The sequence below is a fragment of the Acinetobacter sp. YH12235 genome, from assembly GCF_013417705.1.
Taxonomy (GTDB): Bacteria; Pseudomonadota; Gammaproteobacteria; order Pseudomonadales; family Moraxellaceae; genus Acinetobacter.
The window spans coordinates 1-54,788 of sequence record NZ_VPDL01000025.1 but is presented as its reverse complement, the minus strand read 5'-3'; the positions used below and the strand labels follow the sequence as shown (position 1 = coordinate 54,788).

Genomic DNA, 54,788 nt, shown 5'->3' with positions numbered 1-54,788 from the left:
CCTTCCCGAACTCAGAAGTGAAACCTCTTAGCGCTGATGGTAGTGTGGGGTCTCCCATGTGAGAGTAAGTCATCGCCAGCTCATTATTCCAAAAGCCCTCTGCTCATGCAGGGGGCTTTTTTTATGCGTGAAATAAAGATGAAATAGAAAAAGGCTTAAATAAATTTAAGCCTTTTTGAATCTAGTTATTATTGATCTGCAGCGATAATGGACTGTGTGGCATTCTTCAGCATATACAGGGCCTGACCCAATAAAATGTCTTTTTCAGCTAAAGTGACCAGAATAAGAGGGTGTTTCGGTGCTGCAACTGCTGTCAAAATGGCTTTTCCATTTTCTGCATCCAAAGTAATACTCTGACAGCCAGTAAGATGGATCTCTTTAGTAAATGCAGAAACCATCGCTAAAATCGAACTGCTCACAGCAGCAAGCTTGCTATTGTTATAGTTGTCTTTCTTATGAATTGTGGCCAATTCAAACCCATCTGTTGAGCAGACCATTACATAATATACGCCACGAACATTGCTAATGATCTCCTGAATTTGCTGTTTGGCATGCTGAACGAGGGCTTCGGGAGCTTGACGTCTTTCTTGTATAGTAAGCATGCTTTAATCCTTAGCTCATGAGGTTATGGTTGACTTCGATTGAAGTAATGAGGGCTTCTAAGAGAAGCAAGATGTCGTCTTTTTGACGAGCATCTACAAAAAAGAGGGGGGTATAGAGATCCTGCTGGATCAGCCAGTCCTTATAAATCTGGATAAAATGAGGGCTTTCAAGATCACTATGCGTAATCCCAATGGCAATATTATTGGTATATTCCTGGAATACTTCGATATAGCTTTCCAGTTCCTGGATCGGATCATTCACTGTATGATCAATGAGAATAATAGCACCTAGTGCGCCTTGACAGATGACAGGCCAGATAAAGTCAAAGCGGCTTTGTCCAGGCGTCCCATACAGGCCAATTTTGGTTCCATCTTCTAATGTAATTTCACCATAATCAATTCCTACCGTGGTTTCCATTTTTGAATGACTGCGGTCGTCAGTATTCAGTGCCTCAGTGAGTAGCACTGGTATATCAGATAAGGAACGTATTGCGGCTGTTTTACCTGCACCCATGGAACCCGCAAAAACGATTTTATATTGTTGTAAAATCATAAGTATTTACTTTATTAAAATCCAAATTTAAATCGAAGCTTTCCAAAAAAGCTTTTAATGAAACTTTGCTGTTCTATTCTTTCAACTGGCTCAGTGGTGCGATAGCGACTTTCCCAAGCATTAATTTTTTCAATATTTCCCGAAGCCATACTGGCTGCGATAAATTGTCGAAGCGTAAGTAAGGAAATCGCATGTTGCTCAGCAATTTTTGAAATTTTAGCGCCTTGAATAAAGCAGGCAGATATCTGAAAAATACGTTTTTTATGCAGCGAATGAGCCAGCTTTGGCCAGTAGTGAATTTTATAGTGATCATCTTCAGGTGCGATCTGAGCAAAACTAGGCGAGTTCCAGAAAAAATTCCATAACCAGTCTTGGAGAATCTGCGTTTCTCTACGTGTCACTTTTAAGAGGTCGCTAGTAGATGCGAAGTCATATTGAAAAGAAAAGTCTGTGCCAGTTTCAGCCCGGTCTTTGTTTAACCAGGCCAGGTTTTTTGCTGAGTCAATAATGGCAATGGTGCCATGCTGATCATAGAGATGTAATTTACCTTTTTCAGGATGCAGCATCTCTTTAAAAAAGTTAATGGTGTAAGGATGGTTAGAAGATTCCTGGCTCTGAACGGGGGCTGAAAATATAGGTTCTTCTATTTCTGAGGTAATTTCTGAATTTAGGACGTTTTGCTCAAACCAGTGCTTGAGATTTTGTGTATTTTGCAGGGGTAAAGCGAGCGTATTATTTATAATCTGGTTCGAGTATTGAGTATTTTTAGAAATGCATAAATAAGGGCATTTTTGGTTTTTGAGAACACGTTGAATACCCTCTGTTTCAAGAAAGTATTCATATACAAACAGGCAATCGAGATGAGGATCGGAAGCAGTGTTCCATTGCAGGATAAAATGGTCAGGAATGATGTGTTGTAAAGTTTTTTTTAGTTCATCTGCATCGTGAATACTTAAACCTGCTATTCCAATATGAATATAATGCCTATGCATTTTAAGTCTCGATTAAAGTTTATATTTTATTGGGTGAAGCGCATAAGGATCCCCTTTATTGCATGAAATAAAGGGGAAAACTGTGTATTAGCTAAAGTCTAAACCTTGTTCAAAAGATTTAAGCTCATGACGAGCCATAGCCAGGTTTGCTTTAGAACGATCCAGTACAAGATACAGGAATACATTGTTATTCTTTTCGAGTGGGCGAATGAGATGATATTGCTTGCCCAGCGTAATCAGAATATCTTCAATCGAGTCATTCAGATTTAATGAATTCGCTACACGGCGTTTTGCGCGAATCACTTCTGTATTGCCGGCTGCTGCGAGTTCAAGATCGATATTGCCACCACCTTGAGTTGCTAAAGCCAAGCCGCTTTCACCATCAGCTAATGCTGCAGCAACGAAACCATCAATGTCTGTAAGTGTATCTTAGGTTACCTTAGCCATAATTATTTCCCTGTTATAAAAATAGTTGATGCGTTAGTTGTATTTGATGAAGTTCAAATATTATCTTTTTCATTCAAATTCATTATAAAAATGGGGGAGTAAATTACAATTGAAGTAAAAACCATATAAAATTTAATGGCTTACTTTGGATTTTAATTTTTAACTTGTACTTTTTAATTATGTGATGCATTTATCTTTTTATTTAATGATATGTGAAATGATTCTGTGATTATTTTTTGATCTATAATCTCATCTTAATCTAAAAGATGTAACAAAATATTTTGAATGGATTATGGAACTAATTAGGTAAAAATTTCAGTTGAAAAAATAGATTCACTTCATTCCCTGATAAATTTAAAGAATAAAAAAAGCCAATATCTCATTGGCTTTTAGTAAAACTAAATTTTTGAGGTTGAAGTAGTTATGCAAATACGCGTAATACTGCTTCAATCAATACCCAAAGAATCGCAAGCGCAACCACTGGCTCAACGATTTTTGCCCAGGTTGGTGTTTCTACAACAGCAACTTCTTCAACATCATGATGCTGGCTATTTTGATGAACCATTTGGCTAAACTCCTTCATTGATGCTTCTAATGATAGCTCTTCTTCATGAATTGGTTTAGAGCCTTTGAGTTCTGTTAGGTTATTTGTTGTCCAAACCCAATCATCTGCTTGCCCAGACAAATGTTCAATTTGTCCTTTCAACAGCTCTTGGATACTGGTCTGATTATGATTGCCAGTATCATGTAACTGCTTCAATTCAGTCAGCTGAAAATGGAAAATTTCAGACGTGAGCTGCTCCAGCTCGGGTTTCGGTAAAGTTGACTTGTTTTCCACTCGGGTAGTCAGGTGACGGGCGATTTCCAGAATATAAAGTTTATCTGGATGCTTGATTTCATTATATATTTTTTGCGGATTGTTACGCCATTCGCTAATCAGTTTGCCTAAAGTGAGAGCATTGATTTCTGAAATATATTTACGTCTTTCTTCTTTTGTATAGCCTTGTAGAAGCTCAGGCTTTTGAGTTTCTATCTGTTCAACAAAATATTGTACTAAATCAAAAGCCATTCACTTACTCCATTATTTTTAATCTAATAACCTTAGGGTTGGTTTTTTCTTTGCGGGCTCAGGCTGTTCTTCAGTGCTTGATTTTAAAGCATCTTCATCACTTTGTGTATGCTCATATTCATTTGGATCAAAGAATAATCCTTGACCATTTTCACGTGCATAGATCCCGAGGACTGCTGCCATCGGTACATAGATATCACGTGATACACCACCAAAACGTGCTGAGAAGGTGATGGCTTCATTATCCATATTCAGCGCATGAACTGCATGCGGCACAATATTCAGGACAATCTGGCCATCTTTAATAAACTGCTCGGGTACCATGGTGTTTGGACGTGTAGCATCGACCAGCAGATAAGGCGTCATATTGTTATCGCAAATCCACTCATAGATTGCACGTGCCATATAGGGACGGGTAGGACTTAAGTTGAATTCTTGTTCAGACATGATGTTTCTCTACAGGTTTGATTTGCTCTTGGTAGCGGTTTTTTTCCTGCAAGGTCATGGATTTTGCAAATGCAGGACGGCTAAAAACTCGCTGGCAATATAAATAAAATGGACGACATTGTTGTCGAGGTAATTCTACTCCCATGCTTTTAAGTCGAATGAAAATGGGAGCCAGCATGCAATCCAAGATGCTGAAATGTTCCGACATAAAATAAGGGAAATGCTGGAACAGGGGCGTTAATGAAATCAGGATATCATGCAACTGTTTTTGAGCCTTCACTTTGGCTGCAGTATCCAGAGTATCCGGATGACATAGCATAATATCGGCCAGTTTGAGCCAGTCATTTTCAAAACGCCAGATATATTGTCGCTGTTCCGCACGAGGCATGGGAGCATCTGCATAGAGCTTGTTCTGGCGGTAACGATCGTCTATATATTCGGAAATGATGCTGGTATTGAATAATTTTAAATCATTTTCAATCAGCATGGGCAGCTGGTTATAAGGATTGAGGCTGGCCAGATCTTCATCATCACTACCGACCAGGATCAGGTTATATTTAATCTGCTTTTCGGCAAGTACGTAGCGAATCCAATGGGAACGAAAGTCATCGGCATGGCTATATAAGGTGAGTCCTTGAAGTGGCGCGCTTTCGACTGACATAAATCCTGATTAAGTTCTAATGAATAGACTAGGATACTAAAAATCAACCTAAAAAGCACGAAGCATAAAAAGCCAATTGGACTAAGGCAGGGTAGAGTAGAGAAAAAAATGAAAGGAGCAGAACAACATGATCATGAATTTCGGCTTAATCATTCTGTTTATTATCATCGGTGTTGCGAATTATTATCTGACCAAATCCTTCTGGTGTCATGAAGGAGTATGGGGTAAGGATGTGCATGAACAATGACAATAAAGATAATATTAAGTGGTCATTTTAAAACCATAAAAAAACCCTGGAATAAACCAGGGTTTTTTGTCCGATTCGGTAAACGAATTAACGTTTAGAGAATTGAGGACGTTTACGAGCTTTACGTAAACCAAGTTTCTTACGTTCAACTTCACGAGCATCACGAGTAACGAAACCAGCTTGACGAAGAGCAGGTTTAAGAGTTTCGTCAGAAGCGATCAGTGCACGAGTAATACCGTGACGGATAGCGCCTGCTTGACCACCGATACCACCACCAGCAACAGTGATGTAAAGATCATATTTCTCAGTCGCTTCAAGAAGTTCTAGAGGTTGACGAACAACCATACGAGCAGTCTCACGACCGAAGTATTGTTCTAAAGAACGGTTGTTGATTACGAGTTTACCAGTACCAGCAGATAGGAAAACACGTGCAGTTGCGGTCTTACGGCGACCTGTACCATAGTTAGTAGCCATGTGCTGTATCCCTTAGATGTCCAAAACTTGTGGCTGTTGAGCAGTATGTGGATGCTCAGTACCAGCGTACACTTTCATTTTTTTGATCATTGCATAACCAAGAGGACCTTTTGGCAACATGCCTTTTACAGCGCGTTGGAAAATTTCTTCTGGTTTGTGAGCAACTAATTTTTCAAAATTAGTTTCACGAATACCACCAGGGAAACCAGTATGGCGATAGTATTTCTTGTCAAGTGATTTGTTACCAGTCACTTGAACTTGCTCAGCATTGATAACAACGATGTAATCACCAGTGTCAACGTGAGGAGTATAAGAAGTTTTATGCTTACCGCGTAAACGACGAGCGATTTCAGTCGCGAGACGACCTAAAGTTTTGCCAGAAGCATCAACAACGTACCAGTCGTGTTGAACTTCAGCTGGCTTAGCGCTGAGAGTTTTCATTAAACCACTACCTATTATAGTTGGTTTGGACTATGGAAGCTGTCCAAACAAAAGGAGACCGAATTCTACCCGAAAGCCGGGAGAACCACAATGAAAATATAAAATTTCAAGCGCTGTATTTTACAACGTCTTTCAATAAATGACCAGTAGGATTTTTAGCCTATAAACACATATGATTAATCATTAAATAATAAAACGGACCTAAGACTAGGGGTACATCTTTGTATGAATGGATTCACTTGTTTTTTAATATGTATTTCTTGAACAAATGGCCCGTCTTCGATTCTGCTTAGGTTTGCTTTCTAAACTGGAGGTAATCCTCCCTGAAAATGCCAAAAGCTAAACATGTCGAGTATTGAGATGATTGCCTGAAACTCTTTATAGGGTTCATTGATGTCAGTCCGGTTTTATCTCTCTTTAATATAATGAGAAAGGTACAGTATTATTTGAATAAACATCATCTAAACCTTTATCTAGAACTTTCCCTGTGAAATTTGTACTAAAATAAGGACAATTGATAATACAGAAGAAAGTCATGCTGCCTTTATATATTACCAGTGGTGAACCTGCCGGAATTGGTCCAGATATCTGCCTGAGTTTGGCGGATCGTATTGATGAACGTCCATTGGTGGTACTTGCCGATCTGGAAATGCTCCGTCAACGGGCGCAGCAGTTAAAACTTCTGGTTGAACTGATTGAATATACAGGGCAAACGACTTCTTCAGAAAAAGGTCAGCTTTATGTCGAGCACGTGCCTTTAAAAGAGCCGGTAGTACTAGGACAGCTGAATAGCCATAATGCCGCTTATGTACTGGAGCAGCTACGTCGTTCAGCTGAATATGCTATGACGAATAAAAGCGTGGGTGTAGCGACTGCACCAGTGCAAAAGTCGGTAATTAACGATGCAGGCATCCATTTTAGCGGTCATACCGAGTATTACCAGGAATTCGCAGGTGTACCGCGTGTGGTGATGATGTTAGCAACCAAAACCTTGCGCGTGGCTTTAGCAACCACACATCTTCCACTTCGTGCAGTTGCTGATGCGATTACTCCGGAACGCCTGCATCAGGTGATTAATATCCTGATTCACGACCTGAAATCCAAATTCAAAATTGAACATCCGCATATTCTGGTCTGTGGTTTAAACCCACATGCAGGTGAGGGCGGTTATCTGGGGATGGAAGAGATTGAAGTCATCAATCCAGTACTGGAGACTTACCGTACTCAAGGTATCAATATGAGCCTGAGCTTGCCTGCAGATACTTTATTTACTCCTGAAAACTTGAAAGATGCCGATGCTGTTCTGGCGATGTATCACGATCAGGGCTTACCTGTGTTAAAATCTCAGGGCTTTGGTGAAGCCATCAATATTACTTTGGGCTTACCGTTTATCCGAACTTCTGTCGATCACGGCACAGCACTCTCCCTCGCAGGTACAGGCCTTGCGAAAAGCTCAAGCTTACATGTGGCTGTGGATTTGGCGCTGGATTTAGCGCGTCAATGATCTCGTCTTTATTACACGTTGGAAATGTCTATGTATCAGATTAATGCCTTAAACCCAAAAGATGAAGGGCATCACACGCGTAAGCGTTTTGGTCAAAACTTCTTACATGACCAACGTGTCATTGCCAAAATTGTGCGTTCCGTAAATCCGCGTGCAGGCGAAAATATTGTTGAAATTGGTCCGGGTCTGGCTGCTTTGACATCTCCTTTAATTGGTGAATGTGATGCCTTGACCGTACTTGAGCTGGACCGTGACTTGGCCGCTGGTTTGCCGGGTCGTGTGCCGCATCCTGAACGTTTAACCATTATTGAAACAGACGCACTGAAATACGATTTCACCAATTTGTTTGAAGAAGGTCGTCCGCTACGTGTAGTCGGAAACCTGCCTTATAACATTTCGACACCACTGTTGTTCCATCTCCTGGAATTTGGTGACAAAGTGAAAGACATGCATTTCATGCTACAAAAAGAGGTGGTCGATCGTATTACAGCTTCGCCGAACACCAAAGAATATGGTCGTTTGTCGGTGATGATCCAGTATTACTGCAAACCGACTTTTCTGTTTGAAGTGCCGCCAGGTTCTTTTAATCCGCCACCAAAAGTGACTTCTGCCGTGTTCCGTTTGGAGCCATATGATGTAAAACCGATCGTGGCAAAAAATGAAAAAGCTTTGGCTCGTCTGGTATCGCATGTATTTACCCAGCGCCGTAAGACTTTGCGTAATAGCCTGAAAGGGATGCTGGTTGAAGATGGTTTTGAAAAGGCAGGTGTGGATCCAATGGCACGTCCAGAGACACTTACACTTGCCCAATTTGTGGCTTTATCTGATCAAATGGTAGCTTAAAAATAATGACCCGCACTGTTCGATACAATTATGTGATTGGTGATGTACAAGGCTGTTTTGAAGCCTTGAAGGCACTGCTGAAAGAAATCCGTTTTGATCCTGATCAGGACTTTGTCTGGTTTGCTGGTGATCTGGTGGCTAGAGGGGAAAACTCGCTGGGTGCATTACGCTTCATTAAAAAGCTTGTCGATAATGGCGTGGCGGCAACAGTGCTGGGTAATCATGACCTGACTTTGCTGGCTTATGCACGCGGTATTAAGCCGATTAAAGACAAGGATAATGTCCGTGATGTGATTGATGCGATCGACAGTGATGAGTTAATTGACTGGATCCGTAAACAGCCGATGTGTCTGTTTCCGAATGAACAGACGGTACTGACCCATGCCGGTATTCCCAATATCTGGGATGCAGCCAAGACGGCTGAATTGGCTAAAGAAGTAGAAGCCATTATTGCCCATGATGATTTTGAGGTGGTGGATACTTTCTTAAAGGAAATGTTTGGGAAAGAGCCTACACTCTGGTCAGATGAATTAGAAGGTCATGAGCGTACACGCTGTATCGTGAATTACCTGACCCGGATGCGTTTAACCGATACAGAAGGACGTTTAGAATACAGTTTTAAAGACTCTCTGAATGATCCAATGCCGGAAGGCTTTAAGCCCTGGTTTGAATTTGAATCGAAAACTGCCGCAACCCATCAAATTGTATTTGGGCATTGGGCTGCCTTACAGGGTAAAACCATTTCTGAGCGAATTCAGAATGTCGATGGTGGTTGTGTCTGGGGTAATCAGCTGATGGCTTATCGACTGGAAGACCAGCAAATGTTTGCCGTCGATAATCCGGTATTTTAAAATATTTAAAGCTCAAAAAAGCCACGTTGAACGTGGCTTTTTTATTGTGCTGATGATTAGTCTGCGCGAATCCAGGTCTGGTTGCGGCCCAGAACTGAAACACCCACACTGGCACGTAGCGTTAAACGCTTGCCGGTATTGTTTAGACGAACCTTGGCATCATAAATTTTACCTGCCAATGGATCAATGACACGACCTTTTTCATAATTTTTGGTGCCTTCAACGTGTTTCAGGCCTTTTAGAATAGTCATGCCTAAAATCGGTTGATCGGTATAAGGGGCTGGGCATTTATTACATTTTTCGCGTGGTGTATAACCTGGACGTGGCGTGATTTTCGCAATCTTGCCTGAGTAAGTATTATTTGCTTCTTTTTCGATGACAATGATGGCTTTTGCTGCTCCAGTTTTATCATCAATCTGCTGCCAGGTTCCGCTAATATCTTGAGCCCACAGGTTCATCATGAATCCTGTAGTCAATGTGGCAAGGAGTATCTTCTTTAACATATCCATCATTCCAAAGAACTTTTCATTATTGCCCGCACATGTTAGGAAGATTGCACAAATAGTCAATAAATAATTAAAAATCATGGAATTAAATTTATAAAAAAAGCTGCCTGTTTGGCAGCTTTGAGAAAAAGTGTGAACTTATTCCTGACGGATCCAGGTCTGGCTACGGCCTAAAGCAGAAACACCCACATAACCACGTAGGGTTAAACGTTTGCCGTTGCTGCTTAGACGAACCTTGGCATCGTAAATTTTACCTGCCAATGGATCAATCACACGACCTTTTTCATAATTCACGCTATCACCGACCTGTTTTAAACCTGTCAGTACGTCCATCCCCAAGATCGGCTGATTGGTATAAGGAGCAGGACATTTATTACAGGTTTTTTGTGGGGTATAACCTGGACGAGGCGTTACTTTGACAATTTTGCCGGCATAAGTACCATTGCTGTCCTGACGGATTTCAATCAGTGCTTTGGGTGAACCAGTCTTATCATCGATTTGTTGCCATGTCCCGGTCAAGTCTTGTGCATAAATGGTCCCAGTCATGAATGTAGCAATGAGCATTAATCCTAATTTAGATTTATTCATTTATATTTATCCTTTTTTCATAGATGAAACAAACTATCCCAAACACAAGCGTGTGGTTTTTTAATTTTGGTTGATTTTAGAGTAATGAGCGTTGCAGATCGCTCGGTCAATCTGCTTTAAGCCTGTTGATTCCCCATGACAGAAACCTGTCGATGTTAATTGCTTTGTTACTGAATTTTCAGTAAAAGCAGAGAAATTCAGTAAGATCTTTAACATGGTAATGTCTTGCATTCTATCTCCTTATATTGCGCATCAAAATCCGTTTGATGCTAAGCCTGTTAAAGCAAATGAATCTAATATTTATATGCATGTTTTATATTGTATAAAAAAAGCATCTGTCTAATATTGATACAACTTAATGCATGAAAATGCAAGCTTCTGTGCACTAAGTCATGAATTAATCTTGTTTAATCCAAGTCTGGCTGCGTCCCAAGGCTGAAACACCTACATAACCACGTAGGATTAGACGTTTGCCATTGGCACTTAATTTAGCTTTGGTGTTGTAAATATTGCCGGATAAAGGGTCAATCAATTTACCTTGAGAGAAATTATTATTGCCTGCATCCTTTAAGCCGGTGAGTACATCCAGACCAAGAATCGGTTTATTGGTATAAGGTGCAGGGCAGGAAACACAGGTTTCGCGCGGTGTATAGCCAGGACGAGGCGTAATCTTGGTAATTTTGGCAGTATAAACACCATTTGAAGTTTCACGAATTTCCAGAATCGCTTTAGCTGATCCTGTTTTATCGTCAATACTTCTCCAGGTGCCTGAAATATCGGAAGCGAAAGCCAGATGACTGAAAAAGGTCAGGGCTAAAAAGGATAATAATTGAACCTTTTTCATAGGTCTGTTCCTGAGTGAAAAATTCTTTATTTCCCTATAGTAAGAATAGTTTCATTCAGAAACAAACGTTAAATATTGATTGATGAGTCACATTTTTTGCAGATAAAGTATAAAAGTTGGCAACCAGATCGCAGTAAAAACGGCATTCACTGCCATGCCAAACGTAGCATAACGTCCGGCAACACTGCCACGCTGCCAGGCTTGAGCTGTACCAATCGCATGTGCTGCTAGACCTAGAGCCAGACCTGAAGCACGCTCATCATTGATATGTCGTAAAATAAATGGTGAAAATGCTGCACCAATTACGCCAGACAAAATGACGATCAGAATGGCCAGACTAACAGGTGCCTCCAGTAAGGTCGCAATATTAATTGCAATTGGTGTCGTGACTGCACGGGTGGCAAAGGCCATGATGTCGCCAGAAGACATATGTAGTAAATAGGCGAGACCCATCGGTAAGGCGACCGCACTGATACTGGCAAAAACCAGAATTCCGACAATAGCTTTCAGTGGCAGGTCATCATAACGCATGGCGGCTAGCGGAATCGCCAGTGCAACTGTGACATAACCAAGCAAATGGTTAAACAGTGGATTGACCTCATCCATATAATGCTCATAAGGAATACCCAGCACCAATAAAATCACCAGCACCAGGAACATGCTAAACACAATCACAGGAATTTGCGGAATAACACGATTGCAGGGTTTGGCAAGCAGATAAGCAATTAAGGTAATCGCAAAGCCATAAAGAACAGAAAACATGTGCGACTCCTATAACCAGCGTTTTGCCATTTTGGCGTAGATCCAAAGAGGGAGCAGAGTACTCAGGCATAACACCAGCATAAAGGCCGGAATTTTTTGTCCCATATGCATCAACATAATTAGCGCGCCTGCACTAATCGGTAAAAAAGCGAAGGCACTTTCTTTCATCAGCTTGTTATTAGTATCCACCAGACGCGCTGGAATTTTGCCAAAATAGCGCCAGGCAAATAAGGTGACTAGCAGGCTGATGAGTCCGACCAGGTTGCCCAATTCAGGATGATCTAGCTGGGTCATTAGCCAGACTGAAGCTTCACGAAATACAATAATTAAGAGGAGAGTGCTGATCCATGCTGGCCAGTCAATATGTTTTATCCAGTTCATTGGTGATGTCATTTAAAAGTTTACTTATCAAGTTTTACTCGATCTTACGCTGGATTTCAAACTCTTCAAGTGGACGCTGGAATTGAAGTGCTTGAGATCCCAGAATTTCTTCTATCGGTAAATGAGCCTGTTTGATCAACTGTTCCAGCTTCGGAGGTGCAATCCGTACATCGATATGTAACTGACCTTCATCATCATAATGTTCAGACTGAATCACGTTCAGCGCATAAAGTTGATTGCGCAGTTTGCCATAGGCAGGTTTCAATACCAGTTCAAAGTGCTGAATCTGACCCATTAATGCTTCATGCACGGCTTTGCGTAACAGATCCAGACCTTCACCACTATGTGCTGAAACATAGACCCGTTCAGGCTGACCGGGCTGGCGATAAATGATTTTGGCATCTTCACCGCTACAGTCGATTTTATTATAAACTCGTAACACCGGGACGTCGGCACCAATTTCCTTGAGCACCTTTTCAACGGCTTCAATTTGTTCAAGCATTTCCGGACTGCTGGAATCAATCACATGCAAAAGCAGGGTGGCTTCAACGGTTTCTTCCAGAGTTGCTTTAAAAGATTCGACCAGTGAATGCGAAAGATTACGCACAAAGCCTACCGTATCTGCCAGTACCAGATTACCGACGCCGTCCCATTGCAGGCGTCTTAAAGTTGGATCCAGAGTCGCAAATAGTTGGTCTGCTGCATAAACATCGCTATCGGCCAGAATATTGAATAAGGTAGATTTTCCCGCATTGGTATAACCTACTAAAGACACGGTTGGAACAGCCGCTTTTTGGCGTGCAACACGGCCCTGAATACGGGTTTGGCGAACTTTTTCTATTTTAGCTTTAAGCTGCCCCATGCGGATACGCAATAAACGGCGATCTGTTTCTAGCAGGGTTTCACCCGGACCACGCAGACCGATCCCGCCTTTCTGGCTATCCAGATTGGTACGGCTACGAACCAGTCGTGAAGACAGATGCTGTAATTGTGCCAGTTCAACTTGCAGTTTCCCTTCATAGGTACGGGCACGCTGTGCAAAAATATCGAGGATGAGTTCGGTACGATCAACCACCCGGCAATGCACCACATTTTCAAGGTTACGTGCTTGGGCAGGTGTCAGCGCATGATCGAAAATGACCAGATTGGCATCCAATTCTTTGACCCGTTCAGCAATTTCTTCTGCTTTTCCTGAACCCACAAAAAATTTGGCATCCGGTTTTAAGCGTTGAACAAAGAGATGTTCCAGAATTTCGGCATTTGCAGATTGAGCTAACAGATGAAACTCTTCAGCATCAAGGTCATCCAGCATTTGTACGCTCACACTGACCAGTATGACGCGTTCTTTTCCCTGATGTTGCTCAAAATATTCCACTCAGGCCAATCTCCAGTTGAAAACTTCATTTTAGTTGAAAATGAACTTTACAGATACTGAAATAGCGGGCTTTGTTTTAGAGTGCCGTGACAAACAGTTGTGCAAGTGTTACGAGCAGCGCCGTATATAACAGGGTACCACCCAAGATATAGCTCAATACTTTTAAGGGCCGAATCATCTCAGCTGATTTCACTGTTTCATCTTGCATGATGAGCATCCTTTTTAATCTAATATTTCGATTGATTTATTTTATTTAATTCATTTAATGAATTTAAATTGAAAATATAGATGTACTTGGTCGTTTTTTATTATCAATGCAAGTTGGACATGAACAGTATAAAATGGGTTTAATTCGTGGATATTCCCTGTATCTTGTTTAGGATTTAGTGATCTTTTTATGAACTCGACTGTACAAAATCAATCACCTGAGATACAAGGTTTTGCAAAATTCTTTCTTTATACAAGAAAAACGACTTCTGCATTAGCAGCCATCAGCCAGGGGTTTTATCTGGTTTACCGTCATGGTTTGTATAAAGATCCGAATAATCCGAACAATACCCGATATGTGCAGTATTTCTGTCGCCAGTTGTGCAAGGTATTTAATATTGAGGTTCAGGTCCATGGCGTGATTCCACGTGAGCCGGCATTATGGGTGAGCAATCATGTGTCCTGGCTGGATATCGCCGTTTTGGGTTCAGGCGCGCGAGTGTTTTTTCTGGCCAAAGCTGAAATTGAAAATTGGCCAATTCTAGGCAAGCTGGCTAAAGGTGGTGGCACCTTATTTATCAAGCGTGGTTCAGGAGATTCGGTCAGAATCCGTGAACAGATTACCGGCTTCCTGAAACAGAATATTCCAGTTCTATTTTTTCCTGAGGCGACCACATCTGATGGACGCTCAATTAAAAAAATTTATGGACGTATTCTGGGTGCAGCGATTGAAGCGCAACGTCCGGTACAAATCTGTCTGATCTGTTATGTGAATCAGCAGGGTGAACTGGATATGGTGGCGCCTTTTATTGGGAACATCAGTTTTGCCAAACATGTACAGAATGTTCTGGAAATGCCTAAAGTGACAGCTCATCTGATGGCCTTACCAGCAATTTCGACTGAAGGGCATACAGTAGAAAGCCTGACTGCATTAGTACATGAAAATATGCTGGAGGGTTTGCAAAGGTTGCAAGCCAAAGTATTAAAAAAGCCTCATTAAGAGGCTTTTTTATTAGAAATACTCAGAGATATTCATTACATAAAACCTTCGATCGGGAGGATTGACAGGAATTTTATTGAGGCTTTTTGATACCACTTCATTCCTGGCTCTTTTTTAAAGGTCTTTGTTTCACCTTTGGCATTGTGGATTTTCCAGTTAATGTTCTGGTTGGCATCTAGAACCAACTTATAGGCATACTTGCTTAAATTCTTGTCCATGGTTTCGTGTACTGCACGGGCCAGATTAGGACTATTTAGCAATACGCCAATTTCAGTATTCAAATAAGCTGAACGCGGATCGAAATTAAAAGAACCGATAAATACCTGTTTCTGGTCAATGGCCATCAGTTTGGCATGCAGGCTGGAACGGCTCAGGCCTTTTAAGCTGACCTTCGCTTTTTGTGCCAGCTCTTCAGTATTGGCATTCAGGTTGTCGGCATCTGGCGCGGCCAAAAACTCATAGAGCTTTACATCATTTTCCAGCAATTCCTGACGATATTTAGCATAAAAGGCATGGACCAGCGGCACGTCATTGGCCTTATAGGAATTGGTCAGTACTCGGACTTTGACATCTTCTGAAGCCAGTTTCTTGAGACGTTCTGCACCCTGTTTTTCCGGTACAAAATAGGCCGACACAATATCCACACTCTCTTCCGGTTTTTCCAGATGCTGTAGTAACTGGAAGTTCAAGTGATCTTCAGTTTTAGCCTTTGACTTGATTTTACTTGGTGGGTCTTTAACGACTTCAGCTTCTACCCAATCAAGCTGAATATTGTGTTCCAGCCATTTATCGAAAGCCTGAGAACGATTGGCCAGATTCAGGTAATTCTGGATTGCAGTATCATGGCTATATTCTTCCAGCTGCTGTTTCAGGCTCGGGTAGCGTAGCGTGTGATGGCGAGGATTAACGATCTGCCGCACCGGGTAGGCATAATCATCATTCCAGTATTCATCAAAAGAATGAATGATTTCATCAGAAGCGGCACCGACCAACATCACATCTACATCAGAGAACTGATAACTGTCACTGACGTTATAATACTGGTTACTCATATTACGGCCACCAATCAGGGCAATCTGGTTATCGGCAATAAAGCTTTTGTTGTGCATGCGGCGGTTGATCCGTTTTAGATCCAGCAGCATATCCATGGCACGGTATTTACGGAAACGGTAGGGGTTATACAGTTTGACCTCAATATTCTGGTGCTGGTCCAGCGCCAGATAAATACCTTCCATTTTCTTGGCATTGTTATCATCCATTAGTAGACGGACTTTTACGCCACGGTCTGCTGCCTGAATGAGGGCATGCAGAGCCAGTGCACCAATACGGTCGTTATCCCAGATATAATATTGCAGATCCAGACTGCGTTCCGCTTTATTAATCAGCTGGATACGTGCAGCGAGTGCTTCGAGCGGATCTGGTAACACGTGATAACCGGTCAGGCCAATATTCTGCCGACGTAAAGGTTCAACAATCTGGGCCAGACTGGTTTGCGATGTATCCGTTTCAAATGCCATCCGGCTAGGCTGTTCAGTTTGCGGAGGCAGCGTACTGCAAGCAGGAATGCCGAGTACCAGGCTGCAGCTCAGTAAAATGCCAGCTTTATAGCGGTAAGCTTTTGATAAGCCAGAGGGTTTTGAATGAGCGGAAGCGTGGGGAGCATTTACCATAAACATCAAAGACTGAAAAATTTGGATTGAGTATAATTGCCAGCTATGAAAAGATAAATATAAAGCCACTAATCAGCTCCTCGACTCGACAAGGCAAATCTATGTGGGATACCAGTTCCGTACTTTTTTATTTTTATCTAGGCATGGCCATTCTTGCCGTTTGGGCAGTTTATCAGGCCTGGTCGAGTCAGTCGCGTACAGAAACCATTCATCCCTTTAAAGCATTTTGTCACCTGCTGGCTTTCTATCTGGCCTATTTGCTGATTCCGCTGGTGTTCTTCAGTATTTATGCAGGATGGATGGGCTACTATTCGATTCATGAGTCTATTTTTATTTTCGTGATTAGTGCCGTACTCAGTTATGCACGGTTTATCGAGCCGCATTTGATTCGGGTTAAAACCACGCCTTATCAAATCAATCCTCAACAGAAACTTAAAAAACCGGTACGGATTGCCCTGATTGCAGATTTACATATTGGTCTGTTTTCTGGACATGAACGCCAGTTAAGACAGATTGTACATAAGCTGAACCATCTGAAACCGGACTTGGTGGTGGTTGCAGGGGACTGGACCTATGAACCGGAAAATAAACTGGCACAGGAGCTGGCTGTCTTAAAGGAAATTCATGCGCCGGTATATTCGGTGACAGGGAATCATGATGAACAGTATCCTGGCCCTCCGATTCAGGAATTGCTTCGTTATGCGCTGGAAGTGAATCAGGTCATGGATATTGAAGGGCAGATTGTCGAGTTTGATGAATTTCGTCTGTTAGGGGTAGGGGATCTTTGGGCTGGAAAAACCGATATGCGCGCAATGCCGGATCTGCCTCAAGACAAGCCTTGGGTGATTCTGTCGCATAATCCAGATACCGTGGATATGGTGCCGAAATTGCCAACACGACCATTGATGCTTTCTGGACATACGCATGGTGGGCAGGTCGAGTTACCCTGGCTGACGGATTATGTGATGAAAAAGGTTTCCATTCTGGGCCATAAAAAAGGCTTGTACCGGCATGAGCATGCAGATGTATTTGTGACCGTGGGAACGGGCATGGTAGGGGTACCATTTCGTTTTCGCGTACCACCAACCATTGATATTATCGAATTGGTCTAAAAAAAACTGATTCATTCGCTGCTGTTAAAGCAGTAGCCAGAGCACAATAATAATCAGTAAAATAACGGCTGCGGTGATCCAGATTTTCTTTTCAATCTCACGGCCGGGCACACGTTTGCCGACTTGCTGTGCAGCCACCTCAGTATCTTTAGCGATGCTAAGGTTGGGATGATCTGGAACTTCCAAAGATGTAGTTACCACCGGAATATTTTCATCAGCATCATCAGTAAAGCGTGGGCCGATATTGCCTTTATTGTCTCGATTAAGCGCCAGATCATGCTCTCTGACAATTTCATCAATGACCTGTATCGCCTGTGATTCATCTAAAGCTGTATGCGTCCGGATATAGCGAATGGCGTCCAGTTTTTTATCATCCTCTAGCAGAATCACAATATCTACCAGCTGTTCTTGAGTAAGTTGCTCAATAAGATCCTGCATTACTCTGCCTCATTCTTTGGCTTTATTTATTTGATTGTTCCCGAAATATCCGCAAAGAAGTAGCAAGTTTTTGTTGTGAAATCATAAAAAAAGCCAGCATGAACTGCTGGCTTTGATTGAGATGACTTAATCTGTCAAGATCTTTAGATCTGATTGTTTACATCATCATTTTTAGTTTCACGGATCAGCAAGAATGCAAGCAATGACAGGATAGAGGCTGCTGTGAGGTAATAACCTACTGCAGACAAGCCATACGTTGTTGCCAGTTTGGTTGCAATCAATGGTGCGAAAGATGCACCAAAAATACCCGCCAGGTTAAAGGTCAGTGCAGAACCGGTATAACGTACTGAAGTCGGGAAGATTTCAGACAATACAGTACCAATCGGACCATAAGTTAGACCCATGATCGCTAGGCCGATACATAAGAAGAAGAACACAACCAGCGTACTGCCTGATTCAAGCATGTCGGCAAAGAAGATACCGAAAATAGCAGAGACCACACATACCGCGATTGAAGTTGTCTTACGACCGAATTTTTCTGCAAGAACTGCTGAAAGTGGAATGAACGCGGCAAAGCACAGAGTTGCAACTAATTGCAATTGAAGGAATTCTTCACGTGTATAGCCGAGCTGTTTGGTACCCCATTGCAATGCGAATACAGTGGTCAGGTAGAACACCACGAATGTACAGATCGCAGCGATGGTACCCAATACCAGCATTTTAGAATGCTTTTTGAATACTTCGAAGAAGGGTACATTCACTTCTTTCTGCTTTTTCAACACGTTCTGGAATGCAGGGGTTTCATGCAGTTTCAAGCGAATCCATAAACCCATAATCACCAGTAGCGCACTAGAGATAAATGGAATACGCCAGCCCCATTGCATGAACTCTGCTTCAGACATGAATGCGCCAAGTGTCAAGAATGAGCCTGTTGCCAGAATGAAGCCAATTGGTGCACCAAGTTGCGGGAACATACCGTACCAGGCACGTTTACCTTCTGGCGCATTTTCAGTTGCCAGTAGAACCGCACCTGACCATTCACCACCCAAACCAAGGCCTTGGCCTAAACGACAAAGAGCTAATAATAATGGCGCAGCAATACCGATTTGTGCATAAGTTGGCAATAAACCAATGGCAACGGTAGAAAGACCCATGGTCAGTAAAGCAGCGACCAGTGTCGCTTTACGTCCGATCCGGTCTCCCAGATGACCAAACAGTGCAGCACCGATTGGACGGGCAATAAAGGCAATCGCAAAGGTTGCCAGCGACTGAATAGTCGCAGTCATAGGATCTGTACTTGTAGGGAAGAACAGATAAGGGAAAATAATAACGGCAGCTGTGGCATAAATATAGAAATCAAAGAACTCGATTGTAGTGCCTACTAAACTTGCTGTTAAAACACGAAATTTTGAATTGGTTGCTGTAGTTTCTGTTACAGCGATAGAATCTGAAGACGCCATGAATAACCTTACACTTACTAAAAATAAAAAACTTAGTTTTAAAAGCGTAATCTTTTTAAAAAAGGCGTAATTTTTTAAAAAAACAACTGCAATCTTCTCGTTTCAACTCGCTCAGGGTCACTGAAATGGAGAAATGAGATGATTAAATCACGTAAAGATAAATAGACAGAAAATGTGATCCTGCGCCTATCAATACAAAAATGTGCCAGATAGCGTGGGTATATCTTACTCTTTTTAAAGCGTAAAACAATGCACCTACAGTGTATGCTAAGCCACCAATGATCAGAAAGGTTAAAGATTGAGCACTTAAGTGCTGCTGCATATCGTCCATAACCAGTAATGCCAGCCATCCCATGACCAGATAAGCGACCAAAGAAAGTTTCTGGAAACGGTTGATGAAAATGAACTTGAATAGTGTTCCCAGTACAGCAATCACCCATAAGGCAATCAGTAAATACTGGGCTTTGGCTGTTGGAATCGCAATCGATAGAAACGGGGTATAGGTACCTGCAATCAGGTAGTAAATTGCCGTATGATCAACTTTTTTGTAAAAATAGCGTCGGTCAGCAGCAGTAGACATATGGTAGAGCATCGAAGCGGAAAACAGCAGAATCATGCTGAAAGCATAGACCCAAAGGCCAATCCATTGTCCGGTACTCAAATAAGAGCCTTTAATAATCAATAAAATACCGGCAATTAAAGCCAGTGCAGCACCGAGGCCATGACTAATATAATTAATCCGTTCCTCATTGTGATCATAATCTGGAACTAGGGGAGCATTCTGCATGGTTGTCATTCTTTTTAAATATACACTTGTATAATAATTCAATTTTGCTTTTAAGTTAAGAACAATTAAACTTGAGCAGCAATTCATATCAGGTTTTTCTTATGTCGACATCGACTTCTCTCTCGGTTCAGGAACAACAGTTCTTGGAGGCTTTTCAGCAAGCCTTTGAAACTGATCATTTTGATCGTCTGATCTTAAGTCAGTATAAAGGTGAACTTGAACAATTGGAGAAAATGACCTTTAGAGTCATTTCGCTCAATGAACAGAAGGTTTTGAGCTGTGTCTATCGATACAAGACTCAGGATGTCACCAAAAACTATCCTTTGAATGAAGCCTTGACTCAAGTAACGGAATTATTGGCCTGTTGCAAGCAAGCTAACCTGTTTACCGATCAGGAAGAATTGCAGCTGAAGAAAAACAAGAAAAAGGCCATGCTGACACGAAGTAAAGCTAAACCTGCCTCTACAAAGACAAAAGCCGAGCAGGGCCATGACCGGGTTAAACAGCGTTATGTCGATCAGGACAGTGTATTCCTACAGCATTTAGGAATCACCGATCAGCAAGGCCAGATCATTCCGAGCATGGCGCGTAAGTGGAAACAGATTAATAAATTTGTCGAGATTTTCTCAGGCGCACTGGCATAAATCCAGCCACAGGAACAAGGATTACGTATCGTTGATTTTGGTTCAGGTAAGGGATATTTAACCTGTGCGCTATATGATTATATGCAAAAACATGGTCAGACGCCGTATGTCACCGGCGTAGAGCTGAATCCGAAAATGGTCGAGTTCTGTCAGAATGTCGCGCAGCAATCTGGTTTTAGCCAGCTGGATTTCTTCCAGGGCGATGTGCGTACCTATGAACCGGAACGTCTCGATGTGATGATCGCTCTGCATGCCTGTGATGTGGCGACCGATTTTGCAATCCATAGCGGTATTCGCTTGAATGCACAGATCATCATGTGTGCTCCATGCTGTCATAAAGAGTTAAGACCGCAATTACAGAGTCCGAAAGTGCTGTCACCAATGTTGCAGTTTGGCATCCATGCTGGGCAGCAAGCCGAAATGCTGACGGATACCATTCGTGCCTTATTGCTTAAGGCGTATGGGTATGAAACCAAGGTCTTTGAATTTGTGGCCCTAGAACACACCAGTAAAAATAAAATGATTCTGGCGACCAAACGGAAGGATTATGGACAGCCCGATCAGGCTGTTCTCGCCCAGATTCAGGCATTGAAAGAGATGTATGGGATTCAAAAACATTCACTGGAATTGTTATTGAATAACCAGTGGGATCAGCAGGGAATTGGTTCTAAATGCTAAACAATAAAAATCTTAAAATCATGTCAGGTAGCTGGGAGGAGTTAGCCCAAGATGCCAGAGTGATACGTGAAGCCGTTTTTATTCAGGAACAGCAAATTGCTCCCGAAGATGAATGGGATGCTGAGGATGCAATCTCTACGCATTTTGTGGCTTATTTACAGGATCAACCCGTTGCAACTGCACGCTTATTAAAAAATCACAGTATTGGTCGTGTAGCTGTGTTGCAGTCGGCACGTGGTACGGGTATCGGCCAAAATATCATGCAGGCTGTGATTGATCAGGCCAAGACAGAGCAACGTGAATTCCTAAAGCTTTCTTCACAGGTACATGCGATTGGCTTTTATCAGAACTTGGGTTTTGACGTGCAGGGTGAAGAATATCTGGATTGTGGCATTCCACATATAGATATGTATCTCAGCTTAAAAGACTAAAAAATAAAAAAGCGAGGAAAACCTCGCTTTTTTAAATTTGATCTTGGAACTGCTTAGTGGCCATGAGTGGTATTTTCGTCATGGCTAGCATTGTCCATCTGTGCATGTTCTTCAGCAGACATATTGTGCTCTTCCACGCTCGTCTCATGAGTCTGATGAGATGAAGAGGTCGCCTGACGAGCTTCACGGTCAGCCTGTGCTTTGGCTAAAGCTTCTGGAGACATCGCAGGTGCATTCTTAAATGCATGCTGCTGGGTATTTTCTTTCTTTTGCTGGCTTGGCATGTAGTCTGGTTCATTACTGACCGCAAGCCAGAAAAACAACATGAATAATCCACCTAAAATACAGAAGATAATCAGTGCTTTCCAACCCCAAGGTGATTTTTCAGGTGAACTGTGATCAGTCATATGCATGTACCCATCGTGGATGTCTAACTCATGTAACTTTATAACATAAATTGCCTGGAAAGCAGATCAAAATGTGTCATTTAGAGAGAATATCAAACTTAGAAATTCTATAGCGTTGAAATAAAAAAAGAGGAGCTAAGCTCCTCTTTTTAGACTCAGGTTTTAAAAACGCTGGCCTTCAGCAACTTTCTGTTTGAGTAACTGTGGCGCTTTGAAACGTTCGCCATATTTACGTTCCAAGATTTCAGTACGATTCAAGGCCTTGGTTAAACCATACTGGTTCAAGAACTGCACAGCACCTCCCGTCCAGGCGGCAAAACCAATTCCAAAGATTGACCCGATATTCGCATCGACCACTGACTCCAGCACACCTTCTTCCAGACAGCGCACAGTATCGAGGGCTTGAACAAACAGGAAGCGGTCTATCATTTCCTGTTCAGAAATATCCACTTCTTTATACCAATGCTCCAAGCCAGACCATAGCTGCTTTTTGCCCCCTTCAGGATAGTCATAAAAACCTGCACCAGCAGCTTTGCCTTTACGGTTAAACTCATGAATCATGGTTTGAATCACGGCATCCGCATCGGTGCTTGGACGTTCTTTGCCTTGTGTAGCCAGAGCCTTACGGCTTTCTGCAGCTACATGCTCAGAAAGCGTCAGAGAGACTTCATCCTGAATAGCAAGTGGTCCGACTGGCATACCGGCTTTCAGCGCAGCCATTTCAATACGAGCTGGATGCACACCTTCGGCAAGCAAACGTAATCCTTCCTGTACAAAGGTGCCAAAGACACGGCTAGTAAAGAAGCCACGGCTGTCATTCACTACAATCGGTAGCTTGCCAATCTGCTGCACATAGTCAAATGCCTTGGCCAGTGTTTCTGCTGAAGTATTTTTCCCCTTAATGATCTCGACCAGTTGCATTTTGTCGACTGGGCTAAAGAAATGCAGACCGATAAAATTTGCCTGATTCTGAGAGGCTTGAGCTAGGTCACTGATGGGTAGAGTTGAGGTATTGGATGCCATTACACCGTTGGCTGATAAATATTGCTCTGCTTCCTGAGTAACTTTGGCTTTGAGTTCCTGATTTTCAAATACTGCTTCAATAATCAGGTCACAACCTGCTAAATCTGCCATGCTCGCAGTAGCATGGATCAGAGCTAAAATCTGGTCACGTTTTTCGGCTGTTAAGCGGCCTTGAGCCACTTTTTTATCCAGTAATTTCTGGCTATACGCTTTGCCTTTTTCCGCAGCTTCGACCGAAATATCCTTCAGCACCACCTGAATGCCTTTACTGGCAGTGACATAGGCAATACCAGCACCCATCATGCCTGCACCCAAAATACCTACTTTAGTGGCTTTCCATGGCGTAAAGTCTTTAGGACGGCTGGCACCCGACTTGATGGCATTCATGCCATGCCAGAATGTACCGATCATGTTCTTGGAAATCTGGCCGGTAGCGAGATAGGTGAAATAACGCGACTCAATTCTTAGCGCAGTATCGACATCAACCTGAGCACCTTCAACCGCAGCGGAGAGAATAGATTCTGGTGCTGGATAACAACCCTTGGTTTTATCACGCAACATCGCAGGAGCAATGGCCAGCATCTGTGCAACGGCAGGCGAAGAAGGAGAGCCTCCCGGAATTTTGTAGCCTTTTACATCGAAAGGCTGTTGAGATTGCGGATGTTGTTTAATCCAGGCTATAGATTTATCTAGTAACTCATCCAGTGAGTCGGCTGTGTCATGCACCAGTCCCAAAGACTTGGCTTTCTCTACACCGAACTGTTTGCCTTCCATCAGCAAAGGTAAGGCATTTTGCAGGCCTAGCAGACGAACCATGCGGACAATACCGCCACCGCCTGGCAGCAAGCCTAAAGTGACTTCAGGTAAACCAAACTTGGTTTTGGCATCATTCAGCGCAATACGATGATGGGCACATAAAGCAATTTCCCAACCACCGCCTAAGGCTGTACCATTTAAAGCTGCCACTACTGGAATACCACGCGTTTCGATATAACGCAGTTTGGCTTTCATGTCTTCAATCATATTGAAGAATTCGGTGGCATGTTCAGGCGTCGCCTGAATTAACTCATCTAGATCACCGCCAGCAAAGAATGTTTTTTTTGCTGATCGGAAAATAATCCCGGCGATCTGTTCATCTGCTTGTAACTGGGCAACGACTTCTTCCAGAGTCGCGCGAAAGTCGGCATTCATGGTATTGGCGGACTGGTTCGGAGAATCAAAGGTCAGAATGACAATGTGATCTTCAGTTTTTTGATATTGAATTGCGCTCATGCTGATCTCCTTATACCAACTCAATAATGGTTGCGATGCCCATACCACCACCCACACACAGGGTAGCCAGTCCACGTTTCTTACCTTGACGTTCCAGTTCATCCAGTAAAGTGCCTAGAATCATGGCGCCGGTCGCACCGAGTGGATGTCCCATGGCAATGGCACCACCATTAACATTGACTTTGGCAGGATCAACTTTCATTTCATTGATAAAGCGCATCATCACAGCAGCGAAAGCTTCATTGACTTCAAACAGATCGATGTCATCAATGGTGAGTCCAGCTTTGGCTAAAGCCTTACGTGCAGCCGGGGCAGGGCCGGTCAGCATAATGGTTGGATCGGCACCAACCAGTGCCGTTGCCAGTACTTTGGCGCGTGGCTTGAGATTTTGCTGTTGCACTGCCTGTTCGGAGGCAAGTAATACGACTGCTGCACCATCCACAATGCCTGAAGAATTACCCGCATGGTGTACATGGTTTACAGAGCCTACTTCCGGATATTTCTGTAGAGCGATGGCATCAAAGCCTATCTGGCCCATCGTTGCAAAACTTGGCTTTAATGCACTTAAGCCTTCTGCAGTTGTTGTCGGTTTAATGAATTCATCTTTGTCTAGAATCACGACGCCAGCTTTATCTTTCACTGGAATAATAGATTTATCAAAATAACCATTCGCTTGGGCTGCTGCCGCTTTCTTTTGTGATTGCTCGGCGAATTGATCTACATCTGCACGACTATAACCATCAATGGTCGCGATCAGGTCAGCCCCTATGCCTTGTGGAATAAAATCGCAAGCCATATTGGTTTCAGGATCTAATGCCCACGGGCCGCCATCAGAACCCATCGGAACGCGAGACATGGATTCAACACCACCCGCAACGACCAGATCTTCCCAGCCTGAACGAACTTTTTGTGCTGCCAGATTTACAGCTTCCAGACCCGAAGCACAGAAACGGTTGATCTGAACGCCAGCCACATCATTGTCCCAGCCTGCGGCAATTGCAGCAGTTTTGGCAATGTCTGCACCCTGATCACCGATTGGAGTCACACAGCCCAGCACAATATCATCCACCTGAGATGTATCCAGGTTATGGCGTTCTTTCAGTTCATTTAAGAGCGTAGTCAGTAAACTAATTGGTTTAACTTCATGTAATGATCCGTCTTTTTTTCCCTTTCCGCGTGGCGTGCGAATGGCATCAATAATATAGGCCTCGCTCATACAATATCCTTTTCTTGCTTTACTGAAATTGTTCTAATGCTTCGAGTGTAATGATTAAATCTTGAAGTGCAATGACGAGAACGGACCAGATCATTTGAGCAATTTGGTCAGTCTTGATGAATAAAAAGCGGGTATAAAAAAGCCCAAGTCTGGAGCTTGGGCTAGGGGCTTGTAGCGCTTAATAAACGATACTTTTCAAGTATACATTTTTAGAGCAAGGTTTTTAATGGTAACCGTGTAACTGACGGTATAGGCCTGGTGTTACCCCTGTCCATTTTTTGAAAGCACGGTGGAAAGTACTGGTTTCACTAAAGCCGACCTGTTGTGCAACATCTTCCAGAGTCAGATCCGGATTAAGCAATAAGTGAATTGCGGCATCACGGCGCAGTGCATCTTTCACGCCCTGATAGCTCTTGCCTTCAGCAGCCAGACGGCGACGCAAGGTTTGTGGAGAAAGGTAGAGCATTGATGCGACATCATTCAAGGTCGGCATTTCTTCACCGATCTGGCTCTTCAATACATCCCGGATCCGCGAAGTCAGCGAGTTGGTATTTTTAAATTTAACTAGAAGTTGAGCAGGTGCTGCTTTCAGGAATTCTTCCAGCGTTTCTTCATTCTGGCGAATTGGCAAATCCAGATAATCCGCTGCAAAGGTAATTTCAGTACGCGGCATATCGAATTGCATCACAGGTGCAAAGAACAGCGCATCGTATTCATCTGCATGCTCAGGGCGAGGGTAGCTGAAATGTACACGTTCCAGCGGCAGACGACGTTCAATTAACCACGATGCCAGACCATGCCAGATCATCAACATACTTTCAGTAATAAAGTGTTCCGGATCCATCGAATTTGGGATCAGGGGAACCAGGCGCGCTTCATGCTTGTCACGTTCCAGGGTTACAGACCAGTCATCACCAAAGAGTTTGTAGAATTGAGAAGAAAGCTCGAGTGCATCGCCCAGCGTTTTGGCATGGATAATCAGCTGACACATGATCGCGAAAGTGCCCAGACGACGCGGCTGTTTGTCAAAGCCGACATGTTCGTCCTGGGTCACCATCCAGAGCATCTTGATAAAACGGGTATATTGTTCAGGCGAAATACGGGCCTTCGGCTGATGCAGAAGCTCGGCTTCAATCCCAACGTGAGACAATAAAGTATCGACATCCATGCCCAGGCGCTTAACGCCGTATAAGGCTGCATTGACGAAATGGATACTGATCGTATCACGACTCATGTTTAATCCTTCAGTCTCTTTAATGTTCACTAATATTTGACCTAAATGACAAAAAATAAAAAATCAATGGCAATTTACAAGAATCCAATTACCATTTTCTTACATGTTAAATTGCCGAAACTATCAAGGTAAATGGCTGAACATGACATTGTTTTTGGACATTTATGTTCTTATGATGAGACAAAAAGCGATATAAATAGAGTAATAACTCCAATGTCATATGCATTAAAAGGTTTGAAAATATTAGATTTTTCTACATTATTGCCCGGTCCATTTGCCACATTATATCTTGCAGACATGGGTGCAGAAGTTGTGCATATTGAATCACCCACACGTCCTGATCTGGTGCGTTTAATGCCACCTTTTGCACATGGACAGGCCACAATGCATAATTATCTGAACCGAAACAAACATTCTGTCGCACTGGATTTAAAGAATCCCGAACATATTGAACAGATTAAATCCCGAATTGCAGATTATGACATTATTGTAGAACAATTTCGTCCAGGTGTGATGCAACGGCTTGGTCTGGATTATCCAACGCTCAGTGCGCTCAACCCACGCTTAATTTATTGCTCGATTACCGGTTATGGCCAAACGGGTCTATATAAAGATCGGGCAGGGCATGACATTAACTATTTGGCTTTATCTGGGATTGCTGGACATAGTGGCCGGATTGAAAGCGGCCCACCGGCAATGGGAATCCAGATTGCTGATGTCGCGGGCGGTTCTATGCATGCACTGGTTGCCATTCTGGCAGCGGTGATTGAGCGGCAGAGCAGTGGTCAGGGACAATATATTGATATTTCCATGACCGATTGCGCGGCGACATTAAATAATATGGCAGCTTCTGCTAGTCTGGCGGGTAATCAGCATCAGCAGATAGAATCAGGTTACTTAAATGGTGGTACCTTTTATGACTATTATCAAACTCAGGATAATCGCTATCTATCAATAGGCAGTCTGGAGCCTCAATTCATGCAAGGTCTGGCACAATTGCTGGATTTGCCGATTCTTCTGGAAAAAGGTGCTTCTTTTGCACCTGAAGATCATGCTTTAGTGAAACAGGCGATTCGCGATAAAATCATTGTCCAACCTCTATCTCACTGGCAAGCCTTATTTTCTCAGGCAGATTTCTGTGTTGAACCTGTATTGAAGCTTGATGAAGCCCTGCATTCTGAGCTGGCGCAGCAACGTGAATGGGTGGTGCAGGTGCCAGTTAAAGCTGATCAGCGGGAGCAAACCGAAGCTCAACTGGCTTGCCCGATCAAGTTTTCAAGATCAACTATGCGATATCAATTTATTGGTCAGGCTTTAGGCGAAACCAAAGAGTGGTAATTGAGCGACTTTCTCATTTTGGTTTATGAAAAAAACTGCTAAAGATTTAAAAAATAAATCATTCACGTTAAAAATCAGAAGAAGCTGATCTAAAGCTTTATATCATTGAAAGTTTGCTAGGCTTATCAATAAAATCGCTATGAAATATGTATAAAAAGCATTTTATTGATAGATTCAATGTCGTTATCCTTGCCGACGATATAATAGAAACTACTAGCTGTACGCCATGTATTTATATACTGATTTCGATCAGCAACTGATTAATGAACGTGTTGCACAGTTCCGTGACCAGACGGAACGTTATTTAGCGGGCAAATTGACGGAAGATGAATACCGTCCGCTCCGCCTTCAAAATGGTCTTTATGTACAACGTTATGCGCCTATGTTGCGTATTGCGGTACCTTATGGCCTGATGAATTCTAAACAACTTCGTAAAGTGGCTGATCTGGCGAAAGAGTATGATCGTGGCTATGCACACGTTTCAACCCGTCAGAATATCCAGTTTAACTGGCCTGCACTAGAAAACGTGCCTGATATGCTGGCTGAACTGGCAACCGTGCAAATGCATGCGATCCAGACTTCAGGGAACTGTATCCGTAATACTACCACTGACCAGTATGCAGGTGTGGTGGCAGGTGAAATTGCAGATCCACGTCCGACCTGTGAATTGATCCGTCAATGGTCAACTTTCCACCCGGAATTTGCTTTCCTGCCACGTAAGTTCAAGATTGCGGTATCTTCGCTGGAAGAGATTGACCGTGCAGCAACTTCATTCCACGATATCGGTGTCTATATCGTAAAAAATGAAGCTGGAGAAATCGGTTATAAAATTAAAGTCGGTGGTGGCTTGGGCCGTACGCCAGTAATTGGTAGTTTTATTCGTGACTTCCTACCACGTGAAGACCTGATTGCTTATCTTGAAGCAGTACTACGTGTCTATAACCTGCACGGCCGTCGCGACAACAAATATAAGGCGCGTATCAAAATCTTGGTAAAAGCTCTGACGCCTGAAGTCTTTGCTGAGAAAGTTGAAGCCGAATTTGCACATACTGTTAAAACGTTGAAGATTGATGCTGAAACGCTGGCGAGAATGGATGAAAACTTTACTCCATTTGATTACCAGGATTATGCAGATGAAGACTTCACAGAGCTGTTTGCTCAGTATCCGAAGTTTAAGCAATGGTTCAACATCAATACCAATGCCCATAAAGTGAAAGGTTATCGTATTGTCACGATTTCACTGAAACGTGCAGGCATTGCACCGGGTGATGTGACCACTGAGGAAATGAACCTGATTGCAGATCTTGCAGACAAGTACACCTTCGGTGAACTGCGTACGACTCACGAGCAAAATATTGCGCTGGTAGATGTACCACAAAAAGACCTGTTCGAATTGTGGCAGACGCTGGATCAGCATAACCTGGCACGTGCACATATCGGTTTCTTGACTGATATTATCTGCTGCCCAGGCGGTGACTTCTGTTCATTAGCAAATGCTAAATCCATTCCAATTTCTGAAGCGATTTCACGCCGTTTTGATGATCTGGATACCATTTACAACTTGGGTAAACTGGACCTGAACATTTCAGGTTGTATGAATGCCTGTGGTCATCACCATGTAGGTAACATCGGAATACTGGGTGTAGATAAAAAAGGCGCTGAATTCTATCAGATCACTTTAGGTGGTAATGCGGATCATGATGCCTCTATTGGTGACATTCTTGGGCCATCATTTGCTGCAGAAGTGGTGCCGGATATCGTAGAAGAAATTCTGAATACTTATCTTGACTTGCGTCAGGACGGTGAAGAGTTTATCGATACTTATCGTCGTGTCGGCATTCAACCATTCAAGGAGCGCGCATATGCTTAATACCGCACTACAAGTGCTCTCTAAAGATGGCACAATTGCAGATAACACTTACCAGTTAATTGATGAAGAGGGTGTATTGCCACAGGGTGATGTGGTTCTGACTGTAGAGCAGTTAGACCAGATTGCCAATATTTCTGGTAAAAAAGCATTGTACTTAACGGTTGATGCTTCACCTGAAACCAATGAATTCCCACTAGACCAACTTGATGCTATTTTTATTGAGTTTGCAGGTTTTAATGATGGCCGTGGTTATTCATTTGCTGCATTGCTTCGCCGTCAAGGTTTCCAGGGTGAGCTGCGTGCGACTGGTGATGTGTTCAAAGATGTCTTGAACTACATGAAGCGTTCTGGTTTCGATACTTTTGTCATTAAAGAAGGTAAAGATATTCAGGAAGCCGCTGCAGGTTTGGGTGATTTTACCAATCCTTACCAAGCTTCTACAGCAGTACCGACGCCGAATTATCAAACTGGGGCTTAATTCACCTTCAACTAAAAAAGCCTCCATCTGGAGGCTTTTTTATATTTAAATCTTAGGGTGCACGTTCTTCAAGTAGGCAGTTAATCATCCATTGCACTCCGAATTGATCCGTAAAGGCACTATAAAGCGCACCCCAAAAGGTTTTTTCTAAAGGCATTTCGATTTGACCATTCACCGATAAAGCTTCATAGAGTCGTTTGGCTTCATCCTGTTCATTGGCACTTAAAATAATCGCAATATAGTGATTAGTACCCTTACTAAATGCTGGTGTATTTTCAGTACAGAGTTTGTCATTGATATCAGAGCCCATGAGCTCTGTGTATTCATTAATTGGAAGTGAGATATGCAAAATCAGATTTTTTTCTTCATCTGATAAATCAATTCCTTGCTGTCCAGGCGTATCTCCATAACGGGTTAGACTGGAAAATTCGCCACCAAATACCGAACGATAAAAGGTAAAGGCAGCTTCGGTTTCACCCTGGAAATTGAGATAGTGATTAAGTCGCATGCAGGATTCCTTTTCTTATTCTGAATCCCTTTAATTTACGCCCTGAATTGAATCTGATTGATAAAGAAGCTTTATGAAAATGTAATTAAAAGAATTTACTTTATGGATAGATAATAAAAAAATGAAATATTTATAAAATAAAAAGAGGGCTATAAAAGCCCTCTCTACGAATTGATTATAAAAGAATTAGATCAGTTCGATTGCGACCGCAGTTGCTTCACCACCGCCAATACATAGCGCAGCGATACCATGTTTACCGCCTGTACGTTTCAATGCATGAATCAAGGTCAGGATAATACGTGAACCTGTAGAACCAACCGGGTGACCGAGCGCACATGCACCACCATTGATGTTGACTTTTTCAGGATCAAGCTTGAACTCATCCATTGGGCACATGGTGACCATAGCAAACGCTTCATTGATTTCCCAAAGGTCAACTTCCTCAGCTTTCCAGCCAGTTTTATCCAGAACTTTCTGAATCGCACCCACTGGCGCAATCGTGAATTCAGATGGATGCTGGGAGTTTGAAGCATAAGCAATGATTTTAGCCAAAGGCGCTAAACCTTTAGCTGCTGCATTGTCGCTTGAAGTCAGAACAAGGGCAGAGGCACCATCTGAAATTGAGCTGGCATTTGCTGCCGTAATTGTCCCGTCTTTTGCAAAAGCAGGACGAAGAGTTGGAATCTTATCAATATTGGCATTGAAAGGTTGTTCGTCCTTATCAACTACGACATCACCTTTACGGGTGGAAACAGTGACTGGCACGATTTCATCAGCGAAGTAACCTTCATTGACTGCAGTTTGAGCACGTTTCAGTGAACGGATCGCAAACTCATCCATCTGTTCACGGGTATAGCCTTTTGTATTCGCCATATCTTGAGCAAATGAGCCCATCAGGCGACCAGTTTCGGCATCTTCCAGGCCATCCAGGAACATATGGTCCTTGATTTCACCATGACCCATACGGAAACCGCCACGCGCTTTTGGCAATACATATGGCGCATTGGTCATGGATTCCATCCCACCTGCAACCACATAAGTTGCAGAACCTGCCTTAATCATATCTGCCGCTTGCATAACTGCTTTCATGCCTGAACCACATAATTTGTTGATGGTGACGGCACCTGTAGAATCAGGCAGACCCGCTTTACGCATCGCTTGACGAGCAGGACCTTGTTTTAAACCTGCCGGGAGTACACAACCCATAATGACTTCTTCAATATCGGTTGGCTGCAAGCCTGAACGAGCAATCGCTTCTTTGATGGTGACAGCACCCAGTTCAGGTGCAGTAACGCTAGCCAAGCTGCCTTGAAAGCCGCCCATCGCTGTACGTGCGCCATTGACAATTACGATGTCAGTCATTGTTATATCTCCCTATAAGTTTTGATCATTTTTTCTCGAACCTAAGCAGTATATTGAAAAAAGTACAGGATTAAAGTCCTAATCTGGATAAATCATAGACTCTAGGGTTTTATTAACAGGAAGCCATATGTTCGATTCGGATATGTCCCATTTTATTCAAGACAATACGTTGCTGGGACGAAAGGTGAGTAGAACAATAATAAAAGCTGCCATTCGATCCAATTGGTAAAGCCGTCTGGGCTTGATAAGTTACGTTCGGCATACTTAAAGCACCTCGCCAACTCAAGTTACCGTATTTAAGATTAAGTTGTTCAATGTGTAAAATTTGTTCGTCATTGTCGACTTGACGATTACGGTTTTTATCAATAAATACCAGCAAATTTTTATTCCATTGGTTTGCTTGGCAGGTTAATGAATCTTGACTGGGACAAATCACAATATTCTGGTGAAACACAGCTGCCTGGCTGCGTGCATAACGATTGGTTGCTGTAAGTTTCATCGGAATATTTTTGGCTTCCTGCTTGGATAAATAATCATGAAAGTAAGGCAAGGCAATTGTGACCACAATTGCGATAAGGGCAATACAGATAATTAACTCAACAATAGTGAACGCTCTTGTTATCTTTTTATACATAGAGTTACCTGATTTATATATTATTTTTATTTGAAACATGCTATTAATTGTGCGTTTTTTATGCTTAATTGAGCGAGTAAGCAATGCCTTACTCAAAATTCAAAAAGGCGCTTAAAAATAAATTGGCAATGACAATAGGCGATTCACAACAAAAAATTGAGTAAAAAATTACTGAATTACAACGGAAATTGTAAGTAATTTTGTCAATAATTTACTTGATTAGATTAATCAAGCACTTGGAAAAATAATAAAGTGTTTGTATGATGCGCAGTGAATAGCTTAAAAATAACACTGGGGTAAAAAAAGCCTATCTCAGAATGGCCTATTAGAAGGCTTGAGCTTGAACAACAATTGTTATCTCTGGAGGATAAATCCATGAAAATGAGTCGTATTGCTTTAGCAATGCTTGTAGCTGCTCCTTTTGCTGCTGCAAACGCAGGCGTAACTGTTACTCCATTAATGTTAGGTTATACTTGGCAAGACACCCAACACAACAATGGCGGTGATGATGGCGAACTAACAACTTCTGGTGAAATGGAAGATGATCTATTTGTTGGTGCTGCAATTGGTGTTGAACTAACTCCATGGTTAGGTTTTGAAGCTGAATATAGCCAAGTTAAAGGCGATATGCGAGATCTACCAGGTGCTGAATACAAAGGCCAGAACATTGCAGGTAATTTCTATGCAACTTCTGACGTATTTACTGGCAACTATGACAGCAAAATCAAGCCATATGCATTGTTAGGTGCTGGTCACTACAAATATGAGTTTGACGGTGCTTCAGAAACTGCTTTAGGTCGTACTGGTCGTGGTTTTGAAGAAGAAGGTACACTAGGTAATGCTGGTATCGGTGCATTCTGGCACATCAACGATGCTTTAGCGCTACGTACTGAAGCTCGTGGTACTTATCACTTTGACGAAAAATTCTGGAACTATACAGCACTTGCTGGTCTTAACGTAGTTTTAGGTGGTCGTTTGAAACCAGCTGCTGACGTTGTAGAAGTTGCTCCAGTTGAGCCAGTAGCTCCAGTAGCTCCAGCACCACAAGAGTTGACTGAAGACCTGAACATGGAACTTCGCGTGTTCTTTGATACGAATAAATCAAACATCAAAGACCAATACAAACCAGAAATCGCGAAAGTTGCTGAGAAGCTAGTTGAATATCCAAACGCAACTGCTCGTATCGAAGGTCACACAGACAGCACTGGTCCACGTGCATTGAACGAACGTTTATCTCTAGCTCGTGCTAACTCTGTTAAATCTGCACTTGTTAACGAATACAACGTAGATGCATCTCGTTTGTCTACTCAAGGTTTCGCTTGGGATCAACCGATTGCTGACAACAACACTAAAGAAGGTCGTGCTATGAACCGTCGTGTATTCGCGACAATCACTGGTAGCCGTACTGTTCTAGCTGAACAACCAGCTGCTCAATAATTCGTTATTGAACAGTGATTAAAAAAAGCGACTCTTTGAGTCGCTTTTTTTATGGCTGTTTTTTGCATACACTTGCTGCTCGAAACTGATTTGGAGTTAAAGCATGAGTATAGAACTCCCTCAAGACTTACAAAGTCTGGAAGCTAATAGTGGTATATATGCAATCTGGATGATCTTTCATCATTATGGAATAGATCTGCATATTCCTGATCTGGTGCAATTGACACAGTATAATGATGAGATGGGAGCTTCAAGTATTGCACTCGCTGTTGCACTTAAAACACTAGGGCTTGATGTTGAATTTTTTACAGAAACTGATCCCGATAAACAGCCGCTTGAAATCCAGTTTTATCAAAAAGCACAAGAACTCAAAGTGTCTGTTCATGAATATCCACTTTCTTATACAGATATTCAAAAATCAGTAGATAAAGGCCGTTTTGTAATCGTGTTCTACGATACGCTGGAAGGGGTAGGGAACCATTCATTAATTTATGAAATCAATGAAAAAGAAATCAGTTTCTTTGATAGTTTTAATGCTATGTCTAAAGAAGTTTTCGAACAGCAGCGTCGAGTAGAAGGTATTTGTCAGCAAGTCATCGTGATTGATGACCGTAATTTTGTCATGCGTCATAGCTGATTTCAGAATATAAAAAAGCAGCTACTTGAGCTGCTTTTTTAATAAAGGTGAGAACTTAGTCTTTTTCAATATTCATCGGTCGAACATCCATCTCCTGATAGGAAACCAGTTTGGTTTTATATTTCCACTTATAACCCAGCCAGATCACCAGGAATAATAAAATACCGATATAAGTAGAAAGGACAGCCAACCACTCACCATCTAGGATAGCTTGATAATTTTGACCTAGAACAACAATTGAACAAAGGACGAAGGCAAACCAAGGCGCGAACGGGAAGAATTTAGCTCTATAGGCCAGACCTTCAAGTTGATAGCCTTGAGCCAGATAACTTTTACGGAAGCGGTAATGTGAGATCGCAATCCCGAGCCAGACAATGAAGCCACACATACCTGACATATTCAGCAACCAGTTAAAGACTTCCTGCTCGCCAAAGAATGTGGTCAAGAAGCATAGTGCCGCAATCGCCGTGGTCGCATACAGGGCATTCATCGGTACACCGCGTGGATCCAGATGGGCGAACAGCTTAGGTGCACTGCCTTTACGCGCCATATCGAACAGCATACGGGTCGAAGAATACATGCCTGAGTTACCTGCAGACAGAATTGCAGTCAGAATTACCGCATTCATCATACTGGCTGCAAAAGCAAAACCTGCTTTCTCATACAATAAAGTGAAGGGAGAAAGGGCAACATCTTCTGTTGCAGCTGCCTGTAAGAGACGCGGATCATTATAAGCAACCAATGTACCGATAATGAAAATACACACGATATAGAACAGCAAGATTCGCCAGAAGATCTGCTTGATTGCGACAGGAATGGTTTTCTGCGGATCTTTAGATTCACCAGCGGCTACACCAACCATCTCGGTTCCCTGGAATGAGAATCCGGCAATCATGGCAACACCAATCAAGGCCTGGAAACCGCCTACAAAAGGCGCTTCACCTACGCTCCAGTTTGCAAATGCCGAAACACCCGGTGTGAGCATGATCTTGGCAATCATCCAGATCCCGATGATGATAAAGGCAATAATTGCCAGAACTTTCACTAATGAGAAGAAGAATTCTGATTCACCAAAACCTTTTACTGTGAGAGCGTTAATCCCAAAGATCACCGCGAGGAAGATCGCACTCCAGTAAAAGCCCGGAATATCAGGGAACCAGAATTTCATAATGAACTGTACGGCAACCAGTTCAAAGGCAACGGTAATCGCCCAGTTGTACCAGTAGTTCCAGCCTAAAGCGAAACCGAAACCACCTTCGACATATTTGGTACCGTAGGTAAAGAATGCGCCCGAGGTCGGATTATGAGTCGCAAGTTCTCCAAGGCTGGTCATCAAGAAATAAATCATTACGCCAATCAGGGCATAGGCGAGAAGTGCGCCACCCGGGCCTGCGCTGGCAATAGTCGCACCTGAGGCCAGGAATAAACCTGTACCGATAGACCCGCCAATCGCGATCATATTGAGATGACGAGCACCAAGCTTACGCTGCAGCTGCACGCTGTTCTGAGTTTCGCTCATCATGATTCCTTAGCATTTTTTTGAGTGCTGGCGAAGAGCACTTTAAAACCTTGTTGATCAGTTTTGACTGTACATTGGCCAAAACTTTGTTCAATTAAAATTGGATAATTTAAGAAACGGTTTGCCACAATCCATAATTCACCGCCAGACTTGAGATGACGACGCGAAGTCTTGCATAAAGTTTCGCTGGCCGCATAATTGGTCTGGATTCCTTGATGGAAAGGAGGATTGCTGACAATGGCATGTAAAAAAAGCGGTGCATCTTCAATACCTGACACAGCTTTAATTTCCAGCTGCTGAGGGTTGAGCTGATTTTTCTCAAATGTCATTTGGGTAGAAGCCAAGGCAAAGGCATCTACGTCCAGAGCAAAAATACGGTTCTCAGGATTCAGTTTGGCTAAATAAGCACTGATCACACCTGCGCCACAGCCAAAGTCGGCAATCTTGCCTGAGGTCACCTGAGATAAATAGGGTAAGAACACCGCTGTTCCTACATCCAGATGATCCTGACTGAATACACCTGGAAGTGCACAAATCTGCAAATCACCTTTTGGTGTGGCCACTGTATAGGTCTGTGCCCAATCTGCCAACGCTTTTGCTTCGACCGTGCAGTCTAGAGTCAATTGCCACAATTGGCAATGTCGTGCGCTGTCGAGCTTGATGAGTTTACCATAAGCCTGTAGCTGCTTTGCCGCACGCTCTACGCCACCTTTCTTTTCACCCACAAGAAAGACACTGCTGCCTTGTTTTAATCGGGCTGCAATATTGTGAATCAGATAATTCAATAATTCTTTTGATTTAGGTACGAAAATAACCGCCTGATCAAATTCTTGATCAGGAAATTCTGCACCGAAATGAATCTGAGCCTGCTGTGACTGGAAATATTGAAAATCATTATAATTCCATGTCCAAACAAAGGGCTGGATAGATTCACCACATTCAGCAAGAAGCTCATCGGTCGGGGCATTTACCAGCAATACGCGACCAGACAAATAATCATATTGTCTTAATAAAACTTCGCTTTTAGGATCCATAGATCTCTCTCCAATAGAAAAAACACTGTCCGAGTCCAACCCAGACAGTGTTCTTTGGACATGAAATTACTTCTTTACTTCAGGAAGTACAATATTCAATATGAGGGCTGCAATACCGCCTGTCGCAACACCGGAACTAAAGATGTTACGGAATAATTCAGGAAGATGTTCCAGAATCTGAGGTACCTGTGCAACGCCTAAGCCAAGTGCAAGCGAGATTGCAATGATCAGCAGGGCACGACGGTCTAAGTGAATACCAGACAGGATATTAATCCCAGATGCAGCGACTGCACCAAACATCACCATCACTGCGCCACCAAGCACAGCTTGAGGAACGGCTTGGATCACACCTGCAACAGCAGGCAGTAGACCTAGAATCACGAGGAGTGCTGCGATCCAGATCCCGACATAACGGCTAGCTACACCAGTCAGCTGAATGACACCATTATTTTGTGCGAAAACTGAACTTGGGAAAGTATTAAATAAGCCTGCAAGTAGGGAGTTAGCACCATTTACCAATACACCACCTTTAATGCGATTCATCCAGGTTTGACCATCCACTGGCTGATTCGATAATTTTGATGTTGCGGTAATATCACCAATGGCTTCTAGTGAAGTCACCAGGTAAATGAATGCCATTGGAATGAATAAGCTCCATGAGAAGCTTAAACCAAAATGCATTGGGGTAGGAATCTGAACCAGAGGTGCATCTTTTAAACCATCAAAGTTGAGATGACCCATAAAGCCGGCAAGGATATAACCCACAACCAGTGCAATCAGAATTGCTGAGCTTTTTACCCAGGTAATACGCACACGGTTCAGTAAAATAATTAATGCCAGAACGGTACATGACATGATCAGGTTATCTGCATTGGCGAAAGTTTTGTCACCCATGGCTTGATAACCACCACCCATGCTGATCAGACCTTCTTTAATCAAGGTTAAACCAATCAATAGAACTACAATACCCGTTACTAGTGGAGTAATGAGTTTCTTCACCCATGGCAAAATGCGTGACACGCCCATTTCAATAAATGAACCTGCAATCACTACACCAAAGATCGAAGCCATCACCGCTTCTACCGGTGTGCCTGCAGCGACCATCGCTGAACCGATCCCGATGATTGGGCCAATAAAGTTAAAACTTGTACCCTGAACAATCAGCAAGCCTGCGCCAAAGGGACCCACTTTCTTGGATTGTAAGAAAGTTGCGATACCAGAGATCACCAAAGACATGGACAAGATCATGTTGGTGTCTTCTTTAGACACACCCAATGCCAGACAGATCAGTAAACCTGGCGTTACAATTGGGACAATAATGGCCAATAAATGCTGGAATGCGGCTAAAAATGCGATAAACGGTTTAGGACGATCTTCAAGGCCGTAGACAAGGTCAAGTTGATCTTTAGAAAGAGGAGATTGATTAAAATCAGACATGTGTCAATGCAAATTAAGGCTGGGTGGCGCTATTCTAATCGAGTTACACGTCATTACAAAAGTAATTGGAAAAAAAATTGACGCTCTCTACAAACAGTCACTGTCAAAAGTTTGTATTTTTCTGTATAATTTGCCCTCAAATTTAAAACGTATCGAATTTACATGTCAGATATTAAAACTCTCCGTAACATTGCCATTATCGCGCACGTCGACCATGGTAAAACCACTCTTGTAGACAAACTTTTGCAACAATCAGGTGCTCTCGGTGATCGCGCGGGTGAGATCGAGCGTGTCATGGATTCGAACGCGTTAGAATCTGAACGTGGTATTACCATTCTTGCAAAAAACACTGCAATCAAGTGGTTAGATAAACGTACAGATACAGAATACCGTATTAACATCGTGGACACCCCGGGACACGCCGACTTTGGTGGTGAAGTTGAACGTGTAATGTCGATGGTTGACTGCGTACTGCTTCTTGTAGATTCACAAGAAGGTCCTATGCCACAAACCCGTTTCGTAACGCAAAAAGCGTTCGCGCGTGGTTTGAAACCAATCGTAATTATCAATAAAGTTGATAAACCAAGTGCGCGTCCAGACTGGGTAATCGACCAAGTATTCGACCTGTTCGACAACCTTGGCGGTACTGACGAACAGTTAGACTTCCCAGTAGTTTATGCTTCTGGTCTTCGTGGTGTTGCTGGTCCTTCTCCAGAAGAACTTGCTGACGACATGACTCCATTGTTCCAAACAATTGTAGACATCGTTGAGCCACCAGCAGTTGACGTTGACGGTCCATTCCAGATGCAAATTTCATCTTTGGACTATAACAGCTTCGTAGGTGTAATCGGTGTTGGTCGTATCCAGCGCGGTTCAGTGAAATTAAACACTCCTGTGAGTGTGATCGACAAAGAAGGCAAAACCCGTAACGGCCGTATCTTGAAAATCATGGGTTACCATGGTCTAGAACGTGTTGATATTGAAGAAGCTTCTGCAGGTGATATCGTTTGTGTAACTGGTATCGATGCACTGAACATTTCAGATACAATTTGTGATCCTAAAAATGTTGAAGCGCTTCCAGCACTTTCTGTAGATGAACCGACTGTGTCTATGACTTTCCAGGTGAACAACTCTCCGTTCGCTGGTAAAGAAGGTAAATTCGTAACTTCACGTAATATCCGTGAGCGTCTTGACCGCGAATTGATCCACAACGTAGCACTTCGTGTTGAAGATACTGACAGTCCTGACCGTTTCAAAGTATCTGGTCGTGGTGAGCTTCACCTTTCTGTACTGATCGAAAACATGCGTCGTGAAGGCTTCGAGCTTGGTGTATCACGTCCACAAGTGATCATGAAAGAAATCGACGGTCAAATGCAAGAACCGTACGAAAACGTAACGTTTGACGTTGAAGAACAGCACCAAGGTTCTGTAATGGAACAAATGGGTCACCGTAAAGGCGAAATGACTAATATGGAAGTGGACGGTAAAGGCCGTATCCGTATTGAAGCAACTGTTCCTTCACGTGGCTTGATCGGTTTCCGTTCTGAATTCATGACCATGACTTCTGGTACTGGTATCATGACTTCAAGCTTCTCGCACTACGGTCCTGCTAAACAAGGTACTGTTGCGAAACGTCAAAACGGTGTACTGATTTCTATGGTTCAAGGTACTTGCCTGGGCTATGCACTGTTCACACTTCAAGACCGTGGTCGTCTGTTTGCTAAACCACAGTTAGAAGTTTATGAAGGTATGATCGTAGGTATCAACTCACGTTCTGACGACATGGTGGTTAACCCAACTAAAGCGAAACAGTTAACTAACGTACGTGCGTCTGGTACTGATGAAGCATTGACTCTTGTTCCAAACCTTGAATACACGCTAGAACAAGCGCTTGAATTCATTGAAGATGACGAGCTAGTTGAAGTAACACCTAAGTCAATCCGTATCCGTAAGCGTTACCTGACTGAAAACGAACGTAAACGTAACCGTTCTAAATAAGACCGGTCACTCATACGAAAAAAGCCGCTGAATCAGTTCAGCGGCTTTTTTATTGAGTAGAAATTACATACACTTAATAAATTAGTTTTAAATAGAAATCCCTAACTAATGTATAATCCATCACAAAATTGCATAAAAATACTGGTGACTTTATGAGCATTATTCAAGAATTTAAAGAATTTGCGGTAAAAGGCAATGTCATGGATCTCGCAGTGGGTGTGATCATTGGCGGTGCTTTTGGTAAAATTATCGATTCTATGGTGAAAGATATCATCATGCCTGTCGTGAGCTGGATCTTGGGTGGTGATGTTGATTACTCTAACTGGTTTGTCGTGTTAGGCGATAATCCAAATAATGTGACCAATCTGGCTGAAGCACAGGCAGCCGGTCTGAATGTCTTTGCTTATGGTAATTTCTTGACCATTCTCATTAACTTCCTGTTATTGGCATGGGTTGTATTCTGGTTGGTGAAACTGATGAACAAACTGCGCCGTGATAAAGCAGAAGAAGCAGCGCCTGAACCTGAAGCGACTCCGGAAGATATTGCATTGTTACGTGAAATTCGTGATGAGCTAAAAAAATGTCCGGAAGCTTAAGCTTTTGGAGTAAATAAAAAAACGGCGTATAAGCGCCGTTTTTTTATTTTCTGACCTCTCCCTAACCCTCTCCTGAGAGGAGAGGGAACCCTAAAGGAATTAAAAATCCATCCGAAACTTAATTTCGACCAAATGAAAACCGAACTGACTTTTGATTGGGCCATGTAGAACATGTTCTGCAGCAGTAAAGACCAGTTTATCAATCACTGGAACAAGTTGGCCTTTTTTTACTTCACCGAGTTCACCACCACGTTTGGCAGAGTTACAGGTCGAATATTGTTTGGCAATCTTAGAAAAATCTGCACCTGCCAGAATCTTCTTCTTAAGCTGTTCAGCCGTATCTTTATCCTTCACCAGAATATGACGGACAATCGCAGTCTTCATGATTTCTTACCTCGTACAGCAGCCACACGCTTAGGTGAAAGCTTTACCTTTTTTAGCGGCTGGCATTCAGGACAATAGACGGATGCGCGCTGGCCGAGCTTGATATTTTCTAGTGTCGTTTCGCAGTTCACGCACATTTCTCCTGCACGGCCATAAGCCAACAGCGTCTGCTGGAAATAACCATTTTCTCCCATAGCATTGGTGTAGTCGCGTAAGGTAGAACCACCTAAGTCAATCGCCTGTTTTAAAATACGCTTGATCTCAACCACCAGTTTTTCAATCTGTTCGAAACTCAAACTTGAGGCTGGCTGGGCTGGATGAATACCCATATTGAACAGGCTTTCAGTTGCATAGATATTGCCTACGCCGACCACGAAATGGTTATCCATAATTGCAACTTTGGTGCCAACGTTTTTATTTTTTAGTTTTTCAAATAGATATTCGGCATTAAAAGCATCGCTTAATGGCTCCGGCCCAAGCGTATCAATCAGTTTGCTTTGTGATTGAGCGTCTAACCAGAGAATACAGCCGAAACGGCGCGGATCATGGTAACGCAGCTGGATCTCTTCAAACTGGATAATCAGATGATCATGCTTGCGCAATTCTTCATTGGCTTCACACAAGCGAAAGCTGCCTGACATACCCAGATGCCAGAGCATCGTATCCTGTTCAAATTGCGCCAGAATATATTTGGAACGACGCGTAAGCTGAATCAGGCGCTGTCCTTGCAGACGCGCGAGATCATCAGGAATCGGCCAACGTAAACTAGGCTGACGCACTTCAACTTTTAGCACTTGCTGATTAAGAAGGGGAAGGAGGCTGGTTTTGGTGGTTTCAACTTCGGGTAATTCAGGCATAACACTTAGCAGCTAATATCATGAGGCTAATATTGGGCGTTTTAAGTCTGAATGCAAGTCCTGTTTGAATAGAAGTTATAAGCAGGACATTCAAAAATATTTTAACAATTGGTTAAAAAATAAACTTTAATATTGAGATGGTTTCAGATCCAAATAATAAAAATAGGAAGTATATTGTTTGATTTTTAGTATTTAACTTACTGAAAAATATAAATTCTATAGAATTTATTGTTATATAAAATATCTTTTCTTATAACTCAAAGTTTTACTAATAATAAAAAAATTGCTGCGTTTTTAAGTGAAAAGTTATGTAACGTTCTGTATCAAGTCATACAGGGCATGCATCAGGCTGCCTTTACTCTCTCCATATGTTTAGGTTTTATATGAAAAAGTTAAGTCTAGCTTTATTGCCATTGATGGCAGCCATGACCTCTGCGCAGGCTGAGTCTGCATTTGATTCTCAAGGACAGTACCTATTAGGTGACTGGAATGGAAAACGTACTGAACTTGCTCAACAAGGTGTCAAATTTGAAGCAAACTTGCTGACAGATACAGCATATCTGGCTGATGGCGGACGTAATGAAGGGGCTGATCCTCTAACTTCTGCACAGTTATGGTTAGGTACACAGTTAGACATGGAAAAACTGGCAGGTTGGGATGGCGTAACGGTTCGTGCAGTTGCGACTGCACGTCAGGGACAAAGTACATCGGTACGTGATTTACAAGTATCTCAAACAGTACCGCATATGGCTAATGTGCAAGGAACATTTGGCCGTGGTAACCAGGACAGCCGTTTAACCGAACTTTCAATTGAAAAGAACTATAAGGATCAAGGTCTGAGTATTAAAGCTGGTCGTCTGGGTCTGGGTATGGACTTTAACGTGATGGCTTGTGATTTTGCCAGTACAGCATTCTGTGCTGCGCAGATGGGTAAATGGCAGGGCAATATCTGGATGAATACCCCAGTCGCACAATGGGGTGCACGTGTAAAACAGCAGTTAAATCCTGAAGTTGCTGTACAAGTCGGTGTTTATGAATTTAATCCAGATAATGGTAATGCCAAAGCCGAAGGTCAGGGCTGGAGTCTGGATACCGACAATGCTGATGGTGTGACCATTCCTGCAGAAGTAATCTGGACACCAAAATCATTGGTAAATGGTTTGCCTGGCAGCTATCGTGTAGGCGGTATGTATAACACTGCTGATGATGTTGCCAACCAGAAAGATGTTGCGACAGGTGAAGGAAAAAACCGCACCTTTGCGGGCTGGTTAGCTGTAGAGCAGCAATTGACTTCAACGGGTAATGACCGTCAGGGTTTACACTCATTCGCTAACTTTACCTGGCATGATCGTGATACCAATAAAGTAGATAATTCACAACAGTTGGGTCTGAAATATATTGGTCTGGTGGATAGCCAGCCGAATGATATATTGGGTTTAGCGGTTAACCGTGTACATGTAAATGACCGCTTTGCAGATTCACGTCCAATTTATGATGCGAGTGCCGAATACAATATCGAACTCAACTACAGCTATAACGCAACAAAATGGCTGATGCTACGTCCAAACCTGCAATACGTTATAAATCCGGGATCTAGCAATCAAGTGGATAATGCATTGGTGTTAGGTTTGACTACACGAGTGATCTTCTAAAAAGAATTTAATCACGTTATAAATAAACAGGCTCATCAGAGCCTGTTTTTTATTTTTTGGTAAAAAGTTCTGAAAAGCCACTTCACAAAAAGAGGGAATACCGCGTGTCACTACTATTTCAGCCGGTTCAGTTTGGATCATTGCAACTTAAAAATAAAATTGTGATTGCCCCGATGTGTCAGTACTCTGCAACCGAGCAAGGTGAAATCACTTACTGGCATGAACAACAATGGGCCAATTATGCCTTATCCAGTGCAGGTCTTTGCATTGTGGAAGCCACCGCTGTACAGCCTGAAGGGCGCATCAGTTATGCCGATTTAGGGCTTTGGAATGACCAGCAGGCCAGCCAGATCAAAACCTTATTGCAAAAGGTCAAGTCAATTTCTCCAATGCCTTTTGCAATTCAACTCGCACATGCAGGCCGTAAAGCTTCTACAGATAAACCTTGGGGTGGCAAAGGGCAGTTCGCCCCAGATCATTCACTCGGTTGGCAAACTGTCTCTGCCAGTGATATTCCTTTCCAGACTCATGAACATCCACCTAAGTCTTTAAGTGTTGATGAAATCCAGCAAGTAATTCAGGATTTTGCAGCCAGTGCAAAGCGGGCGGTTGAAGCTGGCTTTGAACTGATTGAACTACATGCAGCACATGGTTATTTACTGCATCAGTTCATGTCACCGTTATCGAATCATCGTCAGGATCAATATGGCGGTTCATTTGAAAACCGTATTCGTCTGACGCTTGAAGTATTTGAAGCAATAAAAGCCGCCGTACCAGAAGGTTTTCCAATTGGTGTTCGTATCTCAGCAACGGACTGGATGGATGGCGTAGAAAGTTGGGATGTAGAATCTTCAGTCGAACTATCCAAAGAACTGGAGAAACTGGGTGCAGTCTATATTCACGTTTCGAGTGCAGGTTTACATGTAGATCAGAAAATTGATGTGCATCCGAATTATCAGGTCCCTTTTGCTGAAGCGATTAAAAAGGACGTGAATATTCCAGTCATTGCTGTGGGTTTGATTACCGATGCACAGCAGGCAGAAGGCATACTGGAGTATAAACAGGCTGATGCGATCGCGATTGCACGTGCCTTGCTTTATGATCCACGCTGGCCTTGGCATGCCGCAGTAACGCTGGATGAAAAAATAGCAATTTCTCCACAATATTTACGTTCTGCACCGCATGGCTTAAATCAGTTGTTTGAATCGTTTTAAGGCTATTTTTTCTTAGAAAGGCTTATAATAACGCATCTCAAACAACAGGACATTTCATATGATTATTGCGGTAATTGTGCCCATATTTTTATTATTGGCACTAGGTTACCTGAGTGTGAAATGTCAAATTCTAAAAAAAGAACAGGTCGAAATGGTAGGGGCCTTTGTCATCAAAGTGGCCTTACCGTTACTGTTCTTCCAGTTTTTAGCCTCTAAAGATCTGCATGAAATCTGGTATTTTGAATACTTTGCGGTCTATACCTCTGTCACTTTATTACTTTATGGTTTCAGCTTCTGGCTGATGCACCGTCAGTTCCGGAATACCTCCTCGCATAGTGCTGTTCTGTCCTTAGGGGCAGCAATGTCCAATACCGGATTGATCGGTACAGCAGTACTCACTTTATTGGTGGGACAGCATGCAATGACCTATACCTCTCTGGTGGTCATCATTGAAAGCATGATCCTGATTCCGATGGTGTTGATCCTGGCTGCACTCGGTACCCAACATCAAGCCAATCTGGGTAGTCTTGTGAAAAGTACCATTCTCATGCTGTTCAAGAACCCTTTATTTATGGGGGTGATGCTGGGTATGGCCTGTGCGATTTTTGAAATTCGCTTGCCAATTTATCTGGACCAGGTCTTTGCCATGATTGGACAGACTGCCTCACCTTTGGCGCTGTTTGCGATTGGTGGCGGAATCGTGGGCATGAGCCTGAAATATGTGAATCTGCAAAGTTTCTATTTGGTATTTTCCAGCAATATCCTGATGCCGATCCTGATGTATCTAGGTCTTAGTCGACTGACTCACCTGAGTCAGGAAATGATCTATGCTGGGACTTTGATTGCAGCACTGCCTATGCCAACGATTTTCGGTATGTTAGGACAAGCATACGGCCTCAATGAGCGAACCTTAACCCCTTTATTGATGAGTACTATCGCAGGTTTTGTGGTTGCCAGTGGACTTATTACTTTGTGGTGGAGTTAAACAAGCTGACTTACAAATCTATATCCCATAAAAAAGCTCCAATAGGAGCTTTTTTATTTTGATTAAGTCTGATCAACTTTTTTTGGCAGGTGCTTTTTTCTGTTCAGCAATCATTTTATCCACTGCTGCTAGAGATTCTCTGGCCTTAGGAATATTTTCCTGTGCCAGGGCCGCAAAGATCTTTTTCGCTTCAGGCAGGTTTTGCGGAACAATACTACCGTTGGCAAACATATTGCCAATCGCCATGAGGGCGGGGATATAGCCTTTTTTCGCCAGATCCTGAATACTGCTCAAGCCTTGCTGGATCGGCTTTTCATTCTTGGTTTTAAAGCCGTTGCTGATGTCATATAAGGCTTTGGCATGAATGGCCGGCATATTACCCTTGCTAATCAGAGGCTGTAATTTTTTCAAAGCCTGCTGGTCAGAAGCTGTTGTACCTTCAGCAAATAAAAGTATAGCTAGATCTACGGTTGCTTCATCGAAATTGGCTGCCGATGCACGTTCCAGGTATTGTTTGGCTTTGCCCAAATCCTGCTTAAGGCCTAAAGTACCACCGGTATAATTCTTGCCCAGTACATAGTTGGCCACCGGATAACCTTTGCTGGCAGCCTGTTCATATAGCTGAATAGCCTTTTTTTCGTCCTTGGCAGTGCCTTGGCCAGTTTGCGTTAAATAGCCTAGGTTATAGATAGCCTGTGCATTTCCCTGGCTGGCCAGTTTGCTTAAAGCATCGTAGGCACCCTTGAAATTCATGGCATTCACCATCTCTTCAATTTTGGCAAATTGAGGGTCAACTGGGGCATTTGAAGTGTTTGCTAGGGCAAATTGGCTGGACACTGCAAGAATTGCAGCAAGTACTAATTTTTTCATTGTTCCGATAACCTTAATTTTTCTAACACCTAATTCCATGGTGCGATTTTTGTCGTTTTCATCTACATCATAAGACGATTTCAGGCTTTGTAAATACTGAATATGTGACTAATTACAAATTATTTGAGAATCATATAGGAGATGAATCAATAAAAGCGTGCTCGGTTTAAGGTGTGTTTTATTCAGTCAATCTTTGTCTATTTAATTGTTTAGCCTAATAAAAATAAAAAAGCCAGAATTGAATTCTGGCTTTTGCATCAAGATAACAGGTTATTATTGTGGACGTGCCACATCACCACTTAAAGCTTCAGGCAATTCCAGAACTTGTACATCCAGCTCAGCCAATGCTTCAGGTTTGGCAACTACCAAAGCCTGATAACCCTCATCTGTACCAATGCTATTGACCACTTCGACGTCATTGTGCAGCTTGGTCGCAACAGCAGGTGCTTCACCTGTACCTTGAATCAAATGCAACCAGTGTTTTGGCTTGGCTTTGAACCATAAGCGAGCAATCACTTCCTGACCCAGATAACAGCCTTTGTCATAGTGAATGCCTTCACGTTGATGAAGACGCAATTCCTGTGGCTGGAACAGGGTCGCAGTAGTTGCTTGAATCCAAGCCTGACCTGAAGCAATAGCTTGCTGTTGCCAAAGGGTAATATCCGTTTCAGTTTCAACAAAATCAGTCTGGATATCATTAATAACTGGATAAACCGGGCCAACCTGTTCCAGTTTCATTTTTGAAAATGCACCAAACTTTTTAATATGGCTGGCCAGTTCTGCTGCCTGATCTTCAGGGCTGACAATTTCAAAGCTTTCCGGATTAATTTTTTTCAACCAGATACCAAACTGGATACGTCCTTTCAAGCTACAGATCGCTGTATAGCGAGTCAGGTTTTCAGCCAGAGTTTCGACATTTAAAGTAACTTGACCCTGAAGGAATTTTTGCGCATCTACTCCATTCAGCGTAAATAAGGTAAAAGCAGGAGATGTTGCCATGATCAGCCTCAGTTTGAATACTAAAAATCAATCAAACTATTGTGCAGCAAGCATTTAATAGAGGCAAACAAAAAAGCCAACAATCGGGATCATTGGCCTTTTCAGGAGTGTCTAATTAGTGATGATGCGACGAGGTTGGCAGAGGTGAATCACAAGGGAATTTGCCTCCACAGACCCGTACCGTTTCCATCATGCCCTGATCTTCATGATCGAGGATATGACAGTGCTGTACAAAATCACCTTCAAATTTCTTGTAATGACTGCGAAGAATAAATTTATAGTTTGCTTTGATAAACAGGGTATCTTTGAATTGTCCTTTCATGCCACGATATTGCACATCATCTGTGTCATTATCATCAGGCGCTAATTCACTCACATCAACTTCTTTAGATTCGCCATTAGGACCAGTGACAGTTTTTAAGATTTTAACAATCTGGAATGGATTAACATGAATATGGAAAGGATGGCCACCAAAAGCTTCGGTCGTCAGTTCCCATTCATCCGTCTGCCCAATTTGTAACTGACGTACATATTCACGATCCGGATCTTTGGCATGTGTCCGACCGACTGATCCTTCGCCATCAAATGCATCTCCAAAACTGAGTAAGTCACCATCTTCTTTATGGCGGAAGCCAAATTTAAGACCATTTGCGAAAGCCAGTTCAAATTTACTGTACTGTTTTGGTCTGGAAGCGACCAGCTTGTCAATTGCAGGAGTCATTAGGGATGGATGATCGGTAAAGGCAGTAAGATCAAGTTTGGATAACTGAGTCTGAATCTCTTTGCTTAAACCAATTTTTTTCGCGCGCTCTTGCAGGAACTGGGCAGGAGTCTGCGCTTTTGTTTTGCTTGCCTGTACATTGACCCATCCCAGTAGTTGGGCATTGAAAGGGTGGTTTGGAGCTAGTTGAGGAGTAATTTGACCCGTTGGGATCGGTGCATTCACTTCATCCTCAATATTTAATTTGGAGTCATAAATACAGTATTTATTGGTGGTTGGGAAGGTAACCATTGCATCATGACGATAACCAGGCTGGAACACAGACAGTGTTCTGCGCTGTACCTGAGTCATGGTCAAACCATCTTGAGCAATCGTATAAACAGGTAAGCTTTTTAAACTCTCATTAAACTCTTTTAGATCTGCTTCCTGATATGCCAGACAGGCTTTAAGGGTGTCTGCGGCGCTAAATTTACTGGAGTTTGGCAGTTCTTTAATAATCAAACCAATGGTGTCGCGTACACCACCATGAATCATGCGCCAGCGATTAAAAGCATTCTGTTTAACTTTGATCTCCCCTAAAACTTTACCATTGATAGACGTATAAAAGTTCTGGCCGGCCCAAGAGCCAGGATTAGCGATATCTGTATAATCTTCAAGTAATCCTAAGCCTTTACCTTCGCAATTGTTGGGAGGGTCAAATTTTACATCCGGGTCAGGGTTAGAGCATCGATATTGAATTTGCTGGAATAGCAGGATGTTTTCATTTGGATAGCTATTTTTTTCTTTCCATAAAATGTCCATATCGCCTGTTTCAGTGACTTTGCCATTTTTCACTTTTGGTGTTCTTGAGCCTTCTACAATTAATGGGCCTGCCATACCACTCGATACCTGAATAGCCGTTGAGCCATGCAGATGAGCGTGATACCAGTAGGTTCCTGCCGGATGATTCGGCTCCATTTTGTACTGATAGTCAAATTTTTCCTGAGGTTTAAATTTCAGGAAAACATTATCACTATTGCCTTGAGGGCTTACCCAGAAGCCATGAGTATGCAGGTTGGTGGTATTAAAGCAATGTGGATCATTCACATTATCCACTTTGTCTGGGCAGGTGGATTTCTGTTCAGGTGGAAGCTGGTTATTGAGGTTAATTTTCAGGGTTTCACCTTGTTTGACCCGGATCTGCGGACCAATTAAAAGGTCTTCAACAGACTCTCCAGCTTTTTTCTTGTTAAACAAGCTGGCATTAGTGAGATAACCTCTGACGAACAGTTGATCCCAGGTACTATTTCTCGGATTGTAAATCTTGCCGGTTTTATAAGCGACGATCAGTTCATGGGTGCCCTTGGAATTTTTTTGCAATAGGGGCGGATTGCTAATCAAAGTATCGGGTGCTGTTGGAGAAGGTTGTGGATTGTTGGGATTATTGGGAGTGGTAGGTGGGTTAGGGTTGTTGGGAGTTGGCGGTTTAGGATTGGAGGGATTTTTACCTCCATTCCAGCTTGCTGCCAGTACAGCGATCACTGCAGCAACGATACCAAGAATGGCGAGTTGTATCATTGTAATCACCCTTATGTGCTTTTGTGATGAGTGTTGTTGTTGTGAAGTAATTCGAGGGTAGATTTACAAAGTTGAGATACAGACTGTTATCACCAAATTAGGGGGAGGGCGACAGACGGTAAGCTAAAATGACGTGTGTAAAGTATTTTAGATAGGGATGCATTTTATAAGCTCATGTTTATGAATCATTGTCCTATAAATATTTAACGTATTTCTAAAATTGTAAGAAAGTCTTAAAAAATATATGGAATTGAGAATGTAACTTATTTCGGGGTATGTCTAACCTGAAAAATGATTTTTTCGCCTACACTCATCGAGCCATATCTGCAATGAAATTTACCATTTTCGGTTAAGAGTTATGCTTAACACTGAAATAAAAAAATATAGATTCAGTTTTTTATTAAATGAGCTATTTCTAAAATTAAAAAATTCTAAGCTTTGATTTCATATGAAATTTATCCTTAAACTCATTCCAAGAAATTGATTATTTTTTATGCTGTTATCAACATCTCATACTAAAGAATGAGACAGATTTAGGCCTATTTTTCAGAAAAAATGCAATTTAGAGTCAAAATTCTAAAGTATGGGTCAGTAATTTTGGTAAAAATACCATTTTTAGTATTTAAGCTTTTGAAAATTATAAGATTTGGGAAATAGACTTTCGACAGCGTACAATGCCTTTATTAAAAAACAAGTCATCAAGATATTTTGATGAATAAAAAGAGTAATGAAAGAGGGCAGGCAAGCTATGAACAATAACTACCGGAAACCGTTGCAAGGTACCCAGCTGGAATATTATGACGTGCGTCAAGCCGTAGAAGATATTCAGCCAGGCGCATATGCCAAACTTCCTTATACATCTAAAGTGCTGGCCGAGCAGCTGGTACGCCGTTGCGACCCTGCGATTTTAGAACAGTCTTTACGCCAGTTGATTGAGCGTAAACAGGAACATGATTTTCCTTGGTATCCGGCGCGTGTAGTGTGTCATGACATCTTAGGGCAAACAGCACTGGTCGATCTTGCCGGTCTGCGTGATGCGATTGCCGATCAAGGCGGTGATCCGTCTAAAGTCAATCCTGTGGTGCCGACCCAGCTGATCGTCGATCACTCGCTGGCAGTCGAATATGGCGGCTTCGATCCGGATGCATTTGAGAAAAACCGCGCGGTAGAAGATCGCCGTAACGAAGATCGTTTCCATTTTATTGAATGGACCAAAACCGCTTTCGAAAATGTCGATGTAATTCCTGCGGGTAACGGCATCATGCACCAGATCAATCTGGAAAAAATGTCACCAGTCATTCAGAACCGTGATGGCGTGGCATTCCCGGATACCTGTGTGGGGACTGACTCGCATACTCCACATACGGATGCGCTAGGCGTGATTTCAGTCGGTGTTGGTGGATTAGAAGCTGAGAACGTGATGCTGGGCCGTGCATCATGGATGCGTTTGCCAGACATTATCGGTGTCGAACTGGTAGGACAGCGTCAGCCGGGCATTACCGCAACGGATATTGTTTTAGCTCTAACCGAATTCCTGCGTAAAGAACGTGTGGTTGGTGCTTATCTGGAATTCTTCGGTGAAGGCGCAGACAGCATGTCAGTCGGTGATCGTGCCACGATTTCCAATATGACCCCGGAATATGGTGCAACTGCAGCCATGTTCTATATTGATCAGAACACCATTGATTATCTGACGCTGACTGGTCGTGAATCTGAACAGGTCAAACTGGTTGAAACCTATGCGAAAGAGATTGGCCTGTGGTCATCAGAAATGACTCAGGCAGAATATCCACGTGTATTGCGTTTTGACCTATCGACTGTCACCCGTAACATCGCTGGTCCATCCAATCCACATGCGCGTGTATCAACGTCTGACCTGAAAGAAAAAGGCATTGCGGGTGTGGTAGAAAACCGTACGGATGGTTTAATGCCAGATGGTGCGATCATTATTGCGGCAATTACTTCGTGTACCAATACGTCTAACCCACGTAATACCGTGGCAGCAGGCTTGTTGGCACGTAAGGCTAATGAACTTGGTTTAGTGCGTAAACCGTGGGTTAAATCATCTTTTGCTCCGGGTTCTAAAGCAGCGGCGTTGTATTTGGAAGAAGCAGGCGTACTAAAAGATCTGGAGAAACTGGGCTTTGGTATCGTGGCCTATGCATGTACCACCTGTAACGGCATGTCTGGTGCGCTTGATCCGAAGATTCAGCAGGAAATTATCGACCGTGATCTGTATGCGACAGCAGTCTTGTCGGGTAACCGTAACTTTGATGGCCGTATCCATCCTTATGCAAAACAGGCTTTCCTGGCATCTCCACCGCTTGTCGTGGCTTATGCGATTGCCGGTACCATTCGTTTTGACATTGAGAAAGATGCACTAGGCACAGACAAAGATGGCAATCCGATTTACCTGAAAGACATCTGGCCATCGGATGAAGAAATTGATGCTTTGGTGAAAGAGTCCGTGAAGCCGGAACAGTTCAAGAAAGTGTATATTCCGATGTTCGATCTGGGTGAGCGTGAGCAGGCAGCAAGTCCGCTGTATGACTGGCGTCCGCAAAGTACTTATATCCGCCGTCCGCCATACTGGGAAGGGGCATTGGCTGCACCGCGTACTCTGGCAAATATGCGTCCGTTAGCCATCCTTGGCGATAACATTACTACCGATCATTTATCTCCATCGAATGCGATTGTGTTGGATTCGGCAGCAGGTCAATATCTGGCGAAAATGGGCTTGCCTGAGGAAGACTTTAACTCGTATGCAACGCACCGTGGTGATCACCTGACTGCACAGCGTGCAACCTTGGCGAATCCGAAGCTGTATAACGAAATGGTGGTGCGTTCCGACGGTACCATTAAGCAAGGTTCTAAAGCACGTGTCGAGCCGGAAGGTGAAGTGATGCGTATGTGGGAAGCGATTGAAACCTACATGAACCGTAAGCAGCCGCTCATCATTGTTGCAGGTAAAGATTATGGTCAAGGTTCAAGCCGTGACTGGGCTGCGAAAGGTGTGCGTCTGGCAGGTGTAGAAGCGATTGTGGCTGAAGGCTTTGAACGTATTCACCGTACGAATCTGGTCGGTATGGGTGTACTTCCACTTGAGTTTAAGCCGGGTACAGATCGTAAAACTTTGAAGCTGGATGGTACTGAGCTATATAGCGTGATCGGTAATATTGCGCCACGTTCGACTTTGACTCTGGTGATTGAGCGTGTGACTGAAGATGGCAAAAAACAGACCATTGAAGTGCCGGTGACTTGCCGTCTGGATACTGAAGAAGAGGTTTCTGTGTATGAAGCGGGTGGGGTATTACAGCGCTTTGCGCAGGATTTCTTGGAAGGGAATGTGGCTTAATTTTTATTAAATCTTCCCCCAACCCTCCTTTGAAAAAGGAGGAAGTTCCCCATTGCTGTCCCATAGTTTGCTTTAAATAAAAAAACCTGAGTCCTAACAGTTAAAATATGAGTGCAAACAAACACTTTAACGACCAGGATTCAGGTTTTGTCACATCAGAATACCGTATTTCATGAGCTA

Annotated in this window: 53 protein-coding genes and 1 pseudogene; 18 read left to right on the top strand and 36 right to left on the bottom strand. The window is 42.8% G+C overall.

What is annotated here, in order from left to right:
* Nucleotides 1–188 precede the first annotated feature (188 nt).
* The 9 genes from FTV13_RS12585 to rplM all read right to left on the bottom strand — a co-directional run bounded on the left by FTV13_RS12585 (nt 189) and on the right by rplM (nt 5,933).
* Nucleotides 189–602 carry a roadblock/LC7 domain-containing protein gene (locus FTV13_RS12585; RefSeq protein WP_004785266.1) on the bottom strand — a complete coding sequence of 138 codons (414 nt, stop codon included), beginning with the start codon at nt 600–602 and terminating at the stop codon, nt 189–191.
* Nucleotides 603–612: 10 nt separating this feature from the next.
* Nucleotides 613–1,155, bottom strand: coding sequence for an ATP/GTP-binding protein (locus FTV13_RS12580; protein ID WP_180012202.1), 543 nt, complete (start codon nt 1,153–1,155; stop codon nt 613–615).
* Between the two features lie 14 nt (nt 1,156–1,169).
* Nucleotides 1,170–2,147, bottom strand: coding sequence for a hypothetical protein (locus tag FTV13_RS12575; RefSeq protein ID WP_180012200.1), 978 nt, complete (start codon nt 2,145–2,147; stop codon nt 1,170–1,172).
* A gap of 87 nt (nt 2,148–2,234) precedes the next feature.
* Complete coding sequence (locus FTV13_RS12570; protein ID WP_302700654.1) at nt 2,235–2,561, bottom strand: roadblock/LC7 domain-containing protein; 327 nt, start codon at nt 2,559–2,561, stop codon at nt 2,235–2,237.
* A gap of 454 nt (nt 2,562–3,015) precedes the next feature.
* Entirely contained in the window at nt 3,016–3,663 is a 648-nt protein-coding gene (locus FTV13_RS12565; protein ID WP_180003890.1) for a hypothetical protein, read from the bottom strand.
* Between the two features lie 18 nt (nt 3,664–3,681).
* Nucleotides 3,682–4,110, bottom strand: a complete 429-nt coding sequence (locus FTV13_RS12560; protein WP_034704105.1) for a ClpXP protease specificity-enhancing factor — start codon at nt 4,108–4,110, stop codon at nt 3,682–3,684.
* Nucleotides 4,103–4,771, bottom strand: a complete 669-nt coding sequence (locus tag FTV13_RS12555) for a glutathione S-transferase N-terminal domain-containing protein (RefSeq protein ID WP_180012198.1) — start codon at nt 4,769–4,771, stop codon at nt 4,103–4,105. Before FTV13_RS12555 ends, FTV13_RS12560 begins: the two co-directional genes overlap by 8 nt.
* A gap of 334 nt (nt 4,772–5,105) precedes the next feature.
* Nucleotides 5,106–5,492 carry a 30S ribosomal protein S9 gene (gene rpsI / locus FTV13_RS12550; protein ID WP_004785251.1) on the bottom strand — a complete coding sequence of 129 codons (387 nt, stop codon included), beginning with the start codon at nt 5,490–5,492 and terminating at the stop codon, nt 5,106–5,108.
* Between the two features lie 12 nt (nt 5,493–5,504).
* Nucleotides 5,505–5,933, bottom strand: coding sequence for a 50S ribosomal protein L13 (gene rplM, locus FTV13_RS12545; RefSeq protein ID WP_004785249.1), 429 nt, complete (start codon nt 5,931–5,933; stop codon nt 5,505–5,507).
* 535 nt (nt 5,934–6,468) lie between these two features.
* On the opposite strand from rplM, the gene pdxA reads away from it, so the two are divergent.
* Genes pdxA through FTV13_RS12530 form a run of 3 tightly spaced genes read left to right on the top strand, consistent with a single transcriptional unit; the run spans nt 6,469 to nt 9,131 of the window.
* A complete protein-coding gene (gene pdxA, locus FTV13_RS12540; protein ID WP_218946470.1) occupies nt 6,469–7,437 on the top strand; it encodes a 4-hydroxythreonine-4-phosphate dehydrogenase PdxA in 969 nt (322 codons plus the stop codon).
* Nucleotides 7,438–7,467: 30 nt separating this feature from the next.
* Nucleotides 7,468–8,280, top strand: a complete 813-nt coding sequence (gene rsmA / locus FTV13_RS12535; RefSeq protein ID WP_159123656.1) for a 16S rRNA (adenine(1518)-N(6)/adenine(1519)-N(6))-dimethyltransferase RsmA — start codon at nt 7,468–7,470, stop codon at nt 8,278–8,280.
* A gap of 5 nt (nt 8,281–8,285) precedes the next feature.
* A complete protein-coding gene (locus tag FTV13_RS12530) occupies nt 8,286–9,131 on the top strand; it encodes a symmetrical bis(5'-nucleosyl)-tetraphosphatase (protein WP_180012196.1) in 846 nt (281 codons plus the stop codon).
* Nucleotides 9,132–9,187: 56 nt separating this feature from the next.
* Here the strand turns inward: FTV13_RS12530 and FTV13_RS12525 are convergent, their stop codons facing one another.
* The 8 genes from FTV13_RS12525 to FTV13_RS15790 form a co-directional block, all read right to left on the bottom strand.
* Nucleotides 9,188–9,634: a DUF2147 domain-containing protein gene (locus FTV13_RS12525; RefSeq protein WP_034704141.1), complete on the bottom strand. Its 447-nt coding sequence runs from the start codon at nt 9,632–9,634 to the stop codon at nt 9,188–9,190.
* Nucleotides 9,635–9,775: 141 nt separating this feature from the next.
* A complete protein-coding gene (locus tag FTV13_RS12520; RefSeq protein WP_004785238.1) occupies nt 9,776–10,225 on the bottom strand; it encodes a DUF2147 domain-containing protein in 450 nt (149 codons plus the stop codon).
* A 60-nt stretch (nt 10,226–10,285) separates the two neighbouring features.
* Nucleotides 10,286–10,456: a hypothetical protein gene (locus FTV13_RS12515; RefSeq protein WP_159123658.1), complete on the bottom strand. Its 171-nt coding sequence runs from the start codon at nt 10,454–10,456 to the stop codon at nt 10,286–10,288.
* Between the two features lie 166 nt (nt 10,457–10,622).
* Nucleotides 10,623–11,069, bottom strand: a complete 447-nt coding sequence (locus FTV13_RS12510) for a DUF2147 domain-containing protein (RefSeq protein ID WP_179993346.1) — start codon at nt 11,067–11,069, stop codon at nt 10,623–10,625.
* A gap of 87 nt (nt 11,070–11,156) precedes the next feature.
* Nucleotides 11,157–11,831 carry an LrgB family protein gene (locus tag FTV13_RS12505; RefSeq protein WP_159123660.1) on the bottom strand — a complete coding sequence of 225 codons (675 nt, stop codon included), beginning with the start codon at nt 11,829–11,831 and terminating at the stop codon, nt 11,157–11,159.
* Nucleotides 11,832–11,840: 9 nt separating this feature from the next.
* Complete coding sequence (locus FTV13_RS12500; protein ID WP_034704120.1) at nt 11,841–12,212, bottom strand: hypothetical protein; 372 nt, start codon at nt 12,210–12,212, stop codon at nt 11,841–11,843.
* Between the two features lie 34 nt (nt 12,213–12,246).
* Nucleotides 12,247–13,587: a ribosome rescue GTPase HflX gene (gene hflX, locus FTV13_RS12495; protein ID WP_166139222.1), complete on the bottom strand. Its 1,341-nt coding sequence runs from the start codon at nt 13,585–13,587 to the stop codon at nt 12,247–12,249.
* Between the two features lie 76 nt (nt 13,588–13,663).
* A complete protein-coding gene (locus FTV13_RS15790) occupies nt 13,664–13,795 on the bottom strand; it encodes a hypothetical protein (RefSeq protein ID WP_004785224.1) in 132 nt (43 codons plus the stop codon).
* A gap of 189 nt (nt 13,796–13,984) precedes the next feature.
* Here FTV13_RS15790 and FTV13_RS12490 point away from each other — a divergent pair, with 189 nt between their 5' ends.
* Nucleotides 13,985–14,794, top strand: a complete 810-nt coding sequence (locus FTV13_RS12490) for a 1-acyl-sn-glycerol-3-phosphate acyltransferase (RefSeq protein ID WP_159123662.1) — start codon at nt 13,985–13,987, stop codon at nt 14,792–14,794.
* A gap of 35 nt (nt 14,795–14,829) precedes the next feature.
* On the opposite strand, the gene FTV13_RS12485 is transcribed toward FTV13_RS12490, so the two are convergent.
* A complete protein-coding gene (locus FTV13_RS12485) occupies nt 14,830–16,464 on the bottom strand; it encodes a phospholipase D family protein (protein ID WP_179993348.1) in 1,635 nt (544 codons plus the stop codon).
* Nucleotides 16,465–16,565: 101 nt separating this feature from the next.
* Here FTV13_RS12485 and FTV13_RS12480 point away from each other — a divergent pair, with 101 nt between their 5' ends.
* Nucleotides 16,566–17,576, top strand: coding sequence for a metallophosphoesterase (locus tag FTV13_RS12480; protein ID WP_179993349.1), 1,011 nt, complete (start codon nt 16,566–16,568; stop codon nt 17,574–17,576).
* 24 nt (nt 17,577–17,600) lie between these two features.
* Here FTV13_RS12480 and FTV13_RS12475 read toward each other — a convergent pair whose 3' ends face one another.
* From FTV13_RS12475 to FTV13_RS12465, 3 genes are all read right to left on the bottom strand, one after another.
* Entirely contained in the window at nt 17,601–18,014 is a 414-nt protein-coding gene (locus FTV13_RS12475) for a hypothetical protein (RefSeq protein ID WP_180012195.1), read from the bottom strand.
* A gap of 143 nt (nt 18,015–18,157) precedes the next feature.
* Nucleotides 18,158–19,474 carry an MFS transporter gene (locus tag FTV13_RS12470; protein ID WP_180003873.1) on the bottom strand — a complete coding sequence of 439 codons (1,317 nt, stop codon included), beginning with the start codon at nt 19,472–19,474 and terminating at the stop codon, nt 18,158–18,160.
* 142 nt (nt 19,475–19,616) lie between these two features.
* Nucleotides 19,617–20,261: a hemolysin III family protein gene (locus FTV13_RS12465; protein WP_180012193.1), complete on the bottom strand. Its 645-nt coding sequence runs from the start codon at nt 20,259–20,261 to the stop codon at nt 19,617–19,619.
* 101 nt (nt 20,262–20,362) lie between these two features.
* Between FTV13_RS12465 and FTV13_RS12460 the strand changes: the two are divergent.
* Nucleotides 20,363–21,583, top strand: a pseudogene (locus FTV13_RS12460) (SAM-dependent methyltransferase).
* A complete protein-coding gene (locus FTV13_RS12455; protein ID WP_180012191.1) occupies nt 21,577–22,014 on the top strand; it encodes a GNAT family N-acetyltransferase in 438 nt (145 codons plus the stop codon). Before FTV13_RS12460 ends, FTV13_RS12455 begins: the two are co-directional and overlap by 7 nt.
* A 53-nt stretch (nt 22,015–22,067) precedes the next feature.
* Here FTV13_RS12455 and FTV13_RS12450 read toward each other — a convergent pair whose 3' ends face one another.
* From FTV13_RS12450 to FTV13_RS12435, 4 genes are all read right to left on the bottom strand, one after another.
* Complete coding sequence (locus FTV13_RS12450) at nt 22,068–22,421, bottom strand: hypothetical protein (RefSeq protein WP_034705429.1); 354 nt, start codon at nt 22,419–22,421, stop codon at nt 22,068–22,070.
* Between the two features lie 162 nt (nt 22,422–22,583).
* Nucleotides 22,584–24,716 (bottom strand): 3-hydroxyacyl-CoA dehydrogenase NAD-binding domain-containing protein, encoded by a 2,133-nt coding sequence (locus tag FTV13_RS12445; protein WP_180012189.1) that lies wholly within the window; start codon nt 24,714–24,716, stop codon nt 22,584–22,586.
* A gap of 10 nt (nt 24,717–24,726) precedes the next feature.
* Nucleotides 24,727–25,932 (bottom strand): acetyl-CoA C-acetyltransferase, encoded by a 1,206-nt coding sequence (locus FTV13_RS12440; RefSeq protein ID WP_180012187.1) that lies wholly within the window; start codon nt 25,930–25,932, stop codon nt 24,727–24,729.
* A 223-nt stretch (nt 25,933–26,155) separates the two neighbouring features.
* A complete protein-coding gene (locus tag FTV13_RS12435) occupies nt 26,156–27,166 on the bottom strand; it encodes an AraC family transcriptional regulator (RefSeq protein ID WP_180012185.1) in 1,011 nt (336 codons plus the stop codon).
* Between the two features lie 213 nt (nt 27,167–27,379).
* On the opposite strand from FTV13_RS12435, the gene FTV13_RS12430 reads away from it, so the two are divergent.
* The 3 genes from FTV13_RS12430 (at nt 27,380) to FTV13_RS12420 (ending at nt 30,852) form a co-directional block, all read left to right on the top strand.
* Complete coding sequence (locus FTV13_RS12430) at nt 27,380–28,504, top strand: CaiB/BaiF CoA-transferase family protein (protein WP_180012183.1); 1,125 nt, start codon at nt 27,380–27,382, stop codon at nt 28,502–28,504.
* 226 nt (nt 28,505–28,730) lie between these two features.
* Nucleotides 28,731–30,374 (top strand): nitrite/sulfite reductase, encoded by a 1,644-nt coding sequence (locus tag FTV13_RS12425; RefSeq protein WP_180012181.1) that lies wholly within the window; start codon nt 28,731–28,733, stop codon nt 30,372–30,374.
* Entirely contained in the window at nt 30,367–30,852 is a 486-nt protein-coding gene (locus FTV13_RS12420) for a DUF934 domain-containing protein (RefSeq protein ID WP_180012179.1), read from the top strand. Before FTV13_RS12425 ends, FTV13_RS12420 begins: the two co-directional genes overlap by 8 nt.
* A 52-nt stretch (nt 30,853–30,904) precedes the next feature.
* Here the strand turns inward: FTV13_RS12420 and FTV13_RS12415 are convergent, their stop codons facing one another.
* From FTV13_RS12415 to FTV13_RS12405, 3 genes are all read right to left on the bottom strand, one after another.
* Nucleotides 30,905–31,360, bottom strand: coding sequence for a VOC family protein (locus FTV13_RS12415; RefSeq protein WP_179993197.1), 456 nt, complete (start codon nt 31,358–31,360; stop codon nt 30,905–30,907).
* Nucleotides 31,361–31,546: 186 nt separating this feature from the next.
* A complete protein-coding gene (locus FTV13_RS12410) occupies nt 31,547–32,722 on the bottom strand; it encodes an acetyl-CoA C-acyltransferase (protein WP_180012177.1) in 1,176 nt (391 codons plus the stop codon).
* A gap of 112 nt (nt 32,723–32,834) precedes the next feature.
* Nucleotides 32,835–33,356, bottom strand: a complete 522-nt coding sequence (locus tag FTV13_RS12405) for a GspH/FimT family pseudopilin (RefSeq protein WP_180012175.1) — start codon at nt 33,354–33,356, stop codon at nt 32,835–32,837.
* A 375-nt stretch (nt 33,357–33,731) separates the two neighbouring features.
* Here FTV13_RS12405 and omp38 point away from each other — a divergent pair, with 375 nt between their 5' ends.
* Nucleotides 33,732–34,793, top strand: a complete 1,062-nt coding sequence (omp38, locus tag FTV13_RS12400) for an outer membrane protein Omp38 (protein ID WP_179993194.1) — start codon at nt 33,732–33,734, stop codon at nt 34,791–34,793.
* A gap of 103 nt (nt 34,794–34,896) precedes the next feature.
* Nucleotides 34,897–35,430 carry a peptidase C39 gene (locus tag FTV13_RS12395; RefSeq protein ID WP_179993193.1) on the top strand — a complete coding sequence of 178 codons (534 nt, stop codon included), beginning with the start codon at nt 34,897–34,899 and terminating at the stop codon, nt 35,428–35,430.
* 55 nt (nt 35,431–35,485) lie between these two features.
* Here the strand turns inward: FTV13_RS12395 and FTV13_RS12390 are convergent, their stop codons facing one another.
* The 3 genes from FTV13_RS12390 to FTV13_RS12380 all read right to left on the bottom strand — a co-directional run bounded on the left by FTV13_RS12390 (nt 35,486) and on the right by FTV13_RS12380 (nt 39,420).
* Nucleotides 35,486–36,949 (bottom strand): amino acid permease, encoded by a 1,464-nt coding sequence (locus tag FTV13_RS12390; protein ID WP_180012173.1) that lies wholly within the window; start codon nt 36,947–36,949, stop codon nt 35,486–35,488.
* Nucleotides 36,949–37,983 carry a methyltransferase gene (locus tag FTV13_RS12385; RefSeq protein ID WP_180012172.1) on the bottom strand — a complete coding sequence of 345 codons (1,035 nt, stop codon included), beginning with the start codon at nt 37,981–37,983 and terminating at the stop codon, nt 36,949–36,951. Before FTV13_RS12385 ends, FTV13_RS12390 begins: the two co-directional genes overlap by 1 nt.
* Before the next feature lie 66 nt (nt 37,984–38,049).
* On the bottom strand, nt 38,050–39,420 hold the full coding sequence (locus FTV13_RS12380; protein WP_166139125.1) for a uracil-xanthine permease family protein: 1,371 nt from the start codon (nt 39,418–39,420) through the stop codon (nt 38,050–38,052).
* A gap of 162 nt (nt 39,421–39,582) precedes the next feature.
* On the opposite strand from FTV13_RS12380, the gene typA reads away from it, so the two are divergent.
* Both typA and mscL read left to right on the top strand, forming a co-directional pair.
* Nucleotides 39,583–41,418 carry a translational GTPase TypA gene (gene typA, locus FTV13_RS12375; RefSeq protein ID WP_180012169.1) on the top strand — a complete coding sequence of 612 codons (1,836 nt, stop codon included), beginning with the start codon at nt 39,583–39,585 and terminating at the stop codon, nt 41,416–41,418.
* A gap of 152 nt (nt 41,419–41,570) precedes the next feature.
* The gene (gene mscL, locus FTV13_RS12370) at nt 41,571–42,014 is read left to right on the top strand and encodes a large conductance mechanosensitive channel protein MscL (protein WP_180012167.1); all 444 of its coding nucleotides are present in this window, start codon (nt 41,571–41,573) and stop codon (nt 42,012–42,014) included.
* Between the two features lie 99 nt (nt 42,015–42,113).
* On the opposite strand, the gene FTV13_RS12365 is transcribed toward mscL, so the two are convergent.
* Nucleotides 42,114–42,398, bottom strand: a complete 285-nt coding sequence (locus FTV13_RS12365) for a peptidylprolyl isomerase (protein ID WP_004785172.1) — start codon at nt 42,396–42,398, stop codon at nt 42,114–42,116.
* Nucleotides 42,395–43,255 carry a bifunctional DNA-formamidopyrimidine glycosylase/DNA-(apurinic or apyrimidinic site) lyase gene (mutM, locus tag FTV13_RS12360; protein ID WP_180012165.1) on the bottom strand — a complete coding sequence of 287 codons (861 nt, stop codon included), beginning with the start codon at nt 43,253–43,255 and terminating at the stop codon, nt 42,395–42,397. Before mutM ends, FTV13_RS12365 begins: the two co-directional genes overlap by 4 nt.
* 383 nt (nt 43,256–43,638) lie before the next feature.
* Here mutM and FTV13_RS12355 point away from each other — a divergent pair, with 383 nt between their 5' ends.
* The 3 genes from FTV13_RS12355 (at nt 43,639) to FTV13_RS12345 (ending at nt 47,106) form a co-directional block, all read left to right on the top strand.
* Nucleotides 43,639–44,907 carry a carbohydrate porin gene (locus FTV13_RS12355; protein ID WP_159123686.1) on the top strand — a complete coding sequence of 423 codons (1,269 nt, stop codon included), beginning with the start codon at nt 43,639–43,641 and terminating at the stop codon, nt 44,905–44,907.
* 104 nt (nt 44,908–45,011) lie between these two features.
* Nucleotides 45,012–46,121, top strand: a complete 1,110-nt coding sequence (locus tag FTV13_RS12350) for an NADH:flavin oxidoreductase/NADH oxidase (protein ID WP_180003845.1) — start codon at nt 45,012–45,014, stop codon at nt 46,119–46,121.
* 58 nt (nt 46,122–46,179) lie between these two features.
* Nucleotides 46,180–47,106 carry an AEC family transporter gene (locus FTV13_RS12345; protein ID WP_180003843.1) on the top strand — a complete coding sequence of 309 codons (927 nt, stop codon included), beginning with the start codon at nt 46,180–46,182 and terminating at the stop codon, nt 47,104–47,106.
* A 72-nt stretch (nt 47,107–47,178) separates the two neighbouring features.
* On the opposite strand, the gene FTV13_RS12340 is transcribed toward FTV13_RS12345, so the two are convergent.
* The 3 genes from FTV13_RS12340 to FTV13_RS12330 all read right to left on the bottom strand — a co-directional run bounded on the left by FTV13_RS12340 (nt 47,179) and on the right by FTV13_RS12330 (nt 51,253).
* Complete coding sequence (locus FTV13_RS12340) at nt 47,179–47,976, bottom strand: tetratricopeptide repeat protein (protein WP_180003841.1); 798 nt, start codon at nt 47,974–47,976, stop codon at nt 47,179–47,181.
* Between the two features lie 273 nt (nt 47,977–48,249).
* Nucleotides 48,250–48,975: a folate-binding protein YgfZ gene (locus tag FTV13_RS12335; RefSeq protein ID WP_159123690.1), complete on the bottom strand. Its 726-nt coding sequence runs from the start codon at nt 48,973–48,975 to the stop codon at nt 48,250–48,252.
* 115 nt (nt 48,976–49,090) lie between these two features.
* Complete coding sequence (locus FTV13_RS12330; RefSeq protein ID WP_180012163.1) at nt 49,091–51,253, bottom strand: multicopper oxidase family protein; 2,163 nt, start codon at nt 51,251–51,253, stop codon at nt 49,091–49,093.
* A 748-nt stretch (nt 51,254–52,001) separates the two neighbouring features.
* Between FTV13_RS12330 and acnD the strand changes: the two genes are divergently transcribed.
* The gene (gene acnD, locus FTV13_RS12325) at nt 52,002–54,608 is read left to right on the top strand and encodes a Fe/S-dependent 2-methylisocitrate dehydratase AcnD (RefSeq protein ID WP_180012161.1); all 2,607 of its coding nucleotides are present in this window, start codon (nt 52,002–52,004) and stop codon (nt 54,606–54,608) included.
* Nucleotides 54,609–54,788 lie beyond the last annotated feature (180 nt).

What these genes read in the sequence shown, in the direction of transcription:
- FTV13_RS12585 (WP_004785266.1), bottom strand. Translation starts at nt 602, where the DNA reads ATGCTTACTATACAAGAAAGACGTCAAGCTCCCGAAGCCCTCGTTCAG.
- FTV13_RS12580 (WP_180012202.1), bottom strand. Translation starts at nt 1,155, where the DNA reads ATGATTTTACAACAATATAAAATCGTTTTTGCGGGTTCCATGGGTGCA.
- FTV13_RS12575 (WP_180012200.1), bottom strand. Translation starts at nt 2,147, where the DNA reads ATGCATAGGCATTATATTCATATTGGAATAGCAGGTTTAAGTATTCAC.
- FTV13_RS12565 (WP_180003890.1), bottom strand. Translation starts at nt 3,663, where the DNA reads ATGGCTTTTGATTTAGTACAATATTTTGTTGAACAGATAGAAACTCAA.
- FTV13_RS12560 (WP_034704105.1), bottom strand. Translation starts at nt 4,110, where the DNA reads ATGTCTGAACAAGAATTCAACTTAAGTCCTACCCGTCCCTATATGGCA.
- FTV13_RS12555 (WP_180012198.1), bottom strand. Translation starts at nt 4,771, where the DNA reads ATGTCAGTCGAAAGCGCGCCACTTCAAGGACTCACCTTATATAGCCAT.
- rpsI (WP_004785251.1), bottom strand. Translation starts at nt 5,492, where the DNA reads ATGGCTACTAACTATGGTACAGGTCGCCGTAAGACCGCAACTGCACGT.
- rplM (WP_004785249.1), bottom strand. Translation starts at nt 5,933, where the DNA reads ATGAAAACTCTCAGCGCTAAGCCAGCTGAAGTTCAACACGACTGGTAC.
- pdxA (WP_218946470.1), top strand. Translation starts at nt 6,469, where the DNA reads ATGCTGCCTTTATATATTACCAGTGGTGAACCTGCCGGAATTGGTCCA.
- rsmA (WP_159123656.1), top strand. Translation starts at nt 7,468, where the DNA reads ATGTATCAGATTAATGCCTTAAACCCAAAAGATGAAGGGCATCACACG.
- FTV13_RS12530 (WP_180012196.1), top strand. Translation starts at nt 8,286, where the DNA reads ATGACCCGCACTGTTCGATACAATTATGTGATTGGTGATGTACAAGGC.
- FTV13_RS12525 (WP_034704141.1), bottom strand. Translation starts at nt 9,634, where the DNA reads ATGTTAAAGAAGATACTCCTTGCCACATTGACTACAGGATTCATGATG.
- FTV13_RS12520 (WP_004785238.1), bottom strand. Translation starts at nt 10,225, where the DNA reads ATGAATAAATCTAAATTAGGATTAATGCTCATTGCTACATTCATGACT.
- FTV13_RS12515 (WP_159123658.1), bottom strand. Translation starts at nt 10,456, where the DNA reads ATGCAAGACATTACCATGTTAAAGATCTTACTGAATTTCTCTGCTTTT.
- FTV13_RS12510 (WP_179993346.1), bottom strand. Translation starts at nt 11,069, where the DNA reads ATGAAAAAGGTTCAATTATTATCCTTTTTAGCCCTGACCTTTTTCAGT.
- FTV13_RS12505 (WP_159123660.1), bottom strand. Translation starts at nt 11,831, where the DNA reads ATGTTTTCTGTTCTTTATGGCTTTGCGATTACCTTAATTGCTTATCTG.
- FTV13_RS12500 (WP_034704120.1), bottom strand. Translation starts at nt 12,212, where the DNA reads ATGAACTGGATAAAACATATTGACTGGCCAGCATGGATCAGCACTCTC.
- FTV13_RS15790 (WP_004785224.1), bottom strand. Translation starts at nt 13,795, where the DNA reads ATGCAAGATGAAACAGTGAAATCAGCTGAGATGATTCGGCCCTTAAAA.
- FTV13_RS12490 (WP_159123662.1), top strand. Translation starts at nt 13,985, where the DNA reads ATGAACTCGACTGTACAAAATCAATCACCTGAGATACAAGGTTTTGCA.
- FTV13_RS12485 (WP_179993348.1), bottom strand. Translation starts at nt 16,464, where the DNA reads ATGGTAAATGCTCCCCACGCTTCCGCTCATTCAAAACCCTCTGGCTTA.
- FTV13_RS12480 (WP_179993349.1), top strand. Translation starts at nt 16,566, where the DNA reads ATGTGGGATACCAGTTCCGTACTTTTTTATTTTTATCTAGGCATGGCC.
- FTV13_RS12475 (WP_180012195.1), bottom strand. Translation starts at nt 18,014, where the DNA reads ATGCAGGATCTTATTGAGCAACTTACTCAAGAACAGCTGGTAGATATT.
- FTV13_RS12470 (WP_180003873.1), bottom strand. Translation starts at nt 19,474, where the DNA reads ATGGCGTCTTCAGATTCTATCGCTGTAACAGAAACTACAGCAACCAAT.
- FTV13_RS12465 (WP_180012193.1), bottom strand. Translation starts at nt 20,261, where the DNA reads ATGCAGAATGCTCCCCTAGTTCCAGATTATGATCACAATGAGGAACGG.
- FTV13_RS12455 (WP_180012191.1), top strand. Translation starts at nt 21,577, where the DNA reads ATGCTAAACAATAAAAATCTTAAAATCATGTCAGGTAGCTGGGAGGAG.
- FTV13_RS12450 (WP_034705429.1), bottom strand. Translation starts at nt 22,421, where the DNA reads ATGACTGATCACAGTTCACCTGAAAAATCACCTTGGGGTTGGAAAGCA.
- FTV13_RS12445 (WP_180012189.1), bottom strand. Translation starts at nt 24,716, where the DNA reads ATGAGCGCAATTCAATATCAAAAAACTGAAGATCACATTGTCATTCTG.
- FTV13_RS12440 (WP_180012187.1), bottom strand. Translation starts at nt 25,932, where the DNA reads ATGAGCGAGGCCTATATTATTGATGCCATTCGCACGCCACGCGGAAAG.
- FTV13_RS12435 (WP_180012185.1), bottom strand. Translation starts at nt 27,166, where the DNA reads ATGAGTCGTGATACGATCAGTATCCATTTCGTCAATGCAGCCTTATAC.
- FTV13_RS12430 (WP_180012183.1), top strand. Translation starts at nt 27,380, where the DNA reads ATGTCATATGCATTAAAAGGTTTGAAAATATTAGATTTTTCTACATTA.
- FTV13_RS12425 (WP_180012181.1), top strand. Translation starts at nt 28,731, where the DNA reads ATGTATTTATATACTGATTTCGATCAGCAACTGATTAATGAACGTGTT.
- FTV13_RS12420 (WP_180012179.1), top strand. Translation starts at nt 30,367, where the DNA reads ATGCTTAATACCGCACTACAAGTGCTCTCTAAAGATGGCACAATTGCA.
- FTV13_RS12415 (WP_179993197.1), bottom strand. Translation starts at nt 31,360, where the DNA reads ATGCGACTTAATCACTATCTCAATTTCCAGGGTGAAACCGAAGCTGCC.
- FTV13_RS12410 (WP_180012177.1), bottom strand. Translation starts at nt 32,722, where the DNA reads ATGACTGACATCGTAATTGTCAATGGCGCACGTACAGCGATGGGCGGC.
- FTV13_RS12405 (WP_180012175.1), bottom strand. Translation starts at nt 33,356, where the DNA reads ATGTATAAAAAGATAACAAGAGCGTTCACTATTGTTGAGTTAATTATC.
- omp38 (WP_179993194.1), top strand. Translation starts at nt 33,732, where the DNA reads ATGAAAATGAGTCGTATTGCTTTAGCAATGCTTGTAGCTGCTCCTTTT.
- FTV13_RS12395 (WP_179993193.1), top strand. Translation starts at nt 34,897, where the DNA reads ATGAGTATAGAACTCCCTCAAGACTTACAAAGTCTGGAAGCTAATAGT.
- FTV13_RS12390 (WP_180012173.1), bottom strand. Translation starts at nt 36,949, where the DNA reads ATGAGCGAAACTCAGAACAGCGTGCAGCTGCAGCGTAAGCTTGGTGCT.
- FTV13_RS12385 (WP_180012172.1), bottom strand. Translation starts at nt 37,983, where the DNA reads ATGGATCCTAAAAGCGAAGTTTTATTAAGACAATATGATTATTTGTCT.
- FTV13_RS12380 (WP_166139125.1), bottom strand. Translation starts at nt 39,420, where the DNA reads ATGTCTGATTTTAATCAATCTCCTCTTTCTAAAGATCAACTTGACCTT.
- typA (WP_180012169.1), top strand. Translation starts at nt 39,583, where the DNA reads ATGTCAGATATTAAAACTCTCCGTAACATTGCCATTATCGCGCACGTC.
- mscL (WP_180012167.1), top strand. Translation starts at nt 41,571, where the DNA reads ATGAGCATTATTCAAGAATTTAAAGAATTTGCGGTAAAAGGCAATGTC.
- FTV13_RS12365 (WP_004785172.1), bottom strand. Translation starts at nt 42,398, where the DNA reads ATGAAGACTGCGATTGTCCGTCATATTCTGGTGAAGGATAAAGATACG.
- mutM (WP_180012165.1), bottom strand. Translation starts at nt 43,255, where the DNA reads ATGCCTGAATTACCCGAAGTTGAAACCACCAAAACCAGCCTCCTTCCC.
- FTV13_RS12355 (WP_159123686.1), top strand. Translation starts at nt 43,639, where the DNA reads ATGAAAAAGTTAAGTCTAGCTTTATTGCCATTGATGGCAGCCATGACC.
- FTV13_RS12345 (WP_180003843.1), top strand. Translation starts at nt 46,180, where the DNA reads ATGATTATTGCGGTAATTGTGCCCATATTTTTATTATTGGCACTAGGT.
- FTV13_RS12340 (WP_180003841.1), bottom strand. Translation starts at nt 47,976, where the DNA reads ATGAAAAAATTAGTACTTGCTGCAATTCTTGCAGTGTCCAGCCAATTT.
- FTV13_RS12335 (WP_159123690.1), bottom strand. Translation starts at nt 48,975, where the DNA reads ATGGCAACATCTCCTGCTTTTACCTTATTTACGCTGAATGGAGTAGAT.
- FTV13_RS12330 (WP_180012163.1), bottom strand. Translation starts at nt 51,253, where the DNA reads ATGATACAACTCGCCATTCTTGGTATCGTTGCTGCAGTGATCGCTGTA.
- acnD (WP_180012161.1), top strand. Translation starts at nt 52,002, where the DNA reads ATGAACAATAACTACCGGAAACCGTTGCAAGGTACCCAGCTGGAATAT.